General features: G+C 71.4%; 55 protein-coding genes and 6 tRNA genes (2 of these 61 cut by a window edge). 23 read left to right on the top strand and 38 right to left on the bottom strand.

Annotated elements, in window-relative coordinates:
- The 4 genes from ACWGJB_RS05040 to ACWGJB_RS05025 form a co-directional block, all read right to left on the bottom strand.
- Positions 1–73 carry the 5' portion of a carbohydrate ABC transporter permease gene (locus ACWGJB_RS05040; protein WP_453378856.1) on the bottom strand. It extends 890 nt beyond the left edge of the window, so the window shows 73 of its 963 coding nt (coding positions 1–73); its start codon is at positions 71–73; its stop codon lies beyond the left edge, outside the window.
- Between the two features lie 11 nt (positions 74–84).
- Complete coding sequence (locus ACWGJB_RS05035; RefSeq protein WP_453378855.1) at positions 85–1,353, bottom strand: ABC transporter substrate-binding protein; 1,269 nt, start codon at positions 1,351–1,353, stop codon at positions 85–87.
- An 871-nt stretch (positions 1,354–2,224) separates the two neighbouring features.
- Positions 2,225–2,296: transfer RNA gene (locus tag ACWGJB_RS05030), tRNA-Val, on the bottom strand.
- 76 nt (positions 2,297–2,372) lie between these two features.
- Positions 2,373–2,837, bottom strand: coding sequence for a TIGR02611 family protein (locus tag ACWGJB_RS05025; protein WP_453378854.1), 465 nt, complete (start codon positions 2,835–2,837; stop codon positions 2,373–2,375).
- 191 nt (positions 2,838–3,028) lie between these two features.
- Between ACWGJB_RS05025 and ACWGJB_RS05020 the strand changes: the two genes are divergently transcribed.
- Positions 3,029–3,442 (top strand): SsgA family sporulation/cell division regulator, encoded by a 414-nt coding sequence (locus ACWGJB_RS05020; protein ID WP_004002642.1) that lies wholly within the window; start codon positions 3,029–3,031, stop codon positions 3,440–3,442.
- Positions 3,443–3,712: 270 nt separating this feature from the next.
- Positions 3,713–4,273, top strand: coding sequence for a CGNR zinc finger domain-containing protein (locus ACWGJB_RS05015; protein WP_360490296.1), 561 nt, complete (start codon positions 3,713–3,715; stop codon positions 4,271–4,273).
- Between the two features lie 135 nt (positions 4,274–4,408).
- Here the strand turns inward: ACWGJB_RS05015 and ACWGJB_RS05010 are convergent, their stop codons facing one another.
- Both ACWGJB_RS05010 and ACWGJB_RS05005 read right to left on the bottom strand, forming a co-directional pair.
- Positions 4,409–4,561: a hypothetical protein gene (locus ACWGJB_RS05010; RefSeq protein ID WP_352219917.1), complete on the bottom strand. Its 153-nt coding sequence runs from the start codon at positions 4,559–4,561 to the stop codon at positions 4,409–4,411.
- 261 nt (positions 4,562–4,822) lie between these two features.
- Positions 4,823–5,269: a hypothetical protein gene (locus ACWGJB_RS05005; RefSeq protein WP_453378853.1), complete on the bottom strand. Its 447-nt coding sequence runs from the start codon at positions 5,267–5,269 to the stop codon at positions 4,823–4,825.
- Positions 5,270–5,506: 237 nt separating this feature from the next.
- Here ACWGJB_RS05005 and ACWGJB_RS05000 point away from each other — a divergent pair, with 237 nt between their 5' ends.
- On the top strand, positions 5,507–6,025 hold the full coding sequence (locus ACWGJB_RS05000) for a DsbA family protein (protein WP_453378852.1): 519 nt from the start codon (positions 5,507–5,509) through the stop codon (positions 6,023–6,025).
- Positions 6,026–6,064: 39 nt separating this feature from the next.
- Here the strand turns inward: ACWGJB_RS05000 and ACWGJB_RS04995 are convergent, their stop codons facing one another.
- From ACWGJB_RS04995 to ACWGJB_RS04985, 3 genes are read right to left on the bottom strand one after another with little or no spacing between them, the layout of a single operon-like run.
- Positions 6,065–6,889 carry a GNAT family N-acetyltransferase gene (locus tag ACWGJB_RS04995; protein WP_453378851.1) on the bottom strand — a complete coding sequence of 275 codons (825 nt, stop codon included), beginning with the start codon at positions 6,887–6,889 and terminating at the stop codon, positions 6,065–6,067.
- A 55-nt stretch (positions 6,890–6,944) separates the two neighbouring features.
- Complete coding sequence (locus ACWGJB_RS04990) at positions 6,945–7,766, bottom strand: aminotransferase class IV (RefSeq protein ID WP_453378850.1); 822 nt, start codon at positions 7,764–7,766, stop codon at positions 6,945–6,947.
- On the bottom strand, positions 7,763–8,806 hold the full coding sequence (locus ACWGJB_RS04985; RefSeq protein WP_453378849.1) for a chorismate-binding protein: 1,044 nt from the start codon (positions 8,804–8,806) through the stop codon (positions 7,763–7,765). Before ACWGJB_RS04985 ends, ACWGJB_RS04990 begins: the two co-directional genes overlap by 4 nt.
- 178 nt (positions 8,807–8,984) lie before the next feature.
- On the opposite strand from ACWGJB_RS04985, the gene ACWGJB_RS04980 reads away from it, so the two are divergent.
- From ACWGJB_RS04980 to ACWGJB_RS04960, 5 genes are all read left to right on the top strand, one after another.
- Positions 8,985–9,057, top strand: a tRNA-Gly gene (locus ACWGJB_RS04980).
- 38 nt (positions 9,058–9,095) lie between these two features.
- Positions 9,096–9,169: transfer RNA gene (locus ACWGJB_RS04975), tRNA-Cys, on the top strand.
- Position 9,170: 1 nt separating this feature from the next.
- Positions 9,171–9,242, top strand: a tRNA-Val gene (locus ACWGJB_RS04970).
- Positions 9,243–9,295: 53 nt separating this feature from the next.
- Positions 9,296–9,367, top strand: a tRNA-Val gene (locus tag ACWGJB_RS04965).
- Between the two features lie 34 nt (positions 9,368–9,401).
- Positions 9,402–9,473: transfer RNA gene (locus ACWGJB_RS04960), tRNA-Val, on the top strand.
- Positions 9,474–9,567: 94 nt separating this feature from the next.
- Here the strand turns inward: ACWGJB_RS04960 and ACWGJB_RS04955 are convergent.
- The 4 genes from ACWGJB_RS04955 to ACWGJB_RS04940 all read right to left on the bottom strand — a co-directional run bounded on the left by ACWGJB_RS04955 (position 9,568) and on the right by ACWGJB_RS04940 (position 11,927).
- Positions 9,568–9,870, bottom strand: coding sequence for a TFIIB-type zinc ribbon-containing protein (locus ACWGJB_RS04955; RefSeq protein ID WP_365796536.1), 303 nt, complete (start codon positions 9,868–9,870; stop codon positions 9,568–9,570).
- A gap of 143 nt (positions 9,871–10,013) precedes the next feature.
- Positions 10,014–10,937, bottom strand: a complete 924-nt coding sequence (locus tag ACWGJB_RS04950) for a phosphotransferase (protein ID WP_453378848.1) — start codon at positions 10,935–10,937, stop codon at positions 10,014–10,016.
- A 329-nt stretch (positions 10,938–11,266) separates the two neighbouring features.
- Positions 11,267–11,443: a hypothetical protein gene (locus ACWGJB_RS04945; protein WP_046726640.1), complete on the bottom strand. Its 177-nt coding sequence runs from the start codon at positions 11,441–11,443 to the stop codon at positions 11,267–11,269.
- 208 nt (positions 11,444–11,651) lie between these two features.
- Positions 11,652–11,927 carry a hypothetical protein gene (locus ACWGJB_RS04940; protein ID WP_453378847.1) on the bottom strand — a complete coding sequence of 92 codons (276 nt, stop codon included), beginning with the start codon at positions 11,925–11,927 and terminating at the stop codon, positions 11,652–11,654.
- A 196-nt stretch (positions 11,928–12,123) separates the two neighbouring features.
- Between ACWGJB_RS04940 and ACWGJB_RS04935 the strand changes: the two genes are divergently transcribed.
- Complete coding sequence (locus tag ACWGJB_RS04935) at positions 12,124–13,452, top strand: protein kinase domain-containing protein (RefSeq protein WP_453379033.1); 1,329 nt, start codon at positions 12,124–12,126, stop codon at positions 13,450–13,452.
- 6 nt (positions 13,453–13,458) lie between these two features.
- Here ACWGJB_RS04935 and ACWGJB_RS04930 read toward each other — a convergent pair whose 3' ends face one another.
- The 9 genes from ACWGJB_RS04930 to ACWGJB_RS04890 all read right to left on the bottom strand — a co-directional run bounded on the left by ACWGJB_RS04930 (position 13,459) and on the right by ACWGJB_RS04890 (position 25,986).
- Positions 13,459–14,277: a TrmH family RNA methyltransferase gene (locus tag ACWGJB_RS04930; RefSeq protein ID WP_132889225.1), complete on the bottom strand. Its 819-nt coding sequence runs from the start codon at positions 14,275–14,277 to the stop codon at positions 13,459–13,461.
- Between the two features lie 64 nt (positions 14,278–14,341).
- The gene (gene cobA, locus ACWGJB_RS04925; RefSeq protein WP_453378846.1) at positions 14,342–15,589 is read right to left on the bottom strand and encodes a uroporphyrinogen-III C-methyltransferase; all 1,248 of its coding nucleotides are present in this window, start codon (positions 15,587–15,589) and stop codon (positions 14,342–14,344) included.
- Positions 15,590–16,121: 532 nt separating this feature from the next.
- Positions 16,122–19,832, bottom strand: a complete 3,711-nt coding sequence (cobT, locus tag ACWGJB_RS04920) for a nicotinate-nucleotide--dimethylbenzimidazole phosphoribosyltransferase (protein WP_453378845.1) — start codon at positions 19,830–19,832, stop codon at positions 16,122–16,124.
- Between the two features lie 343 nt (positions 19,833–20,175).
- Positions 20,176–21,402 carry a precorrin-6y C5,15-methyltransferase (decarboxylating) subunit CbiE gene (gene cbiE / locus ACWGJB_RS04915; RefSeq protein WP_453379032.1) on the bottom strand — a complete coding sequence of 409 codons (1,227 nt, stop codon included), beginning with the start codon at positions 21,400–21,402 and terminating at the stop codon, positions 20,176–20,178.
- 113 nt (positions 21,403–21,515) lie between these two features.
- Entirely contained in the window at positions 21,516–22,145 is a 630-nt protein-coding gene (locus ACWGJB_RS04910) for a GNAT family N-acetyltransferase (RefSeq protein WP_453378844.1), read from the bottom strand.
- Between the two features lie 199 nt (positions 22,146–22,344).
- Positions 22,345–23,175, bottom strand: coding sequence for a MetQ/NlpA family ABC transporter substrate-binding protein (locus ACWGJB_RS04905; protein ID WP_360490269.1), 831 nt, complete (start codon positions 23,173–23,175; stop codon positions 22,345–22,347).
- A gap of 77 nt (positions 23,176–23,252) precedes the next feature.
- Positions 23,253–23,978 carry a methionine ABC transporter permease gene (locus tag ACWGJB_RS04900; protein WP_453378843.1) on the bottom strand — a complete coding sequence of 242 codons (726 nt, stop codon included), beginning with the start codon at positions 23,976–23,978 and terminating at the stop codon, positions 23,253–23,255.
- Positions 23,975–25,018, bottom strand: coding sequence for a methionine ABC transporter ATP-binding protein (locus ACWGJB_RS04895; protein WP_453378842.1), 1,044 nt, complete (start codon positions 25,016–25,018; stop codon positions 23,975–23,977). Before ACWGJB_RS04895 ends, ACWGJB_RS04900 begins: the two co-directional genes overlap by 4 nt.
- A gap of 320 nt (positions 25,019–25,338) precedes the next feature.
- Positions 25,339–25,986 (bottom strand): HAD family hydrolase, encoded by a 648-nt coding sequence (locus ACWGJB_RS04890; protein ID WP_453378841.1) that lies wholly within the window; start codon positions 25,984–25,986, stop codon positions 25,339–25,341.
- A 69-nt stretch (positions 25,987–26,055) separates the two neighbouring features.
- On the opposite strand from ACWGJB_RS04890, the gene ACWGJB_RS04885 reads away from it, so the two are divergent.
- Together ACWGJB_RS04885 and ACWGJB_RS04880 are read left to right on the top strand one after the other, a co-directional pair.
- A complete protein-coding gene (locus tag ACWGJB_RS04885) occupies positions 26,056–26,415 on the top strand; it encodes a hypothetical protein (RefSeq protein WP_365796554.1) in 360 nt (119 codons plus the stop codon).
- A 1-nt stretch (position 26,416) separates the two neighbouring features.
- Positions 26,417–26,836 carry a hypothetical protein gene (locus ACWGJB_RS04880; protein WP_453378840.1) on the top strand — a complete coding sequence of 140 codons (420 nt, stop codon included), beginning with the start codon at positions 26,417–26,419 and terminating at the stop codon, positions 26,834–26,836.
- Between the two features lie 87 nt (positions 26,837–26,923).
- Here the strand turns inward: ACWGJB_RS04880 and ACWGJB_RS04875 are convergent, their stop codons facing one another.
- The 3 genes from ACWGJB_RS04875 to ACWGJB_RS04865 all read right to left on the bottom strand — a co-directional run bounded on the left by ACWGJB_RS04875 (position 26,924) and on the right by ACWGJB_RS04865 (position 29,231).
- Positions 26,924–27,421, bottom strand: a complete 498-nt coding sequence (locus ACWGJB_RS04875) for a GNAT family N-acetyltransferase (protein ID WP_453378839.1) — start codon at positions 27,419–27,421, stop codon at positions 26,924–26,926.
- A gap of 44 nt (positions 27,422–27,465) precedes the next feature.
- A complete protein-coding gene (locus ACWGJB_RS04870) occupies positions 27,466–27,972 on the bottom strand; it encodes a sigma-70 family RNA polymerase sigma factor (protein ID WP_453378838.1) in 507 nt (168 codons plus the stop codon).
- A 74-nt stretch (positions 27,973–28,046) separates the two neighbouring features.
- Positions 28,047–29,231: a glycerophosphodiester phosphodiesterase gene (locus tag ACWGJB_RS04865; protein ID WP_453378837.1), complete on the bottom strand. Its 1,185-nt coding sequence runs from the start codon at positions 29,229–29,231 to the stop codon at positions 28,047–28,049.
- Positions 29,232–29,551: 320 nt separating this feature from the next.
- On the opposite strand from ACWGJB_RS04865, the gene ACWGJB_RS04860 reads away from it, so the two are divergent.
- Both ACWGJB_RS04860 and ACWGJB_RS04855 read left to right on the top strand, forming a co-directional pair.
- Complete coding sequence (locus ACWGJB_RS04860) at positions 29,552–30,223, top strand: lysophospholipid acyltransferase family protein (protein WP_089103180.1); 672 nt, start codon at positions 29,552–29,554, stop codon at positions 30,221–30,223.
- Positions 30,224–30,385: 162 nt separating this feature from the next.
- On the top strand, positions 30,386–32,026 hold the full coding sequence (locus tag ACWGJB_RS04855; protein ID WP_453378836.1) for a multicopper oxidase family protein: 1,641 nt from the start codon (positions 30,386–30,388) through the stop codon (positions 32,024–32,026).
- A 4-nt stretch (positions 32,027–32,030) separates the two neighbouring features.
- Here the strand turns inward: ACWGJB_RS04855 and ACWGJB_RS04850 are convergent, their stop codons facing one another.
- From ACWGJB_RS04850 to ACWGJB_RS04830, 5 genes are all read right to left on the bottom strand, one after another.
- Positions 32,031–33,563, bottom strand: coding sequence for an MFS transporter (locus ACWGJB_RS04850; RefSeq protein ID WP_453378835.1), 1,533 nt, complete (start codon positions 33,561–33,563; stop codon positions 32,031–32,033).
- Positions 33,560–34,111, bottom strand: coding sequence for a TetR/AcrR family transcriptional regulator (locus tag ACWGJB_RS04845; RefSeq protein ID WP_453378834.1), 552 nt, complete (start codon positions 34,109–34,111; stop codon positions 33,560–33,562). Before ACWGJB_RS04845 ends, ACWGJB_RS04850 begins: the two co-directional genes overlap by 4 nt.
- An 85-nt stretch (positions 34,112–34,196) precedes the next feature.
- Positions 34,197–35,171: an aldo/keto reductase gene (locus ACWGJB_RS04840; RefSeq protein WP_453378833.1), complete on the bottom strand. Its 975-nt coding sequence runs from the start codon at positions 35,169–35,171 to the stop codon at positions 34,197–34,199.
- A gap of 164 nt (positions 35,172–35,335) precedes the next feature.
- A complete protein-coding gene (gene argH / locus ACWGJB_RS04835; protein WP_453378832.1) occupies positions 35,336–36,769 on the bottom strand; it encodes an argininosuccinate lyase in 1,434 nt (477 codons plus the stop codon).
- A 118-nt stretch (positions 36,770–36,887) separates the two neighbouring features.
- Positions 36,888–38,084, bottom strand: a complete 1,197-nt coding sequence (locus ACWGJB_RS04830) for an argininosuccinate synthase (RefSeq protein WP_453378831.1) — start codon at positions 38,082–38,084, stop codon at positions 36,888–36,890.
- A 213-nt stretch (positions 38,085–38,297) separates the two neighbouring features.
- Here ACWGJB_RS04830 and ACWGJB_RS04825 point away from each other — a divergent pair, with 213 nt between their 5' ends.
- From ACWGJB_RS04825 to ACWGJB_RS04815, 3 genes are all read left to right on the top strand, one after another.
- Entirely contained in the window at positions 38,298–39,182 is an 885-nt protein-coding gene (locus ACWGJB_RS04825) for a hypothetical protein (RefSeq protein WP_453378830.1), read from the top strand.
- A gap of 143 nt (positions 39,183–39,325) precedes the next feature.
- Positions 39,326–39,913, top strand: coding sequence for a pyridoxamine 5'-phosphate oxidase family protein (locus ACWGJB_RS04820; RefSeq protein WP_453378829.1), 588 nt, complete (start codon positions 39,326–39,328; stop codon positions 39,911–39,913).
- Positions 39,914–39,916: 3 nt separating this feature from the next.
- A complete protein-coding gene (locus tag ACWGJB_RS04815) occupies positions 39,917–40,621 on the top strand; it encodes a L,D-transpeptidase family protein (RefSeq protein ID WP_453378828.1) in 705 nt (234 codons plus the stop codon).
- 75 nt (positions 40,622–40,696) lie between these two features.
- On the opposite strand, the gene ACWGJB_RS04810 is transcribed toward ACWGJB_RS04815, so the two are convergent.
- Positions 40,697–42,169 carry a sensor histidine kinase gene (locus tag ACWGJB_RS04810; protein WP_453378827.1) on the bottom strand — a complete coding sequence of 491 codons (1,473 nt, stop codon included), beginning with the start codon at positions 42,167–42,169 and terminating at the stop codon, positions 40,697–40,699.
- Positions 42,170–42,173: 4 nt separating this feature from the next.
- Entirely contained in the window at positions 42,174–42,914 is a 741-nt protein-coding gene (locus ACWGJB_RS04805) for a response regulator transcription factor (RefSeq protein WP_453379031.1), read from the bottom strand.
- Between the two features lie 152 nt (positions 42,915–43,066).
- Here ACWGJB_RS04805 and ACWGJB_RS04800 point away from each other — a divergent pair, with 152 nt between their 5' ends.
- The 7 genes from ACWGJB_RS04800 (at position 43,067) to ACWGJB_RS04770 (ending at position 50,364) form a co-directional block, all read left to right on the top strand.
- The gene (locus tag ACWGJB_RS04800; RefSeq protein ID WP_453378826.1) at positions 43,067–44,425 is read left to right on the top strand and encodes a ferredoxin reductase family protein; all 1,359 of its coding nucleotides are present in this window, start codon (positions 43,067–43,069) and stop codon (positions 44,423–44,425) included.
- A gap of 10 nt (positions 44,426–44,435) precedes the next feature.
- Entirely contained in the window at positions 44,436–44,930 is a 495-nt protein-coding gene (locus tag ACWGJB_RS04795) for an FMN-binding protein (protein WP_453378825.1), read from the top strand.
- 59 nt (positions 44,931–44,989) lie between these two features.
- The gene (locus ACWGJB_RS04790; protein ID WP_453378824.1) at positions 44,990–46,372 is read left to right on the top strand and encodes a ferredoxin reductase family protein; all 1,383 of its coding nucleotides are present in this window, start codon (positions 44,990–44,992) and stop codon (positions 46,370–46,372) included.
- Positions 46,373–46,415: 43 nt separating this feature from the next.
- The gene (locus ACWGJB_RS04785) at positions 46,416–47,231 is read left to right on the top strand and encodes an FMN-binding protein (RefSeq protein WP_453378823.1); all 816 of its coding nucleotides are present in this window, start codon (positions 46,416–46,418) and stop codon (positions 47,229–47,231) included.
- Positions 47,232–47,283: 52 nt separating this feature from the next.
- Positions 47,284–48,024 carry an FAD:protein FMN transferase gene (locus tag ACWGJB_RS04780; protein ID WP_453378822.1) on the top strand — a complete coding sequence of 247 codons (741 nt, stop codon included), beginning with the start codon at positions 47,284–47,286 and terminating at the stop codon, positions 48,022–48,024.
- 259 nt (positions 48,025–48,283) lie between these two features.
- The gene (locus tag ACWGJB_RS04775; protein WP_453378821.1) at positions 48,284–48,463 is read left to right on the top strand and encodes a hypothetical protein; all 180 of its coding nucleotides are present in this window, start codon (positions 48,284–48,286) and stop codon (positions 48,461–48,463) included.
- A 77-nt stretch (positions 48,464–48,540) separates the two neighbouring features.
- Complete coding sequence (locus tag ACWGJB_RS04770; RefSeq protein ID WP_453378820.1) at positions 48,541–50,364, top strand: ABC transporter ATP-binding protein; 1,824 nt, start codon at positions 48,541–48,543, stop codon at positions 50,362–50,364.
- A gap of 155 nt (positions 50,365–50,519) precedes the next feature.
- Here the strand turns inward: ACWGJB_RS04770 and ACWGJB_RS04765 are convergent, their stop codons facing one another.
- The 6 genes from ACWGJB_RS04765 to argJ all read right to left on the bottom strand — a co-directional run.
- Positions 50,520–51,272, bottom strand: a complete 753-nt coding sequence (locus tag ACWGJB_RS04765; protein WP_453378819.1) for a zf-HC2 domain-containing protein — start codon at positions 51,270–51,272, stop codon at positions 50,520–50,522.
- Positions 51,262–51,849 carry an RNA polymerase sigma factor gene (locus tag ACWGJB_RS04760; protein ID WP_453378818.1) on the bottom strand — a complete coding sequence of 196 codons (588 nt, stop codon included), beginning with the start codon at positions 51,847–51,849 and terminating at the stop codon, positions 51,262–51,264. The genes ACWGJB_RS04765 and ACWGJB_RS04760 overlap by 11 nt, the downstream gene beginning before the upstream one ends.
- Positions 51,850–51,958: 109 nt before the next feature.
- Entirely contained in the window at positions 51,959–52,504 is a 546-nt protein-coding gene (locus tag ACWGJB_RS04755; RefSeq protein ID WP_351320293.1) for an arginine repressor, read from the bottom strand.
- Between the two features lie 7 nt (positions 52,505–52,511).
- A complete protein-coding gene (locus ACWGJB_RS04750; RefSeq protein ID WP_453379030.1) occupies positions 52,512–53,666 on the bottom strand; it encodes an acetylornithine transaminase in 1,155 nt (384 codons plus the stop codon).
- A 38-nt stretch (positions 53,667–53,704) separates the two neighbouring features.
- Positions 53,705–54,613, bottom strand: a complete 909-nt coding sequence (gene argB / locus ACWGJB_RS04745) for an acetylglutamate kinase (protein WP_453378817.1) — start codon at positions 54,611–54,613, stop codon at positions 53,705–53,707.
- On the bottom strand, positions 54,610–54,725 hold the final stretch of the coding sequence (argJ, locus tag ACWGJB_RS04740; RefSeq protein ID WP_453378816.1) for a bifunctional glutamate N-acetyltransferase/amino-acid acetyltransferase ArgJ. Its footprint extends 1,039 nt past the window's final position; only the last 116 of its 1,155 coding nucleotides appear in the window; the start codon falls outside the window, past its right edge; its stop codon occupies positions 54,610–54,612. Before argJ ends, argB begins: the two co-directional genes overlap by 4 nt.

Raw genomic sequence — 54,725 nt, 5'->3', positions numbered from 1 at the left:
GCCGCCCCGTGGTGGCGGAGGCGGCCGAACGCGTCCCGCGCGCGGCGGGCAGGGAGTCCTTGACGAGCGTCACGGCATGTCCCATCAGGCCTGGAAGGCGGCCTCGGACTCGGTGAAGAACTGCTTCACCGCGTCCGCGACCTTCGTCTTGCCCTGTCCGAGGTCGCCGCCGATACGCAGGAAGGCGGCCTCGATGGTGTCGGCACCGGAGGGGTGCGGGGTGATCGTGCCGAGGACGCCCGCCTTGGCGGTGTCGTCCTCGTACTGCGCGATCTCCTTGTTCACCGCGTCGGTCGGCTTGAACGCCGTGTACTGCTCGGTGCTCGCGAGGATGCCCCGGTCGTATCCCATGATCTTGCCGACCTCGGGGTCGTGGACCATGAAGTCGATGAACTGCGCGACCTCCTTGGGGTGAGCGGTACGGGCGGAGGCGCTCAGCATCAGGGAGGCGAGGTACTGCCCGGTGTGCTTGCCGTCCATGGTCGGGATCGGCGCGAGACCGTAGGTGCTGTCACCCTCCGACGAGTAGCGCACGGTGAAGTTGTCCCAGGTGAACTCCGAGGCGCCGTGCCCGGCCGACAGGGACGACTTGGGGACGTCCTGGGCGACGACCTTCGGGTCCGTGACAATGCCGGCCTTGACGCGGCTGTAGCCGTCGGCCCACCACTCCGTCAGGTCGGCCTTGTCGAAGCCGAGTCCGTCCTCGGTGTAGAACGCCTTGCCGTTCTGGCGGAGGTAGAGGTCGTAGAGGTACATGATGGCGAAGTAGCCGGTGTCCCCCGCGACCTTCGTCCTGTCGTGGATGGTCTTCAGGGCCTTGAAGTAGTCGTCCCAGGTCCAGCCCGTGTGCGGTTCGACGCCGGCCTTCTCGAACACCTTCTTGTCGATGACGAGCGCCATGGTGTTGGAACCGACCGGGATTCCGAGCTGCTTGCCGTCCACCTCGCCGACCTTCGTGACGTCCGCCCGGAAGTGATCCAGACTCAGATTGCCTGCCTGAACCTGAGACTTGAGGTCGAGGAGAATTCCGCGCTTGTCGTACTTCCGAAGAAAGGTGACGGCATTTTGGAAAACGTCCGGGGGATTTCCGCCGGCGGCCTGGGTCTGGAACTTCTCCCAGAACGATTGATATGTCTGGAAGTCCGTCTTGACCTTGATCTTCGGATACTTCTTCTCGAAGAGCCTGATGGTCTGATTGATCTTCGTGGCGCGCTCCTCGGCACCCCACCACGAGTAACGGATCGTCACCGTCCCGTCCCCGGAACCGCTTCCGCCTCCGCACCCGGTCGTCGCGGCGAGCCCGAGCACGGCCGCCGAGGCCCCGGCCGCCTTCAGGACGGTCCGCCTCTCCATGTTCCTGCTCGTTCCCACAGTCGGGCCCCTCCCCGCAGCGTCGCCGACGCCTGCATGAATCGTTTCAAGTAAGCGCTTGCTGGCACAAGTTACGGAGGGGCCGGTGAGGCGTCAATGACTCGGACAGGAATTTCTTGTGGCCGGGGGCGGTGGAGCGGCGCGCCGGGGTGCGGGCACGGGGGCTGCCGGCCGGGCGACGCCGCAGGTGAGGGGCGCACGGCCGGGCGGCCGAACGCGAAGTGGCCCACGGGGGGGAGGATTACGAGTCGGCCTCGACCAGCGGGCCGGGGACGGCGGGGCCGGAGGGTGAGGCCGGAGGGTGAGGCCGGAGGGTGAGGCCAGGACGAAGATCCGATGCGGGGGGGGCGGCGAGGGTTCGGGGCGGGCGCCGCGGCTTCCTCTCCCGGCGCAGGCTCGGCCTGGTCGGCGGCGAGGGTGAGGCACGGTCATGAACAAAGAGTTCTCACAGCTCCGAGCCGGCGGCGCGGCCGATTCCTCCGACCACTACGCCCCTGACACGCCCGCACCGGCCCCGCCCAGCGGGCTTGCCGCGCAGATCACCGGCGTCCTTCGGCGATACCCGGCGTGTGCGATCGGCCACCGAGCGGTGCGACAAGGGCCCGTACCGACCGTGTTCGCACGTGCCACCTCGGACGGCCAGAAAACCCCTCGCACGGCTCGCAGCGCGGCGGAGCCGGAGCCCACGCGCCTCACCCGGCGCACCCGGCGCACCCGGCGCACCCGGCGCACACCAAACGTGCCGCAGGCCGTCCGAGGCCGGTCTGGCCGCCGGTGTTCCCGCAACGCCCCTCCCCGGCCCCTGAACGACCGCGGCCCACCTGCTCTCTCGCAGGTGGGCCGTGGTTCCGGGTGGGCGATACTGGGTTCGAACCAGTGACCTCTTCGGTGTGAACGAAGCGCTCTCCCACTGAGCTAATCGCCCGGACGCAGGAAGAACATTACCCCATGTCAGGGGGTGCCCCCGACCAGTCGCCGGGGGCCCGCGGCCGTCGGCCGGGTCACTCCTCGATCTTCCAAGGCATCACTATGCCGAACTTGGAGAGGTAGATCCCGGCCAGGCCCGCCACGATCACCAGGCCGATCGCCGTCAGCGTGATGTTGCGGCGGCGCACCTTGGGATCGAGGGCCTTCTGGGCCGCCTCCGTGACCTTGCGTTTCGTCCAGCGGAGCACCAGCTGGGCCCAGACGAACTCGGTCGCCCAGATCGCCATGCCACCGAAGATGATCACCCAGCCAGGCCCCGGCAACGGCAGCAGGACGACGCCCACGACCACCACCGCCAGGCCGACCGCGAAGACCCCGACCTGCCAGCTCAGGTGCAGCATCCGGCGCGCCTTGACGAATTCGGGCGCCCGCGATCCGAGCCCCCGCTCGTCGCGCGCCCCGTCCGTCTCCGTCCCGTCCACCTCACTCCCGTCCGAGGCCACGGCGGCCTCGCCCGGTTCGTTACTCCCCGTATTCATACGACCAAACCCTACCCGAGCGATTCCGGTCACCGGAATGGTCGTAGATCGCGCCGATGTTCTCGGCCGGAAGAGTTACGTAAACACACGCAAAACACTCAGAGGGGTTTACAACGGCACCGTAGGTGGCATGTCGATTTCGCCGACGTGCGAATCCCCGAGCGCACACTGAGCGAAAGGCCCTGGCGCTTATGAACACCACGGTCAGCTGCGAGCTGCACCTGCGCCTCGTTGTGTCGAGCGAGTCCTCCCTGCCTGTCCCCGCAGGCCTGCGGTACGACACGGCCGACCCCTACGCCGTGCACGCCACCTTCCACACCGGAGCCGAGGAGACCGTCGAGTGGGTGTTCGCCCGCGACCTCCTCGCCGAGGGGCTGCACCGCCCCACCGGCACCGGCGACGTCCGCGTCTGGCCGTCCCGCAGTCACGGTCAGGGCGTCGTGTGCATCGCCCTGAGCTCTCCGGAGGGCGAAGCCCTGCTCGAAGCCCCGGCGCGGGCTCTGGAGTCCTTCCTGAAGCGCACTGACGCCGCCGTGCCGCCCGGCACGGAACACCGGCACTTCGATCTCGATCAGGAGCTCTCGCACATTCTGGCGGAGAGCTAGGGCAACGCCCCTGCAAGCCGCCCGGCGCCGTCCACTCGGGGAGACGGCTCGGGCCTAGACAACCGCATACGGCAGCACCGGTGCCGCCACCGTGATCGGTCACGGGGCGGCGCCGGTGTGTCCGTGTGCCCGGGAACCACCACCGGACGGTGCGCGTTCTACAGGGCAGCGACGAGTGGGGCAGAGCACGGTGCGGTGGAGCCGTATGTCGCTACGATCGGCCACCATCGGCGGGCGCCCGCCCGACCCCCCCAGGCCAGGGAGCGAAACGTGCTGATCACCCACGACACCCGGTGTTCCCTAGACGCCGTGGTGGACCTGGTGAACACCGCGCCGGAGGACGACACGGCGCCGGACGGACTGCCCGATGTCGCGGCGCTCCAGGTTTTCGTACGAAACCACGACATGAGCGGTGTGGGCGTGCTCTCGGAGTTCGACCTGTCGGCGGTGCGCAGGGTCCGCGGACGGTTCGCGGGCATCTTCGCCGCCCCGGACGCCCGGACCGCCGCAGGGATGATCAACGAACTGGTCGCGGCCGCGGGCACCACCCCCCAGCTCACGGACCACGACGGCTACGACTGGCATGTGCACTACTTCGCGCCGGGCGCCTCGGTGGCCGACCACCTAGCCGCCGACTGCGGGATGGCGCTCGCGTTCTTCGTCGTCGCCGGGGAGCAGGAGCGGCTGCGGCGCTGCGAGGCCCCGGACTGCCGGCGCGCCTTCGTCGACCTCTCCCGCAACCGCTCGCGCCGCTACTGCGACAGCCGGACCTGCGGAAACCGGCTGCATGTCGCCGCCTACCGCGCACGTCGCAAGGAGGCGGCGGGCTGATCCCCGGGGCAGGTGCCCGAGGATGCCCGAAGGCCGGAAGGGCTGTGACCACGGGCCGGCCGTTCGGTCCGCCGTCGGGGTTCGTCGATGCCGACGCCTGTCCCGGCGGGTGGCGCCGGGACGGGCGGGTACGGCTCACAGCCACAGCAGGTCGTGCAGCGCAGCCATGAGGAGCAGACACCCGATCACCGCAAGGAAGATCATCAGCGGTGGCTGGGAAAGGGCGAAGAGGCACCCGCGCGGCTCGTCCTTCGGCGGCACGGCCTCGCTCTGTTTCGTGTCCAGCATCTCGCGGCGATGATGACCCAGCGAGCACCCGCCGCGCGATCAACACGCCCGAAATGGACGGTAGTTCGCCGAATTCCGTGATGTCCGGTTCACTTGCGCCCGGCCTGTGAACGCTTCCGCGCGCGCCGTAGACGGACTGTGTCGTTTCAATGCCTCATGCGATTGTCATATGCATCCGCCCGCGACCCACCTGAACAGGGTCGGGCCCGCGCGAAGCGGCCGCGGTGCGGAAGCCCGCGTGGGGCCCGCCCCCGCGGAGCGTCATATTCCGTGCTTCTTGAGGATGGCCTCGATATCGCTGAAGTCCTCACCCGAGCCGGTGCCGCGAGGCGCCCCCGTGGGCTTGGCCGCCGGGCGGGTGGCGGGACCCAGCGACGGTGCCGAGGCGGTGGGGGCGACTGCGTCCCGCCGCTCGCCCCGGGCGGCCGCCTTGCGCTCGGCGCGGGTGGAGCCACGCCGTCGCTCCAGGGCACGCGTGGAGGCGAACAGGGCCCAGGCCGCACCGAGCACGGCGAAGCCCGCCCAGGCGGTGGGGCTGAAGGCCGTGTCGGCGAGCCAGCCGACCACTCCCGTCATGACCAGGCCGACGGGCACGAGTGAGTAGGCGGCGATACGGGCCGCCGACAGGTACCGCTTGCGGTAGGCGGTCACCACGGCGATGCCCAGGCCCGCCGCGGACGCGGCGGAACAGACTGTCTCGGCGATCATCCGGTCCTCCTGGCGGGCTCGGGCGGGCGGGGCGACGGACACGCGCTGCGTCGCGCCCCCTCCATCGTGCACCGCCCGGCCCGTGCGATCCATGCCCAGGCCCGACAATCAGGGGCATCTCGGGGTCCTCTCCGGGTCGTCTCCACCCCAGGTACGAGCGGTGATGACAGCCGGCCACCGGCCGCCGCCCACCGTCACGATTGGGTCGACGGAGTCCGGCCTGGAAGACTGGTCGCCATGAACGACTCCCCCGCGCGCGCCGACGCCCTGGTCCTCGACGTCTGGTGCGAACTCCAGTGTCCCGACTGCCGCAGCGCCCTGGACGACCTCCGCGCCCTGCGTGCCCGGTACGGCGACCGGCTGGAGCTGCGGCTGCGGCACTTCCCGCTGGAGAAGCACAAGCACGCCTTCGCCGCCGCACAGGCCGCCGAGGAGGCTATGGAGCAGGGGAAGGGCTGGGAGTACGTCGGGGCGGTCCTCGGCCGGGTCGAGGAGCTGGACCGCGGCGGCGAGCCGTTCCTGGTCGAGGTGGCCCGTGAACTGGGCCTGGACGCCGAGGAGTTCGACACCGCTCTGGTCGACGGTCGGCACATCCTGATCGTCGACGCCGACCAGGCCGAGGGGCAGGCCATCGGCGTGACCGGCACCCCGACCTACGGCATCGGCGGCGAACGCCTCGACGGCGGCAAGAGCCAGGAGGGCCTGCGCGAGCGGGTGACGGAGATCGCGGACCGGTTGCTGGCCGAGGGGGAGTAACCCCGCAGCCGAACCCCACAGCCGGTTTCGGAGCGGTTTTCAGAGCAGATTCTTGTACAGGTGGTAGGTGATCGTCTCGTAGCCGAGTGACTCGTAGAGCCGCTCGGCGGGGGTGTTGCCCGCGAAGACGTTCAACATGATGGCGTTGCGGCCGGCCGCAACGCCCTGCGCCTCCGCCAGGAGCATCAGCGTGCGGCCGTGCCCCCTGCCCCGGTGGCGCGCGTCGGCCTCGACCTTGTAGACGAAGGCGCTGCCCTCTCGGGTGCCCGTCCAGAGCGTGCCGACCGCGGTCCCTTCGTGCTCCAGGACGCTGAAGGCCATTCCCGCGGTGGCCAGGCCGTCGGGCAGCGAGGTGGCGGTGTCCCGCAGCGCCTTGGCCCTGGCCTCGGCCTCGGGCACCCCGCGCTCGATCCAGCTCTGCGCGTAGTCCTCTTGGTGCTTCTCCTGCCAGGAACCGAACTCCGCCGGGGTCATGGGCCGCCCCCGGCTCCCCGCGGGCAGTCCGGGCGTGGTGTCGCCGAGCGGCTTTTCCATGTGGCGGTTGCGTACGAGGTAGCCGAGAGCGTTCGCCGCCTTCAGCGCCGCCTCCGCTTCCGCGGGCACCGATGCCTCGACCCGCGTGCACCCCCACCCTCGCAGCACCTCCTCCGCGGCGAGCGCGGCGACCGTGCCCCGGCCTCGTCGGCGGTCCGGCTCCTCGATGCGCAGGTCCAGGATCCGGCCCACCGAGTTGCCGAAGTGAGGGCTGATGCCGATGTGTATCGCGCCGACGGGACGGCTGTTCACACACACCTGGTACCGGCGTGAACGCGTCCCGCCGGCTTCGTGCTGGAGCGGCTCGGTCGGCCGCAGGGTGGTGGTCATCAGAGGTGTTCTACCCGCCGCGGACTCCCACGTCAGCCCATTTAAAAGGGGGCTCTTACGGATCCAGGTCCTCGCCCGACCGCTCGTCGAAGATCCGCATCGCCTTGGCGGTCACCGGGCCGGGGGCGCCGGGGAGCGCGCGGTCGTCGACCCGGTGCACGGCCTGGACGTCGCGCAGGGTGGAGGTGAGGAAGACCTCGTCGGCCCGCTCCAGGACGTCCAGGGGCAGGTCGGTCTCCTTGGCACCGGCCCACTCGACGGTCAGGGCGCGGGTGATGCCGGCGAGACAGCCGGAGGCGACCGGCGGGGTGTGGATCTCGCCGTCGAGGACGACGAAGACATTGGAGCCGGTGCCCTCGCAGAGCTGTCCGACGGTGTTGGCGAACAGCGCCTCGGAGGCGCCGTGTTCGTGGGCGCGGGCCAGGGCCAGGACGTTCTCGGCGTACGAGGTGGTCTTCAGACCGGTGACCGCGCCGCGCTCGTTGCGGGTCCAGGGGACCGTGATGACGGCGGTGGCGTCGGCGCGGCGGCCGGTCTCCCCGACGGCGACCACGAGGGTGGGTCCGCGGTCACCGCGGTCGGAGCCGAGCGGGCCGTGGCCCCCGGTGTAGGTGATGCGCAGCCGGCCCAGCGGCATCGGGTTGGCCGCCAGCACCGCCTCGCACGCCCGGCGCACCTCGTCGTGGTCCGGCTCGGGCAGGCCGAGGCCGCGGGCCGACCGGGTCAGCCGGTCGAGGTGCCGGGTGAGCGCGAAGGGCCGGCCCTCGGTCGCCTTCACCGTCTCGAAGATGCCGTCTCCCACGGTCAGCCCGTGGTCGAACACGGAGACACGCGCGGACTCGGCGTCCTGCAGCCCGCCGTCCAGCCAGATCTTCACCGGGGATCCCCTTCGTTCACGTCGTACGTACCCGACGCTACCGCGAGCAGCCGGGCGGCCTTGAGCTCGGTCTCCCGCCATTCACCTTCGGGGTCGGACCCCCAGGTGATCCCGGCCCCGGTACCGAACCGCAGCTCGCCCGCGCCCCGGTCGATCCAGAAGGTCCGGATGCCCACGGCCAGCTCGCCGACGCCCCGGTCCGCGTCGACCCATCCGATGCCGCCGCAGTACGGGCCGCGCGGCGCGGTCTCCAGGTCCTCGATGATCCGCAGGGCGCTCGACTTCGGCGCGCCGGTGACGGATCCGGGCGGGAAGGCCGCGGCCAGCAGCTGGGCCCAGCCGGCCCCCACGGGCAGTTCGCCCCGGACCGTGGAGACCAGATGGACGAGCCCGGGATGCTTCTCGACGGCGCACAGGTCGGGGACGGTCACCGTGCCGGGGGTGCAGACCCGCCCGATGTCGTTGCGGACAAGGTCGACGATCATCACGTTCTCGGCGTAGTCCTTCTCCAGGAGGTCCGCCTCGGTGCGGCCGGTGCCCTTGATGGGCCCGCTCTCCACGCTCCGCCCCGCCCGGCGCAGGAACAGCTCGGGCGAGGCGGTGGCTATCTCCACGCCGTACTCCGGCAGCCGAATCGTTCCTGCGTACGGCGCCGGGTTGCCGCGGGCGAGCAGCGCGGTCAGGGCGTCGACGTCGGCGTCCGGGTCGACCGGCGCGGACAGCACGCGGCACAGGTTGGCCTGGTACACCTCGCCGGCTGCGATATGCGTACGGATCCGCCGCACGGCCCCCGTGTACGCGGCGCGGTCGAGGGACGACGTCCAGTCACCGGCGGCCGGGCCCCGCCACTGCCCCGGCACCGGCGCGGGCACCGGTTCCTCCCGTACGTCGCCGAACCGGGCGCAGGTCAGCCGGCCCTCGAAGTCCGCGCAGACGGCCCAGAAACCGGTGCTGTCGAGAGCCGTGGGGTCGCTGGTGACATCGAGGAGGCCGGTGGCGAGCCGTGTGCCGAAGCGGGCCAGAGGAGGGTGATGGAGCACGTCGTCGAGTCTATGGCGGGTGTCGTGGGGGTGGCCCGGGCATGTCGTCAAGGGTGCCCTGACCACGTCGTCAGCCGGGACCGGCGCAGCACGCTGCGCAAACGCGTTTTTGTACTGGCCCGGGAATCCGCTAGAGTTCAACACGTCGCCGGGCCGCGAGAGCGGACCGAAACGACAGGCGGACGTAGCTCAGTTGGTAGAGCGCAACCTTGCCAAGGTTGAGGTCGCGAGTTCGAGCCTCGTCGTCCGCTCGAAGGAAGTAGGGATCTTCCCGATCCCCTACACTCCTGGTGGAGTGGCCGAGAGGCGAGGCAACGGCCTGCAAAGCCGTCTACACGGGTTCAAATCCCGTCTCCACCTCCAAGGACGATTAGCTCAGCGGGAGAGCGCTTCCCTGACACGGAAGAGGTCACTGGTTCAATCCCAGTATCGTCCACTGGATCTTCGCCCCCTTCGTCGCTCTCGTCGAAGGACCGGGGATCTGATCCCGCGCGATTAGCTCAGCGGGAGAGCGCTTCCCTGACACGGAAGAGGTCACTGGTTCAATCCCAGTATCGCGCACGCAGTGCCCGTGATCTTCGGATCGCGGTCCCGAGGACGATTAGCTCAGCGGGAGAGCGCTTCCCTGACACGGAAGAGGTCACTGGTTCAATCCCAGTATCGTCCACAGCGCAGAGAGCCCCGACCGTTCCGACGGTCGGGGCTTCTTCGTGTGCCAGGGGCTGCGCGTGCGCCCGGCACAGGTGCCGGGCGCGCCGGGCTCAGCTGGAGAAGAGCATGTGGGCCCAGCTCTTGTTGTGGCCGTGGTGACCGCCGTGGTGCCCACCGTGGCCGCCGTAGTGACCGCCGTGGTGCTGCTGCGGGGCGCCCCAGGCCGGAGCGGGCGGCGCCGGGTAGGCCTGCGGGGCCGGCGGGACCGGCTTCGACCACTGGGCCTCCATCTGGGTCAGCGCCTCCAGCTCGCCGTAGTCGAGGAAGATGCCCCGGCAGCCGCTGCACTGCTCGATCTGGACGCCGTTGCGGTTGTAGGTGTGCATCGGCGCATGACACTTCGGACACTGCATGGTCGGCTCAACTCCTCGCCGGTAAAAACTGCTTCACGTTCTCCCAGGACAGACTCCGTCCGACCCCGGTCGGTTGCACCCTACTTCGGGAAATCGAGGGCCAACCGGGCGGGGACCGGGGTGGGTCGGGAGCAATACGGGGGTCATTCCGGGGCCATCCGGGCACAAGCGTCGATCAAGGACTGTTCCACCTCGTCCAGGGCGCGGTCCGCCGCGAGCGCCTTCGCGAGGTAGCGGGCAGCGGTCTGGACGGTGAGGGCGCGGGCCGGAACGTCCAGGGCCGGCCAGGGGTCGCCGTCCTCCGGTACGGCCGGCCCGCCGGCCGCGCGGTAGGCGGTCAGGAAGCGGCTCCAGTCCTCGGGTGGGAGGAGGCCGCAGGCGTACCAGGAGGCGGGGCGGGCGAGGTCCCAGGCCGGGACGCCGACGCCCAGGTCGTCGACGTCGATGAGCCGCCACGGGCCCTCCGGCGCCGGGTGCCGGACCAGCTGGCCGAGGTGCAGATCACCGTGGCAGAGGGTACGGGTGCCGGGCATCGGGGCCTCCGCGCGGGCCCAGGCGGGCAGCGCGGACCAGGCCCGGAGAACCGGCGGGGCGGCGGGGTGGCCCGGAGCGGCGGCCAGCGCCTCGCGGAGGCGGGCTGTCGCATGGGCCGCCTTGGCGGGGCCGCGCATCGGAGGCGTGGCGGGGAGGGGTGGGGTGCGGTGGAGACGGGCGAGGAGGGTGGCGGCGGCTTCCCAGGGAGCGGCGTCCGGGGCGTCGGGGTCCACGGGGCGGCCGTACGGCCAGAGGGTGACCGGGCGGGTGCCGAGCACCGTCGCCGGGGTGGGCGTGAGCGGGGCGAGGAAGACGTCGGGGAGGTGGGCGGCGGTGGCCAGGCGGCGGGCCAGGGCGGTGGGATCGGTGCCGGGGGCGTGGGCCTTGGCGACGGTTTCCGCGTGCCGGAGGACCGTGGTGTCGGGGCGGTGGGCGAGGGTGGTGGTGGCGCCGCAGTGGCAGGGCGTCGCGTCCGGGTGGGCGGCGGCTCTGACCTTGGCGGTCAGCTGCGGTATTACGTCTGCGGTCGTCAACGGTCCCCCGGGGTGTGCGGTTGCTGCGCTGAGCGTACGTCGGTGCTCTGGGGCCGCGTTCACAGCGGGGCGAGGTGGGAGCTGGGGTACCGGGGTTTCGCTCGCCCGCGCTTGCGCGGTGCCTCCCCCAGAGGGGGTACCCCCCGGCGCCCAGCCGTGCCGCCCTGCGGCACGCTTGCCCGCAGCTGAGTTGGCTGCGAAAAAAAGCAATGCCGGCGCAGCTCCCCAGCTGCGCCGGCATTTTTGCCGTCCGCCGCACCCCCGTCCCCACGGGGTTTCATGGGTGGATGTCCCCGCCCGAACCGCTCTTCCGGGCCTGGGGTCGCCGCTCAGCGCCCCAGCATCACTCCCACGGACGACGCCTGTGTGGCCACCGTCTCCCAGCCGTCGAAGACGAGCAGGAGCAGGGCCGCCAGGGGAAGGGCCATCAGCGTCGCCACCAGGGGGTGGCGGCGGCCCTGCCGGCGGGGGCGGGTGGTGTGTGTCCGCTGTGCCGTAAGAGCCATGGTCCCTCTCCTGACCGTTCAGTTGTCGTTGGCAGCGGCGGGTGTCTGACCTCGGGGGACGAGTGCTGCACCCGCCGCTTGACCTCAAATCTAGGCGCGGGCCGCCTCGGGGACGTCATGCCCTCGTACCGAATCGCGGGCCTCCGAGAGGATGAGCCATGACCTGCGGTCTACTCCCCTGGGTGGAGACGGGGTCCCACACCTCGTCCTAGGCCTCGGGGTCTTCCCGGAGGGGCTGCCCGGTCCTTCCCGGTTTTTCCGAGCTGTCCTCACGGGGTACCGGCTGCTCGACGAGGGCCAGGACCCGGGTCGCCATGAAACGGGCCGTACGGACAACACTGCCGTTTCGCGTGACTTCGCTCACTTCCACCACCCCTCGTCGTACCGCCGTCTCCACCCGGCGGCCCGCCCTGCTGGCCACCACCTCGTAGGTACGGGTCGTGTCGCCGGCGTCGACGACTATCTCCACTCGGTCACCCTTCACAGCTTCAATCCCCCTTCTGTGACGGCTTGTTGGAGCAGCCGGATGCTCAAAGGAGCCGATATCGGCGCCTTCCTGACCACTCCTCAATTCTCGCACCCGGCACTGACAATCCGTCGGGCCGAGAGGGCGCGGCCTCTGCGCGCGGGCGGCCGTGGAAACGTAAGCTGTGCCACGTCACACGGACCGGGCAGCGGGGATGAACATGGCGATGATGCGCCTGAGGCGCGAGGACCCGCGCGTCGTCGGCTCGTTCAGGCTTCACAGAAGGCTCGGCGCCGGCGGGATGGGCGTGGTCTACCTCGGCTCCGACAAGAAGGGGCAGCGGGTCGCGCTGAAGGTGATCCGGCCGGATCTGGCGGAGGACCAGGAGTTCCGGTCGCGTTTCGCCCGTGAGGTCTCGGCGGCCCGGCGGATCCGGGGCGGGTGCACGGCACGGCTGGTCGCCGCGGATCTGGAGGCCGAGCGGCCGTGGTTCGCCACCCAGTACGTACCCGGTCCCTCGCTGCACGACAAGGTCGCCGACGACGGCCCGCTGGGCGCGGCGGACGCGGCGGCGGTCGGGGCGGCGCTCTCCGAGGGCCTGGTCGCCGTGCACGAGGCCGGCGTCGTCCACCGGGATCTCAAGCCGTCCAACATCCTGCTGTCCCCGAAGGGGCCGCGGATCATCGACTTCGGCATCGCCTGGGCCACCGGGGCCTCCACGCTCACCCACGTCGGTACGGCGGTGGGCTCCCCCGGGTTCCTGGCGCCCGAGCAGGTGCGCGGCGCGGCCGTCACCCCGGCCACCGATGTGTTCTCGCTCGGCGCGACCCTGGCGTACGCGTCGACCGGCGACTCGCCCTTCGGGCACGGCAGTTCCGAGGTGATGCTCTACCGCGTGGTCCACGAGGAGCCGCAGCTGTACGGGGTGCCGGACGCGCTGGCCCCGCTGGTGCGGGCCTGCCTGGCGAAGGACCCTGAAGACCGGCCGAGCACGCTGCAGCTGTCGCTCCGGCTGAAGGAGATCGCCGCGCGCGAGGCGCAGGGGCTGCCGGACGTACGGCCGCCGGCGCCACGGGCCGCGGAGGCGGACCGGCCGACCGGGCGGCTCGCCGAGACCTACCCGGAGCCGCAGCGCACCCAGCGGCGGCCGCCGCAGTCCTCGCCGGGCACGCCGGTACGGGGCAACACGCCCTCGCGCGGCGGGAACGGTCCACGGGCGACCGGCGGTGTGCCGTCCCGTCCGGGTGGCGCGCGCCCCACGCCCGCTCCGCGCGGCCACGGCAGCGGCAGCCGGCCCGGAAACACCAACGGGAACCGGCCCGGGCCGCGCAGCGGTACCGGACGACCGGCGCCGCGCCCCACGGGCACCGGACGGCGCCCGGCCAACCCCCGACTGCTGCGCCAGCGGCTGTTCGTGTTCGTCGTGGTGACCCTGCTGGTGGCGCTGGGGATCGCGTTGGCCCAGGGCTGTTCCGGCCCGGCGCACGGGATGGGCGTGCCCGGTGGGGGCGTACCCGCGAAGTCGGCAGCCCTCAGGGAGTAACAGCTCCTATGCCTGCGGGCGGCCGGTGGTCACCGCGTAGAAGGCGACCGCGGCCGCCGCGCCGACGTTGAGGGAGTCGACGCCGTGGGACATCGGGATGCGGACCCATTCGTCGGCGGCGACCAGCGCCTGCGTGGAGAGGCCGTCGCCCTCCGCGCCGAGCATCAGGGCCACTCTGTCCATCCGGTGCGGGGCGGCCTCGTCGAGGCTGCGGGCCTTCTCGTCCGGGGTGAGGGCGAGCAGCGTGAACCCGGCCTCGCGGACCGAGTCGAGCCCCTTGGGCCAGGTGTCGAGACGGGCGTACGGCACGGAGAAGACCGCGCCCATCGAGACCTTCACGCTGCGGCGGTAGAGGGGGTCGGCGCAGTCGGGGGACAACAGCACCGCGTCCATGCCGAGGGCCGCCGCCGAGCGGAAGATCGCGCCGATGTTGGTGTGGTCGTTGACCGACTCCATGACGACGACCCGGCGCGTGGTGCGCAGCAGTTCGGTCGCCGTCGGCAGCGGCTTGCGCTGCATGGACGCGAGCGCGCCGCGGTGCACGTGGTAGCCGGTGACCTTCTCGGCGAGCTCCGGGCTGACCGCGTAGACGGGGGCCGGGAGTTCGTCGATGACATCACGCATGACGTCGACCCACTTGGCGGACAGCAGCATCGAACGCATCTCGTAACCCGCGTCCTTCGCCCTGCGGATGACCTTCTCGCCCTCGGCGATGAACAGGCCTTCGGCCGGTTCACGCTTGCGGCGCAACTCGACGTCGGTCAGGCCCGTGTAGTCACGCAGGCGCGGGTCGTCGGGATCCTCGACGGTGATGAGATCGGCCACAGGGTGATACTGCCTTGTCCTGGGTGTGGTGCCAACGGGCTGGAACGGGTTGTGTTACCCGGGGTTACGCCGGTGCCTCTCCGGCGGACGGGTGCGGGCCGACGTTCACGACCTCGCCGACGACGATGACCGCCGGGGGCTTCACGTCCTCCGCGCGGACGACCTCCGCCACCGTGGCGAGGGTCGCGTCGACCCGGCGCTGGGCGGCCGTCGTGCCCTCCTGGACCAGGGCGACCGGGGTGTCCGGGGACTTGCCGTGGGCCACCAGGGTCTCGGCGATCTGCCCGATCTTGTCGACGCCCATCAGGATCACCAGGGTCCCGGTGAGCTTCGCGAGGGACGGCCAGTCGGCGAGCGAGCGCTCGTCGTCCGGCGCGACATGGCCGCTGACCACGGTGAACTCATGTGCGACGCCCCGGTGCGTGACCGGGATGCCGGCCGCGCTCGGCACCGAGATCGAGCTGGAGATGCCGGGCACGACCGTGCAGGGGATCCCGGCCTCGGCGAGCGCCTGGACCTCCTCCATGCCCCGGCCGAAGACATAGGGGTCGCCGCCCTTGAGTCGTACCACCGACTTGCCCTGCTTGGCGTGCTCGATCAGGGCGTTGTTGATGGCCTCCTGGGCCATGTAACGGCCGTACGGGATCTTCGCCGCGTCGATCACCTCGACGTGCGGCGGGAGTTCGGCGAGCAGGTCGCGGGGGCCGAGGCGGTCGGCGATCACCACGTCGGCCTCGGCGAGCAGACGGCGGCCGCGCACCGTGATCAGGTCGGGGTCGCCCGGGCCACCGCCGACCAGGGCGACGCCCGCGTGGCGGGTGCGGTGGTGCGGGGCGACGAGGGTGCCGTCGCGCAGGCCCTCGACGACCGCGTCCCGGATGGCGGCGGTGTGACGGGGGTCGCGGCCCCGGGCGTCGGTGGTGAGCACGGCGACCGTGACGCCCTCGCTGTGGCCGGTGGCCGGGGTCCAGGCGGTGGCCTGGTCGGCGTCGTCGGAGCGGACGCACCAGACGCGGTGCCGCTCCGCTTCGGCGGAGGCGGCGGTGTTGGCGTCGGGGTCGCTGGTGGCGATGAGGGCGTACCAGGCCTCGGTGAGGTCGCCGTCCTGGTAGGGGCGCTGCACCCAGGTGATCTCGCCGGCGTCCGCCATGGCCTCGACGGAGGGGGTGGCCTCGGGGGATACGAGGGTGATGTCGGCGCCGGCCGCGATGAGCGCGGGGAGGCGGCGCTGGGCGACCTGGCCGGCGCCGAGGACGACCACCTTGCGGCCGGTGAGGCGGAGGCCTACGGGGTAGGCGGGGTGTTCGGCCATGAGGGTGCGGCTCCCAGGTGTGGCGGCGGTTCGATGCCCTGACGTGCAGATTTTACGGGGCGCGGAGTTGCGGCGGCTCAGGTGCCCAGGGGCTGGGCAGGGTGGCCGGGTGCAGGCGCGGTCCGTGCCTACCCGTTCCGGCCGGGGGGGCACCTCACAGGCCCTTGAGGCACCGGGGGAGGAACGCCTCCCCACGGACCACGAAGCGGTGGCGCCCACGCAGGTCGAACGGCCGGACCACCATGCGGTCGGCGCCCGCGCGAGACGAACCACCCGGACCACTGTGCAGCCGACGCCCACTCAGGTCGAACCACCCGGACCACCATGCGGCCGACGCCCGCACACGGCGAACCGCCCCGGCCACGATGGGCCGGGGTCCGCGCAGGTCGTACCGCGCCGGCCGCAACGGCTCGTCGTCGGTGCGGAGCGAACCGCGCGGGCTGCGGTGGGTCGCCCGGACCGGGGGCGGCTCCCCGCCCGCGCAGAACCGCACAGGCCACGGTCCACTCCCTGGTCGCGCAGGACGGCCCCGCTACTTCTCGGTCACGCCCGCCGAGTCGAACGTGGCCACCTCGTGCATCGCCCTTGCCGTGCTCTGGACCAGTGGGAGGGCCAGCAGGGCGCCCGTGCCCTCGCCCAGGCGGAGGTCGAGGTCGACCAGGGGGCGCAGGCCCAGCTTGTTGAGGGCGGCGACATGGCCGGGCTCCGCGCTGCGGTGGCCCGCGATGCACGCGGCCAGGACCTCGGGCGCGATCGCACGGGCCACCAGGGCCGCGGCGCCCGCGCTGACTCCGTCCAGGATCACCGGGGTGCGCAGGGACGCGCCGCCGAGCAACAGGCCCACCATCGCCGCGTGTTCGAAGCCGCCGATCGCCGCGAGGACGCCGATGGGGTCGGCCGGGTCCGGCTGGTGGAGGTCCAGGGCGCGGCGGACGACCTCGGTCTTGCGGGCGAGGGTCTCGTCGTTGATGCCAGTGCCGCGGCCGGTCACCTCGGCCGGGTCGGCCCCGGTGTAGACGGAGATGAGCGCGGCGGACGCCGTGGTGTTGGCGATGCCCATCTCACCGGTGAGCAGGGCCTTGTTGCCGGCCGCCACCAGATCGCGGGCGGTCTCGATGCCCACCTCGATGGCCTGCTTGGCCTCCTCGCGGGTCATGGCCGCGCCGGTCGTCATGTCGGACGTGCCCGCGCGGACCTTGCGGGGCAGCAGGCCGGGCGTCGCCGGGAGTTCGGAGGCGACGCCGACGTCCACCACGCACACCTCGGCGCCCACCTGGGACGCGAACGCGTTGCAGACCGCTCCCCCGCCGAGGAAGTTGGCCACCATCTGGGCGGTGACCTCCTGCGGCCAGGGGGTGACGCCCTGGGCGTGCACCCCGTGGTCGCCGGCGAAGATCGCGACGGCCGCGGGCTCCGGGATCGGCGGCGGGCACTGCCGGGACAGTCCGGACAGCTGGGCGGAGATGATCTCCAGCATGCCGAGCGCACCGGCCGGCTTGGTCATCCGCTTCTGCCGCTCCCAGGCCTCGCCGAGCGCCTTGGCGTCCAGCGGGCGGATCCCGGCGACGGTCTCGGCGAGCAGGTCGTGCGGGTCCTCGCCGGGCAGGGCACGGCGGCCGTACGTCTCCTCGTGCACCACCCAGGACAGCGGGCGCCGCTTGGACCACCCGGCCTGCATCAGCTCGGGCTCGTCCGGGAACTCGTCGACGTAACCCACGCACAGGTAGGCGATGACCTCGAGGTGCTCGGGCAGCCCCAGCGCGCGGACCATCTCGCGCTCGTCGAAGAAGCTGACCCAGCCGACGCCGAGGCCTTCGGCGCGGGCGGCGAGCCAGAGGTTCTCGACGGCGAGGGCCGCGGAGTACGGCGCCATCTGCGGCTGGGTGTGCCGGCCGAGGGTGTGGCGGCCGCCGCGGGTCGGGTCGGCGGTGACGACGATGTTGACCGGAGTGTCGAGGATGGCCTCGATCTTCAGTTCCTTGAACTGCTTCGCGCGGCCCTTGGGGAGGGACTTGGCGTAGGCGTCGCGCTGGCGCATGGCCAGTTCGTGCATGCTGCGCCGGGTGTCGGCGGACCGGATGACGACGAAGTCCCAGGGCTGGGAGTGGCCGACGGAGGGCGCGGTGTGGGCGGCCTCCAGGACACGCAGCAGCACCTCGTGCGGGATGGGGTCGCCGCGGAAGCCGTTGCGGATGTCACGGCGTTCGCGCATGACCTTGAGAACGGCCTCGCGCTCGGCGTCGTCGTAGGCGGGCGCGGCCGCGCCGGTGGACTGACGTGCTTCTGCCACGGGGGCCGTGCTCTCTTCCTGGTCGGCGGCCCTGGTCTCCAGGTCCTCCGCGTGCTGTACGACATCGGGGTGGTGCGCCGCCACGGGCCCGGGCTCGGCCTCGCGGGGCGCGGGGACGGTGGCGGCCTGCTCCGGCATGTTCTCGCCCTGGTCCTGAGCAGGGAGGACCAGCGGGTGCGGCGGGGTCGGGGCGAGGTGCGGGGTGGTCGGCACCTGGCCGTCGACGGCGACGAATTCGCCGTGGGGCTGGTCCGGCGCGGGCTGCGTCGGAACGGCCGGGGCCAGGGACTCCTGGGCCGCCGGGGTCTCCTCCGGCTGAGCCGCGGGGGTGGGCGGGGTGCCCTGGGTCTGGGGGCCGGCGAGGGGCTGGGCCGGCAGCGGCTCAGGAGCCTCTGGGACCTCGGGGGCGGTGACGGTCTCCAACGGCGGTACGACGGCCGCCGCGGGGAACTCGGCCGGGACCTGCGGCGCCACGGCGTCCGGGGCGGGTGGCGCGAGGTGCTCGGCCTCCGGGGCGGCGGGGGCGAGCGGCTCCGGGGCCTCGACGACGGCCGCGGGGGCCACGGGGGCTGCCGGGGCCGGCGCCTCGGCGACGGCCTCCTCGGGCTGCACCGGCGCGGGCGGCACGGTGGCCACCGGCTGACCGGCCTCGGCCAGGACGGCTTCCGGGGCGCGGACGGGCTCGGGGGCGACCGCCTCCGACGCCGGGACGGACTCGGGCGCGACGGGCTCCACGACCTGCTCGGGCACGACGGTGTCGACGACCTGCTCGGGCACGAAAGGTTCCACGACCTGCGGCTCCGGCGCGACCGGTGGCACGGGGTAAACCGGCTCGGGGTGCACCGGCTCGGCCGTCACGGCCTGGACGGCCGGTTCCGGAACCGCCGCCGCCATGAGCGGACCCGAGGCCTCCGCCACGGGCACGGCCTCGGCCACCGCGTCAGGAGCCGACCCGGCACCGGGTAGGGGCATGGTGCCCTGCCCCTCCGAAACCTCCGGGGCCTCCGAAGCCCGCGGAATCTGCACGGCCTGCGGGATGTGCACGGCCTGCGGAACCGGCGCGATCACCGGCGCGGCCTCCGGCATCGCATTCGTCACGGGCCCCTGGCCACCGTCCGGAGCCTCGGCGACCTGCGGAGCCACCGGCTCGGCCACGGGCACCGGCACGCCCCCGTCGACCGACTGGGCCACGCCCTCCGGGCCGTACGCGTTCTCGGGCCACACCTCGAGGCCCGCCGGTGCCTGCTGCTCGGCCGCGATTCCCGCGACATCCGTCAGCGCGGACCCCGGCGCGAAAGCCGTGGGAGCCGCAACGGCGACGGAAGCCACGGAAGCCACCGTCTCCGGTGCCGGAACAACCGTTTCCGCAGCCGGGACCTGTGCGGCCACCTGTGCCACCGGCGCTGCCTGCGGGACCACCTGCGACGCACCCCAGGGCGCCGCGGCCTGCGGCGCGGCCTCGCCCAGCGGCTGGGCGTCGAGGTACTCGGGTCCGGCCGTCGGCAGGCCGGGCTGCCGGGACGCCGACGTGTCGGCCGGGCCCCGGTCGGCGAGGGAGCGGACCGGGCTCGCGGAGGTGTCGGGGATCGGCGGACCGAGGTGCAGCGGTCGGCGCGGGGCCGGGGTGGCCGTCGGGTCGTGGGGCACGGAGAGGATCGGGGACGCCGGTACCGAGCTGGGCAGCCGGACGGCGGTGAGGTCGACCGAGCCGCTGTCCCGGCCGTCCGTCTCGTGCGGGCCGGGCTCGTGGACGGTCTCCACGACCGGTTCCGGGGCCGGTGGCGGCACTTCGTTGCCCCAGGCCCCCTGGGCGCCCGGGAGCAGCAGGTCTTCGTCCTCGGCGGGCGATTCGGAGAGGTAGGTGTACGCGCCGTGCGCGAGAACGCCCGGCTGTTCCACCATGCCTGCGCTCTCCGGCAGTCCCTCGCCCGGGACCTGGCCGGTGTCCGTCATGCGTACCCCTCGCCCATCGGTTAGTGCCTTCTACGACCAGCTCACTCGGGGCGGCGCACCGACCGCCCCACAGTGAGAACGAGCGTGCGTGCCCAGCGGCACGAACGACCCGCCGGAAAAGGCGACAAAGCCATTCAGTGGCATTGTCCCGGCCGTTCGACCGTCGCGACAGCGTGATCCGCGACAGCCCGCTGTGGACTGCGCCACGTTGCGCGTCCCCGGTCCTGCCCTACCACACCCGCCCCAAAAGGGGCGCGTTTTCCGGATATTGACGAACGAATTTCCGGGCCACCGGTGCGGTGCAGCGATCGGCCAGCCTACCGCGCGCAGTATGACAACAGGATCACGGGGCTCGCTCGGGCAGGACGCCGCTGAGCAGGAAAGCGACGTTCCGCTCGGTCTCCGTCCAGGCCCTGGTGTCGAGTTCGACGGACTGCAGCAGGGCGCATTCGACCTGATATCCGTGCTCGGTCAGGTCGCGTCCGATGAGTTCGGCCGCGTCGCGGGTGGCTGCGTGGGTGACGATGCGCTGCGGGCGGCGGTCGGCGACCGCGTTGACCACGGCCGCTCCCCCGCCGCCGACCCGGACGACGTCGGGTTCGGGCAGGTTCTCCAGCACATGGGGCGCGCCGCCGTGCACGATCTGGAGCTGGACCCCGAACTTGCGGGCGGCCGCCTCGCTGCGGACGCAGGCCGCGAGGTCCCGGTCGACGGCGATGACGGCGGCCCCGGCGCGTGCGGCCTCGGTGGCGAACGCGCCGCTGCCGCAGCCGATGTCCCAGACGAGATCCCCCACCCGGGGGCCCAGCCGGGTGAGTTGGGCGGACCTCAGCAGATCCGTTTCCCCTTCGCCGAGCGCGACTCCCTCGCCGTACTCCGCGTCGGGCTGCACCCAGCCGCGCGGGCCGGCCGACGGGTCCCGGCCGGCGATCCAGCCGCCGCCCTCACCCGCCGGCACCGGTGCGGAAGGCCCGCCGATGACGATGACGACGTTGGGGTCGCGCCAGGTGTGGTCGGCGGCCTTGTCGGAGGTGACGACGCTGACCTGCTCGCGGTCGGTGCCGAGTTCCTCGCAGATGACGAAGGTGCGGTGGACGCCCTCCATCAGCAGGCCGAGTTCGGCGGGTCCGGCACCGGGTGAGGTGAGGACGGCGACCTTGGTGTGGGCGCGGCACACATTCACCGCGCGTCGCAGGGTGCGCCGGTGTGCGACGACCACCTGCGCGTCGTCCCAGGGCATGCCGGCGCGGGCGAAGGCGGCGGCCACCGAGGAAACGGCGGGGACGACCTCGACCTCCAGGCCGAACTCGGGCGCGCGCAGGGTCCGTACGACACCGAAGAAGCCGGGGTCGCCGTCGGCGAGCACCACCGCGGTGCCGCGGTGGCCGGCGATCCGGCGGGCGGCGAGGGCGACGCTGCCGAGACGGATGCGTTCGGCGGTCGGTGGCACCTCGGGGAGGGCCAGATGGTGGGCCGCGCCCGCGACGAGCGTGGCGGCGCCGAGCGCGCCTCGTCCCGCGGCGGTCAGCGGCGAGCCGTCCCAGCCGATCACCGTGACCCGGTCGGCCATCGTCGTCAGTCTCCAGGGTTTTCGCAGGTCGTCAGGGTCCGGGCCCATGGTCGGGCTCCGTGAGAGTACCTGGTGGAGCTGTCCGGCGCGCGACGGGGCGAGTCCCGTCGGCGTCAGTTCCAGGAGCTGAAGCCGCCACTCTCGGCGAGTTCCTCGCCGGCGCCTTCCAGGTCCTCCGGGAGCAGGCTCCACACGATGAAGTCGGTGCGCACGTCCGCCCAGGTGCCGTCCTCTGTGCGGACGTGGACTATGCAGGCGTTGCGCAGCACGCCCTCGCTGATACCGCCGATCTTCTGGGCCACCTGCTGGGAGGCGGTGTTGTCGGCGGCGGTGCGGATCTCGATGCGTTCGAGCTTCTGGTCACCCAGGAGCCAGTGGGCGGTGGCGAGCGCGGCCTCGGAGGCGTAGCCCTCGCCGCGGGCCCAGGGGGCGATGATGTACGACAACTCGGTCGACCGGATGTGCCAGTTGGTCTTGGTGAGCTGGATGACGCCGACCAGGCGCTGGGTGAGGAACTCGGTGACCGCGAGGTCGAGGCCCCGGCCGTCGGTGCGTTCGGCGGGGGCGTACTCGGTGATCCAGTGCCGGGCCGCGTCCTCGGTGAACGGCTGGGGCACGTCGGTCCAGGCCGCGACCTGCTCGTCGTTCATCATCTCGGCCAGGGCGGGCACGTCGTCCTCGTCGAGGGGACGCAGCACCAACCGCTCCGTGCTGATGGAGATGTTGGGGAAGGTGCTAGTCATGCGCCACTCCGTAACCTTCGGAAATCCTTCAGGGCGTGCGAACTGCCCAGCATGCAGCATGAAACCACTGAACGGCACGACGGGGCCCACCCGCGGTGAGCGAGTGGACCCCGTGCGTGGCGATACGCCGTATACGTGCCGTCGGAAAGACGTATACCAGCCGTCGGAAAGACGATCAGGAGGGCGATCAGGAGGACGTTCAGAAGGACGGGATGACCGAGCCCTGATACTTGTCCTCGATGAACTTCTTGACCTCGGGCGACGTCAGGAGCTTGGCGAGCTTCTTCACCCGCGGGTCCTTCTCGTTGCCCTTCTTCACCGCGAGGAAGTTGCCGTAGGGGCTGTTCTTCGCGGACTCCAGGACGAGGGCGTCCTTGGCGGGCTTGATACCGGCGGAGATGGCGTAGTTGCCGTTGATCACCGCGGCGTCCACGTCGTCCAGGGAGCGCGCGGTCTGGGCCGCCTCGACCTCCTTGAACTGGAGGTTCTTCGGGTTCTTGGCGATGTCCTGCGGGGTCGCCTCGGTGCCGGCGCCGTCCTTGAGGGTGATGAGCCCGTTGGCGGCCAGCAGCTTGAGGGCACGCGCCTCGTTCACCGCGTCGTTCGGGACGGCGACGGTCGCACCGCTCTTCAGCGCGTCGGCGCTCTTGACCTTGTGGGAGTAGAGGCCGAGCGGCTCCAGGTGCACCGTGACGACGGGCACGATGTGGGTGCCGCGCTTCTTGTTGAAGTCGTCGAGGTACGGCTGGTTCTGGAAGTAGTTGGCGTCCACCGAGCCGTCCTCGGTCGCCGTGTTCGGCACGATGTAGTCCTGGAACTCCTTCACCTCCAGGTCGAGTCCGGCCTTCTTCGCCAGGTTGTCCTTGACGTAGTTCAGGATCTCGGCGTGCGGGGTCGGGCTCGCGGCGACGACGAGCGGACCGCTGTAGTCGGCGGAGGCGGAGTCCTTGTCCGAGCCGCAGGCGGTGAGCCCGAAGGTGAGGGCTCCGGCGGCGAGGACGGCGGTGGTGATTTTGGCGGTGTTACGCACGAAAAGTGCCTTTCCTTAAGGGTGGAGCGACCCCGCGGTGGGTGGTGCGGGGAAAACTGAAGGGGTGCCGAAGGGACTCAGACGGTCTTGCCGGTGGCCGTGGAGGCCTTCAGCAGCCGCAGCTTCGGCACGGGCCCGGACCGGCCGCCGCGGCGGTGCAGGGAGCGGGCCGCGTAGTCGCCGGCGAACTGGATGAGGGAGATGACGACGGCGAGGATCGCCACGGTGATCCACATCAGCTGGGTCTCGAAGCGCTGGTAGCCGTAGCGGATCGCGATGTCGCCGAGCCCGCCGGCGCCGACCGTGCCGGCCATGGCCGAGTAGCCGATGAGCGCGACGATCGTGGTCGTGGTGGAGGAGATCAGCGAGGGCAGCGACTCGGGCACGAGGACCTTGCGTACGACGGTCCAGGTGTTGCCGCCCATCGACTGCACGGCCTCGACCAGGCCGCCGTCCACTTCGCGGACAGCCGTCTCGACCAGCCGCGCGAAGAACGGGATCGCACCGATGGCGAGCGGCACGATGGCCGCCTCACGGCCGATGGTCGTCCCGGTGATCGAGCGCGTGAAGTTCATCAGCGCGACCATCAGGATGATGAACGGCATCGAGCGGGCGATGTTCACGATCTGCCCGATGACCTTGTTGGCCAGCACGTTCTGGAGCAGTCCGCCGCGGTCGGTGAGGACGAGCAGGACGCCGAGCGGGAGCCCGCCGACGACGGCGATCAGCGTGGACCAGCCGACCATGTAGAGCGTGTCCCAACACGCCTGGGACAGCAGCGGCTGCATCTCGGACCAGCTCACTTGGCACCTTCCTTCACCAGCGCGGGCTCCTGGCCCACCACGTCGATCTGCAGGCCCTGTTCGCGCAGGAAGCCGACGGGCACCACGTTGTCCTCGTAGCGGCCGGGCAGTTCGATGCGCATCCGGCCGATCTGGAGGCCGCCGACGGTGTCGATGGCGGCACCAAGGATCGATATGTCGATGTTGTAGGTGCGGGAGAGCTGGGAGATGACCGGCTGGGTGGCGGCCTCGCCGTGGAAGGTGACGTCGAGGACGGTGCGGTCGTCGCCGGAGGCCTCGCCGCCGACCGGGAACAGCGCGGCGGCCAGCTCGGATCCGGGGGTGCCGAGCAGTTCGCTGACGGTCCCGGACTCGACGATGCGTCCCTTCTCCATGAGGGCGGCCGAGTCGCAGATCGACTTCACCACGTCCATCTCGTGTGTGATGAGCAGGACGGTCAGGCCCAGCTGCCGGTTCAGGTCGCGCAGCAACTGGAGGATGGAGCGGGTGGTCTCCGGGTCGAGGGCGCTGGTGGCCTCGTCGGAGAGCAGCACCTTGGGGTCGCCGGCGAGTGCGCGGGCGATGCCGACGCGCTGCTTCTGGCCGCCGGAGAGCTGGGCCGGGTAGACCTTCGCCTTGTCGGCGAGTCCGACCAGGTCGAGCAGCTCCAGCGCTTTGCGGGAACGTTCCTTCCCCGACGTGCCGAGGATTTCGAGCGGCAGCTCGACGTTGTCCTGGACGGTTCGAGTGGAGAGCAGGTTGAAGTGCTGGAAGACCATGCCGATACGGCTGCGCGCCTGCCGCAGCTCGCGGCCGGCCCGGGGGCCGCGCCCGGCGAGGGCGGTGAGGTCCTGCCCGTCGACCGTCACGGTGCCGGCGGTGGGACGCTCCAGGAGGTTGACGCAGCGGATGAGCGAGGACTTGCCGGCGCCGGACTGGCCGATCACGCCGTACACCTCGCCCTCGCGGACGTGCAGATCGACGCCGTCGAGGGCGGTGATCTCGCGGCCGTGGGAGCGGTGGGACCGGTAGATCTTCGTCAGGCCCGTTGTGGTGATCACTGGGATTCCATCACTGTTGAGTACGCGGGCGTGGGTGTGCCCTGGTACGGGAGGGAAAATGTGCGCGGGGCAGCCGGGTCACATACGGCTCAGGGCGTACGGACAGGCCACGGCGGCGGCTCGCTTCGGGGCGCGAGGCTCTGGGGTGGTGCGGGGGCCCTCTAGAAGGCGCACATTCGACACATACAACGAGCACCGGGCGTCATGGTCGCCTCGGTCGCAGGGGTGCGGTCGCTCGTCGTGGTCATGCGATCAGTAAACCAGACCTACGGTCCTGACAGCCCGCCGCCGTCCGCATGCTGGACAGCGGCGGACGCCCGTCAGCGGCGCGTGGAGATCTCGACGAGGTGGCCGGTGACCAGTGCCGACAGGGCGGAGAGGTCCTGCACCACAAGGTCCGCGTCCAGCTCCTGCGCCGGGTGGGTTGTGGCCAACCCCACGGTGGTCATCCCGGCGGCGCGGCCCGCCTGGAGACCGGCCGGGGCGTCCTCGAAGACCACGCATCGGGCCGGGTCGACGCCCAGCCGTCGGGCAGCGAGGAGGTAGGGCTCGGGGTCGGGCTTGCCGCGGGTGATGTCGTCGGCGGCTATCAGCGTCTTGGGCCGTATCCCGACCGCGTCCAGGCGCGCCTCGGCGAGCCGGCGGGTGGCCGAGGTGACGACGGCCCAGCGGTCGGCGGGGAGGGAGTCGAGGAGGGCGGCGGTGCCGGGAAGCAGCCGGACGCCGCCGTTGGGGACGTCCTCCACCTCCAGCTGCTCGACCCGGGCGACGGCCTCCGGGACGAGGTGGGCGGGGAGCAGGTCGGCGACGATGTCCGCGGCGGTCCGGCCGTGCAGTTCGACTCGGGCGAACTCCTCGGTGACGCCGTACTCCGCCGCCCAGCGGGTCCAGCAGCGCTCCACGGAGTCGAGGGAGGAGACCAGGGTGCCGTCGTTGTCGAAAAGCAGGGCTTGTGCGTGGATCGTCATGGTCTAGACCCTACGGTGTACGGCAGGGGCGACGGCGTGAGGCCGTTTCCGCCGTAATAAGGTCACCGCATGCTCAATGCCCTGTTGCTGGTGACCGGAGTCGCCGCACTGCTGCTCGCCGCGTGGTGCGGCTGGGCCGCGTACCGGGACCAGCCGACGAAGGACTGGCACTTCATCGGGATGGCCGTGGTGTCGGTACTGGCGGTGATCCAGCTGGTGGCCGGGATCGTGCTGCTGGCCCGGGGCGACAAGCCGGCGCAGGGTACGACGATCTTCGTGGCGTATCTGCTGGGCGCGTTCGCGTGCGTCCCGGCGGCGGGGTTCATGTCGCTGGCCGAGCGGACCCGGTGGGGCTCCGTGACGGTCGCCGCGGGCGGCGTGGTGCTGGCCGTGCTGGAGGTGCGGCTCTATGACATCTGGGGAGGGTGAGATGACGACCGTGGAACAGAGGCCGAAGCGGCTCACCAGTGGGCCGGGCACGCTTCTTGTGTGGTTCTACGGCGTGATGGTCGTCGGGGCCGTGTCGCGATCCGCGTACCAGATCGCGACCGAGTTCGACCGGGCGCCGCTCGCGTACTCGCTGTCGGCGGTCGCGGGGGTGGTGTACGGGTTCATCACGTACACGCTGGTGCGGGGCGGCGAGGCGGCGCGCAGGGCGGCGCAGGTGTGCTGTGCCGCCGAGCTGGCCGGGGTGTTGATCGTGGGTACGTGGACGCTGGTCGACTCTTCGGCGTTCCCGGACGCGACCGTGTGGTCGGACTACGGGATGGGGTACGTGTTCATTCCGGTGCTGTTGCCGATCTCCGCGTTGTACTGGTTGCGGAAGACGCCCAGGCAGCAGGAGGGCTGAGCAACGGGGCGACAGCGGGGCCGTCGTGGCTTGTCGCGCAGTTCCCCGCGCCCCTTTCGGGGCGCTCCACTTCGGGGCGTTGAAAAGCTAGGCAGTTGTCGCGTAAGTACCGGCCGGCTTCTCCAGGACGATCATCGGGACGCCGTCCGCGCCCTTCGACGTGCCCACCGTTTCGTAGCCGACCCGGCGGTACAGGCGGAGGTTGCCCTCGCTGCGGTGGCCGGTGAAGAGGCGGAACCTCTTGGCGCCGCGCTGTTCGGCGAGGGCCTCCTCGGCCGCGCGCAGCAGCCGCGCGCCGATGCCGTGGCCCTGGAGGCGGGGGTGGACGCAGAGCTTGCCGATGGCGGCGGCGCCGTCGTCGGTGACCGAGCCGCGGACCGAGCCGACGACCTCCTCGCCGAGTCGGGCGACGAAGACGCAGTCGGACGCGACCTCCTGGCGGACCGAGTCGAGGCTCTGGACGAGCGGGTCGATGCGGTAGTTGCCGTACAGCGCCGCCTCGCTCTGGAAGCACAGGTACTGGAGCCTGAAGATCTGCTCTACATCCTGCTCGGTCGCCACCGAGATGGTCACGCTCATGCCCATGTGCGCACGCCTCCCGCTCACCTGATCGCCTGTCGTTCTCACTCCTATCCCCGCGCTTCGCTGGACGCAACCTCCGGCGTCAACACTCGGCGCAGACATCCCAGACATCTGGAACGTTCCGGTCCCAGACTGCCCTGTGAGATACCCAACTCCCCTGCGATCTCCCGGTATGTCAGGTCCTTCGGGGAGAGCAGGGCCTGAAGGAGTCGGGGGCAGCGGCCGGGGAGGCGCGCGACCGCCTCGCGCACGGCACGGCGGTGGGCGGTGGTGAGGACGCGCTGTTCGGGCGTGGGGGTGGCATGGTCGGCGGGATCGGTGCCGTAGGGGCGTTCATGGCGTGTCGTACGGCGGGTGCGGCGGGACTCGGCGCGGACGGCTCTGCGCAGCCAGTCCTCGGGGGCCCGGGGCGGGCCGTGGGCCGCCAGCCGCTCCAGCAGACGGAGCCAGACGGCCTGTTCCAGGTCGCCGGGGTCGCTGCCGCAGGCATACGCCTCGGCCGAGGCCTCGGCGGTGAGCAGGGGGCCCAGGGCGGCAACCAGATCGTCCGTCATATGCGGAACGACGCGGCCGCCCCGGGACGGGTTGCCGGGGCGGCCGGGACTCACCCCGAACGGGGTGCGGTGGCTCAGCCGTTGACGAAGGCGTCGCGGGCCAGGATCGCGGTGTCGGCGTTGTCCGAGAAGACTCCGTCGATACCGGTCTCGAAGTAGGTCTGGAAGACCGGGAAGACATCGCCGTACGCGGTGACGTCGCTGCCCTTGCGGTAGGCCGGCGGCAGGAAGGGGTTCTCGTTGCGCATGGTGTAGGGGTGCAGGACCAGACCCACCTTGTGCGCGTCCGCGACCAGCGTGCTCGGCGTGGTGAAGTCGCCGTTGGCGTCCTTCGGGATGACCAGGTCGAGGGTCGGGCCGATGCCCTGCGCGTAGCCGGCGATCTCCCGCAGACCCTTCGGCGTGATCAGGTCGGCGACGGTGCGCGGGTCGCCGGTCGCGACGAAGTCGTAGGGCTGGGTGTTCGCCGCGGAGAGCAGGACGACCAGCGGGTTGTCGAGCAGTGTGTTCAGGCGCTGGATGCTGGTCGGCTCGAAGGACTGCAGGATGACCGGCGAGTTCCGCTTGTCCTTGCCGTACTTGCGCAGCAGCTTGGCGACCCGCTCCTCAAGGCCGAGGCCCAGCCTGCGGAAGTAGGTGGGGTGCTTGGTCTCGGGGTAGATCCAGACCTGCTTGCCGCGCTTGCGGGTCTGCTCGTCCTGCCACTTGAGGACTTCCTCGAAGGTGGGGATCTCCCAGTGGCCGTTGTAGAGCGTGTTGTGCGGGCGGTTGGCCGGGATGCGCTCGATCGCGCGCAGCGTCTTCAGCTCGGCGAGGGTGAAGTCCTCGGTGAACCAGCCGGTGGTGGGAACGCCGTCCAGGACCTTGGTGGTCCTGCGGCCGGCGAACTCCTTGTGGTCGGCGACGTCCGTGGTGCCGCCGATCTCCGGCTCGTGGCGGCAGACCAGGTGGCCGTCCTTGGTGGGGACGAGGTCACCGGCCTCGACTATGTCGGCGCCGAGGTCGAGGGCCAGGTTGTAGGAGCCGAAGGTGTGCTCCGGGCGGTAGCCGCTGGCGCCGCGGTGGCCGATGATCGTCGGCTTCGGCAGGCTCTTCAGGCCGCCGTGGCCGTGACCGGACTGCTTCGCCTCGGCCGCTCTGGCGGCGCCGGGCAGTCCGAGGACCGCTCCGCCGGCGCCGAGCACCGCGGCGCCGAGCAGTGCCCGCCGTCCGGTCATGCCGTTCACCTGTGTCCGCTCGTTCGAGTCGTTCGTGTTCATGAGCGCTCTCCTGACCTTCGCCCTTCGATGCCGGCTGATCGTAGGGCGGCGGACGTGACCGACGGGAGGCCGCCGGCCCAACGGCCGGATGACTCCGTATGGCTGATGGACGGCGCGTCATGACGGTCCGTCGGCGACTTCCGTCACATCGCCTCGGCCGCGCCGCAAGCTGTCTCCCGGGCGGCACCGCAGGTAAACCCGCGTCAACAGTGCGTAAGACCTCGGTGAACCGGCCGTCCTCGATGTGCGCTCCCCAGGGAGCCGCGAGTAATGTCCTCACCTGCACAGACTCATACCGCCCCTCGACATCGGAGGACCCGTTGTCCCGCTTCGCGCTCATCAAGGCAGTGCTCGGACCGATCATGCGCCTGATGTTCCGCCCCCAGGTGGAGGGCGTGGAGCACATCCCGGGGGACGGTCCGGTCATCCTCGCCGGGAACCACCTGACGTTCATCGACTCGATGATCCTGCCGCTCGTGAGCAAGCGGCAGGTGTTCTTCATCGGCAAGGACGAGTACGTCACCGGGAAGGGCTTCAAGGGCCGGCTGATGGCCTGGTTCTTCACCGGCGTCGGCATGATCCCGGTGGACCGGGACGGCGCGAGCGGCGGTGTCGCCGCGCTGATGACCGGCAAGCGGGTCCTGGACGAGGGCCGGATCTTCGGGATCTACCCGGAGGGCACCCGCTCCCCCGACGGCCGGCTGTACCGGGGCCGTACCGGCATCGCGCGGCTGACGCTGATGACCGGCGCGCCGGTGGTGCCGTTCGCGATGATCGGCACCGACAAGCTGCAGCCGGGCGGCGCGGGCATCCCGCGGCCGGGCAAGGTCACCGTCCGGTTCGGCGAGGCCATGGAGTTCTCCCGGTACGAGGGCATGGACCGGGACCGCTACGTCCTGCGGGCCGTGACCGACTCGGTGATGGCCGAGGTCATGCGGCTGTCCGGGCAGGAGTACGTGGACATGTACGCCACGAAGGCGAAGGCCGCCTGACACTCTTTCGGCGCAAGGGCACGGACCTGAGGTCCGTGCCCTTCTGTCTGCCATCCGCCTGACATCCGTCCACGTCCGCCTGGCGGTGGAATCTGGCCCGACACTTCGGTCATTCCTTCGCATTTACCGGCCATATGAGCACACAGCATGTCTTATTCAGACATGCAGAAACCTTCTCGGCGTACCCTGCTCAGTGCTTCGTTCGCTGCCGCCGGCGCGGGGCTCCTGGCTGCTTGTTCCGACTCCGACTCCCCCTCGCGCTCCGGCCCGCAGCACACGGCCCGGGCCGCGGCTTTCGTCCCGCAGGGACCCAAGGGGTTCGTCAACCCGTCGGATCCAGAGGTGCTCGCGACCGAGCGGAAGCGCGGCTCCGGCCCCGTCCGCATGGTCGCGTTCACGGCCGCCGAGAGCTTGCTGGACCTGGGCGGGCGGTCGGTGCACAGCTGGGCCTACAACGAGTCGGTTCCGGGTCCGCTGGTGCGTGTCACCGCCGGTGACGTCCTGAGCCTGACCGTCAGCAACCGGCTGACCGAGAAGACCACGCTGCACGCGCACGGGGTGCGGCTGCGCTGCGACATGGACGGCGTTCCGGACCTGACCCAGCCGTCCATCGCGCCGGGGACGGACTTCATCTACCGCTTCGTCGCCGCCCACCCGGGCACCTATCTGTTCCACTCGCATGTCGGCATGCAACCCGACCGTGCCCTGTACGCGCCGTTCATCGTCGACGACCCCAAGGAGCCCCTCGCCTACGACAAGGAGTGGGTCGTCGTCCTGGACGACTGGGTGGACGACATCGACGGCTCCAACCCCGAGCAGGTGCTCGACCAGCTCAAGCCCGGCGGCTCCATGGCGATGCACATGGGGATGGGCATGGGCCCCGGCCACGGCAGCCCGAGCCCGAGCCGGTCGGCGAGTGCGTCCCCGGCACCGTCCAAGGCCAAGTCCAAGATGCGGATGGGCCCCGACCGGGTGCTGCGCGACTCCCACAGCAGCATGCTGCACGGCGAGGGCGGCAACGTCGCCTACCCCCACTACCTGGCCAACGGGCGGCTGCGCACCGACCCCTCCGTCTTCCGCTGCCGCCCCGGCGACCGCATCCGGATCCGGATCATCAACGCGGGCTCCGAGACGGCCTTCCGGGTCGCGCTCGGCGACCACCCCATGACCGTCACCCACACCGACGGCTACCCCGTCCAGCACACGAAGACCGACGCCCTGCTCATCGGCATGGCCGAGCGGTACGACGTCCTCGTCACCGCCAAGGACGGCGTCTTCCCGCTCGTCGCACTCGCCGAGGGCAAGCCGGGCAAGGCGCTTGCGCTCCTCCGTACCGACAAGGGAAGAAACCTTCCGGCGCCGGATGCCCGCCCGAACGAGCTGGACCGTGAGATCGTGCCGGCCCGCCGGCTGCTGCCGGCCGAATCCGTCCGCATGGACGACCGGAAACCCGACCGCGACCTGCGGATCAGGATCACCGGCACCATGGAGAGGTACGACTGGGGGTTCGACCACAAGACGTACGACGTGCGGCAGCGGCATGCGGTGCGGGCCGGTGAGCGGGTGCGGCTGACGCTCATCAACGCGACCGACATGTGGCATCCGATGCATCTGCACGGGCACACGTTCTCGGTCACCGGGCTGAACTCGGCGGGGGCCCGGAAGGACACCACGATCGTGTTGCCGCACCGCAAGCTGGTGCTCGACTTCGACGCCGACAACCCCGGGCTGTGGATGCTGCACTGCCACAACCAGTACCACTCGGAGAGCGGGATGATGACGGTGCTCGGTTACCAGAAGTGAGGCGTCACGCCGACGGGGCGCCTTCCAGTTTCTGCCCCTTCAGCAGGAACCAGGCCGCCACCGCCGTCGCCAGCAGGACCGCGGCGCCCGCGCCGGAGGCCAGGTGCAGGCCGTGCACGAAGGAGTCCCGGGCCGCGGCCAGCATCTCGGTCGCCGTCTGCGGGGGCATGGCCGTCGACGCCTGCACCGCCGCGCCCAGGGATTCGTGGGCGGCGGCCGGGGTGCCCGCCGGGCCCGGGAAACCGCGGTAGACGCCCATCACGATCGAGCCGAGCAGGGCGATGCCCAGGGCCGCGCCCAGTTCGTACGCCGTCTCGGAGACCGCCGAGGCGGCGCCGGCCTGGTCCCTGGGGACGCTGGAGAGGATCACGTCCGCCGTCACCGTGAAGGAGAAGCCGGCGCCGACGCCGACCACCAGGAGGGCCGCGCCGAGGATCGGGTAGCCGGTGGACTGCGAGAGCGTGGTCAGGGCCGCGAGGGCCACGCCGACGGCGGCCAGGCCACCGGAGACCACCGCCCGCACCGAGTGACGGCGGGCCGCCCGGCCGGCCACCAGGCCCGCCGCCACCGCGCCGACGGCCGCCGGGAGTTCGGCCAGGCCCGCCTCGAACGGATGCCTGCCCTGGACCAGTTGCAGGTACTGGGAGAGGAAGAACACCAGGCCCGACATGCCGAGCACGGTCAGCAGGTCGGCGAGGACCGCGCCGCTGAAGCCGCGGCCGCGGAACAGCCGCATGTCCAGCAGGGGCTTGGGCAGGGTGAACTGGCGGCGGACGAAGCCGTAGAGGGCCGCGGTGCCGAGGAGGGCGGTGGCCGCGGTGACTCCGGTGAGGCCGTGGGTCGCGGCCTCCTTCACCGCGTACACGACCGCGATCATGCCGACCAGCGAGAGGACGACACTGATCAGGTCCCAGGGACCGGGGTCGGGGTTGCGGGACTCGGGGAGCGTCCTGATGCCGACGAGGACCAGGACCACCATCACCGGCAGGTTGATCAGGAAGACCGAGCCCCACCAGAAGTGTTCGAGCAGGAAGCCGCCCACGATCGGGCCGACGGCCGTACCGGCGGAGGCGGTGGCGCCCCAGATGCCGACGGCGAGGCTGCGCTCGCGCGGGTCGTGGAAGAGGTTGCGGATCAGGGCGAGGGTGGCGGGCATCAGGGTCGCGCCGGCGACGCCCAGCAGGGCACGGGCCGCGATCATCGTCCCGGGGGTCGTCGCGTACGCGTTCAGGACGGATATCGCGCCGAACGCCGTCGCGCCGCCGAGCAGGATCCGCTTGCGGCCGATGCGGTCGCCGAGGCTGCCCATGGAGACCAGCAGTCCCGCGATGACGAACGAGTAGACGTCACCGATCCACAGCAATTGGGTGCCGGAGGGCTGGAGGTCTTCGCTGATGTAGGGGGTCGCAAGACCGAGGACGGTCGCGTCCACGGCCACCAGGAGCACGGCGAGCACCAACACCGTGAGCGCGGCCCAGCGGCCCGGACGCCTCTCCTCCGTCTCCGTGGCGAACGCCGGCCGCACGGTGCTGGTCATGATTCCTCTCTTCGTCGTGCACCGCCGAGCAGCAGCTCGACGATCATGTGGGTGAAGTCCTTGGGGGCGACCCTGCCCTCCGTCACCGCCCAGGCGGCGGAGGCCAGCAGGCCGTACAGCGCCTCGGTGAGCCAGGCGGGGGTGAGATCGATACGGAACTCGCCGCTCTGCTGGCCGCGCCGGAAGAGGGCCGCGATGCGGTCGTCGATCCGGGTCCAGCCCTGGTTCTGCTGCTCGCCCTCGAACAGCTGGTTCTCGGTGTAGAGAAAGGCCAGGAGCCCGGCGGCCGGTTCGATCTCGCGGACCAGGCGGTGCACGGCGTCGGCCGCCGGGCCCTCGTCCAGGCGGGCCGTGTCCAGGGCCGCCTCGCACTCCTCGATACCGAGCGCCTCCAGCGCGCGCACGAGCGCGTCCCGGCCCGCGAAGTGCCGGTGCAGGGTGGCCCGGCTGATCCCGGCGGCCCTGGCGACCTCGTCCATGGTCGCGGTGGATTTGCGGGTCAGCAACGCGGCTGCGCTGCGCAGCACCTGCTCACGATCGAGGGCCATGAGACAAGAGTAACCCACGTGAGACACGCTTGTCTCATACTGGGCATGTGTGAGTCACGAGAGGCTGGTCAGGGGTGGTGCCGCGTCAGTGCCAGGGCAGGCTGCCGCGGCGCTCCCAGTAGGCGTCCGGCTCCTCGGCCAGGGCGGCGAGGCGGGCCAGCTGGTCCTCGTCGAGGTCGACGGCGGCCGCGTGCAGGTTGGAGGCGAGCTGGGTGAGTGTCGCCGCGCCGGACAGGACGACTCCGGCCCAGGGCTGTCGCAGTACGACGGCGAGGGCCACGGCGTCACAGCCGAGACCGGTCTCCTCGGCCACGGCCCGCAGCGCGTCGGGGGAATGCGGGGCGGCCAGCCTGCCGTTGGCCATGCCCTCCTTCACGATCACCGTCAGTCCGGCGTCGTGCGCCTCGGCGAGGGCCGGTCCGGCCGAGGTCTCCAGGGCGTTGTACGTCGACTGGACGGTACGGAAGAGAGGCTCGCCGTCGACCGTGACGGCGAGGGCGGCACGGATGGCGTCGGCCTGCGCGGGGCCGCTGGTGGAGAAACCGACGGTGAGGCCGGTGGCCGCCGCTTCCGCGAGGCGGGCGTGCAGTTCCTTGTCGGTGAGGGCCGGGCTGTCCGGGGTCACCGAGTGGATCTGGTAGAGGTCGAGGTGGTCGCCGAGGAGCTCGGCGGTCTCGGCGCGCTGGCGGTCGTAGGTCTGGACGCTGTGGTCCTTGACCTCGTGCGTCTCGGCGTCCGCGGACCAGCCGGCGGTGTAGGTGTAGCCCCATTTGCTGCCGACGACCACGTCGGCGGCGGCGTCCGGGCGGGCGTTCAGCCAGTCGGCGAGGAACTCCTCGGAGCGGCCGTAGGAGCGGGCCGCGTCGAAGTAGCGGACGCCCTGGGCGTAGGCGGCGTCGAGGAGTTCGTGCGTGCGGTGGCGGAGGGCGCCGACACTGCGGTCCTCGCCGAGATCCTCCTCGCGGCCGAGGTTGATGTAGCCGGGGCGGCCGACTGCGGCGAGGCCGAGGCCGATGTGGCAGGTGGGGGTTGTTGCTGTTGCCAGTCGGGCGAAGGGCATCGCGGGCTCCGTCAGGTCGGCTCCGGTTCGGCTTCTGACCAACGTAACCCGCGATGAGCTTCGCCTCAGGGCTCGGGTGGTGCGGTGTGTTGGCGGGTGCGGACGCCTTGTGGCTTGTCGCGCCCACGCGGCGTAGCCGCATGTCGACACAGCCCCGCGCCCCTTTAGGCCTGCTGCCGGGCCGTTGCCCAGGAGTGCTGGTCCGCTACATCCGCCTTCACTTCCGCCAGCTGGATCGCCACCGCGCTCGGCGCCGTGCCGCCGCGGCCGTTGCGTGAGGCCAGGGCGCCCGGGACGTTGAGGACCGTCCGTACCTCGGGGGTCAGGTGGGCGCTGATCTTCGCGAACTGGTCGTCGGTCAGTTCGTCCAGTTCCTTGTTCTCGGCCTCGGCCGCCTTGACGCACTCGCCCGCCACCTCGTGGGCCACGCGGAAGGGAACGCCCTGCTTGACCAGCCACTCCGCGATGTCGGTGGCGAGGGAGAAGCCGGCCGGGGCCAGTTCCTCCATGCGCTCGCGGTTGACGGTGAGGGTGGCCATCATGCCGGTGAATGCGGGGAGCAGGACCTCCAACTGGTCGCAGGAGTCGAAGACCGGCTCCTTGTCCTCCTGGAGGTCGCGGTTGTAGGCGAGGGGCAGGGCCTTCAGGGTGGCCATCAGACCGGTCAGGTTGCCGATCAGGCGGCCGGACTTGCCACGGGCCAGCTCCGCGATGTCCGGGTTCTTCTTCTGGGGCATGATCGAGGAGCCCGTGGAGAACGCGTCGTGCAGGGTCACGAAGGAGAACTCCTTCGTGTTCCAGATGATGATCTCCTCGGCGATCCGGGAGAGGTTCACCCCGATCATCGCCGTGATGAAGGCGAACTCCGCCACGAAGTCGCGGGAGGCCGTGCCGTCGATGGAGTTCGCGGAGCTGCCGTGCTCGAAGCCGAGGTCCTTCGCCACCGCCTCCGGGTCCAGGCCGAGCGAGGAGCCGGCGAGGGCGCCGGAGCCGTACGGGGAGACGGCCGTGCGCTCGTCCCACTGGCGCAGCCGCTCGGCGTCCCGGGACAGGGACTGGACGTGGGCCAGGACGTGGTGGGCGAAGAGCACCGGCTGGGCGTGCTGGAGGTGGGTGCGGCCGGGCATGGCCACGTCCGGGTGGGCCTCCGCGAGGCCGATCAGGGCGTCCTGGAGGTCGGCGATCAGTCCGCCGATCGTGCGGGCGTGGTCCCGGAGGTACATCCGGAAGAGCGTCGCCACCTGGTCGTTGCGGGAGCGGCCGGCGCGCAGTTTGCCGCCGAGGTCGGCGCCGAGGCGCTCCAGGAGGCCGCGCTCCAGGGCCGTGTGGACGTCCTCGTCGGCGATCGTGCCCACGAAGGAGCCGTCGGCGACATCGGCCTCCAACTGGTCGAGTCCGGCGGTCATGCGCTGGAGTTCGTCCTCGGTGAGCAGGCCCGCCTTGTGCAGCACGCGCGCGTGGGCACGCGAACCGGCGATGTCGTAGGGCGCGAGCCGCCAGTCGAAGTGGACGGACGCGGACAGCTTCGCCAGGGCCTCGGCGGGACCGTCGGCGAAACGGCCGCCCCAGAGCCGAACGTCACCGCTGTTGCTGCTCACTTGCGTTGCTCCTAGAGAGATACGGATGTGGCGCCGCCTCCCCGGCCATGAACGGGGAGGCGGTCGTCACGCTACTGGTTGCGCGAGGTCGCGACCGGTTACGCGAGGTCGCGTCGGGCTACGCCCGCAGTTGACGCTGCGCAGCGATCTTCGACGACAGGCTGTAGATGTCGATGAAGCCCTTGGCCGCGGCCTGGTCGAAGGTGTCGCCGGTGTCGTAGGTGGCGAGGTTGAAGTCGTAGAGGGAGGACGCGGAGCGGCGGCCGGTGACGACCGCGCGGCCGCCGTGCAGGGTCATCCGGATGTCGCCGGTGACGTGCTGGTTCGCCTCGTCGACGAAGCCGTCCAGGGCGCGCTTGAGCGGGGAGAACCACTGGCCGTCGTAGACGAGTTCGCCCCAGCGCTGCTCCACCTGCCGCTTGTAGCGGGCGAGTTCACGCTCGACGGTGACGTTCTCCAGCTCCTGGTGGGCCGTGATGAGCGCGATGGCGCCTGGAGCCTCGTACACCTCGCGGGACTTGATGCCGACCAGCCGGTCCTCGACCATGTCGATCCGGCCGACGCCCTGGGCGCCCGCGCGCTGGTTCAGCTCCTGGACGGCCTGGAGCACGGTGACGGGCCTGCCGTCGATCGCCACCGGGGCGCCCGCCCGGAAGGTGATGACCACCTCGTCGGCCTCGCGCGGGGTGGCCGGGTTCTCCGTGTACTCGTAGATGTCCTCGATCGGGCCGTTCCAGATGTCTTCCAGGAAGCCGGTCTCGACAGCGCGGCCGAAGACGTTCTGGTCGATGGAGTACGGGGACTTCTTGGTGGTCGCGATCGGGAGGCGCTTCGCCTCGCAGAAGGCGATCGCCTTGTCGCGGGTCATCGCGTAGTCGCGGACCGGGGCGATGCAGGTCAGGTCGGGGGCGAGGGCGACGATGCCGGCCTCGAAGCGGACCTGGTCGTTGCCCTTGCCGGTGCAGCCGTGGGCGACCGTGCCGGCGCCGTGCTTGCGGGCGGCGGCGACCAGGTGCTTGACGATCGCCGGCCGGGAGAGGGCGGAGACCAGCGGGTAGCGGTCCATGTAGAGGGCGTTGGCCTTGACCGCCGGGAGGCAGTACTCCTCGGCGAACTCGTCCCGGGCGTCGGCGACCTCGGCCTCGACCGCGCCGCACGCGAGCGCGCGCTTGCGGATGACGTCCAGGTCCTCGCCGCCCTGACCGACGTCCACCGCGACGGCGATGACCTCGGCGTCCGTCTCCTCGGCGATCCAGCCGATGGCGACGGAGGTGTCCAGCCCGCCCGAGTAGGCGAGTACGACGCGCTCGGTCATGGGTGCCTCCTCACGTACATCCCCTTACTATGCATGAGTATGCAGAGCTCTGCATGATTCGTCAATCCAACCCGCTCCGGTCACGGCGACCTGCCGGGCCGTGCCGGAGATCTATGAAAGGGGTTTGAACAAACGAAACCGCTTTCTCGTACCCATACCTGAACGCCGGCGCCGCTTTTGTAAACCCACCTCTGACCCGAGTGAGGCATCCGCATGTCCAGGGCTCTTCCGAAGTACAACAAGCGTCGCGTCGCGCTCATCGGCGGTGCCGCCGCCGTGGCGCTGTCCGGTGCGGTCATCGCCGGTTCGGCCCTCGCCGGTACGCCCGACAAGAGCAGTGGCACGAGCAACGCGCGCACCCTCGCCGCCTCGCCCTCCACCATCACCTGCCCGGACGTCGCCTCGCAGCTGCCGGCGATCCCCGCCTCCGCGAAGGCCGAGGTGGACCGCAACCTCACGCTCCTCCAGACCCAGATCCAGGAGGCCAACAAGCGGCTGGTCGACACGGTGGGCCAGGGCGGCCCGAACTTCGTGAACAACGCGATCCTCGGTCCCCTCAAGGACAAGCGCGTGGCGACCGTCAACCGGATCGCGACGGCGATCGGCCGTACGGCCGCCAAGCCGACCGGCCTGGACGCGCTGGCGCCGTGCACCCTGAACGCGAGCGGGACCGGCACGAACACCGGCAGCGGCACGAACACGGGCAGCGGTACGGCGACGGGCACGGCCTCGGCCACGCCGAGCGCGGCGGCCACCCAGCAGCAGTCGACCGGCAGCACCGGCACGAGCACCGGCGGCTCCGCGGTGGGCACGATCACCTGCCCCGACGTCGCCTCGCAGCTGCCGGCGATCCCCGCGTCCGCGCAAGCGGAGGTCGACCGGAACCTCACCCTGCTCCAGACTCAGATCGACGAGGCCGACAACCGGCTTCGGACCACGGTCGGCCAGGGCGGCCCGAACTTCGTGCAGAACGCGATCCTCGGCCCCCTGGCGGACAAGCGGAAGTCGACCATCGACCGGATCGCGATCGCGATCGGCCGTACGTCGGCCAAGCCGGCCGGCCTCGACTCCCTGGCCGCCTGCACGCTCACCAAGTGACGTGACAGGCAGCTGTGGCCGCCCCGTGTACAGCGCCGGCCGGGGCGGCCACAGTGGTGTCCGAAGGCCTGGGGCCCGCCCGCGGCGTCCGGATGCCGGAATTGCTCAGCCGCCCGAAGTGAATGCGCCGATAATTGCCCGGTATGGGAAAGACCTATGAGCGCATCGACGGCAGGCTCCGCACGTTCATCGAGGAACAGCCCCTGTTCTTCACCGCCACCGCCCCGCTCGCGGGCGACGGCACGGTCAACCTCTCCCCCAAGGGCCTCAAGGGCTCCTTCGCGGTGCTCGACGAACACACCGTGGCCTACCTGGACTTCGCCGGCTCCAACGCCGAGACCATCGCCCACCTGCGGGAGAACGGCCGCATCACCCTGATGTGGTGCGCGTTCCAGGGCCCGCCGAACATCGTGCGGGTGCACGGCCGCGGCGAGCCGGTCTTCCGCGACGACCCGCGCTTCGGGGACCTGCTGACCCGTTTCCCCGGCATCGACCCCACCCCGCACGGCCTGCGCGCGATCATCGTCGTGCACGCCGAACTCGTCCGGGACACCTGCGGTTACGCGGTCCCCTACATGGCGTACGACGCCGACCGCGACCTGCACGGGAGGCGCTTCGCACGCGAGGACGACGCCTCGCTGAGCGCGTACTTCGAGAAGAAGGACCACATCGCGGTGAGCCTGGATGGCCTACCCGGGCTGCCGTTGCCGCTGCCGCCCTCTACCGTCTGAGCCATGCGTCCAGGCATCGTCGTCACCCTCGTCTCGGCTTCCCTGCTGCTGCTCGGCGCGGCACCGGGGGACGGGGACGCCTCGCCGCTGCCCGCGCGTATGGCCGACACGGGCGGCGGCGACCAGCTGATCACCGCGGAGGCGTCCGCGCTGAATTCGACCTCGGGGACCTTGACCTGGTGGGAGCGTCGGGACGGGCAGTGGGCGCAGGTGGGGTCGGCCGCGGCCCGGTTCGGGGCGAAGGGGCTGGTCGAGGGGGCCGAGCGGCAGCAGGGTACGAACACCACTCCGACGGGGTTGTTCGACGTTCCGTTCGGGTTCGGCATCCTGCCGGCGCCGGCGGGGACCTCTGTCACGTACCGGCCGGTGACGGCGAATTCGTGGTGGTGCCAGGACAACGACTCGACCTCCTACAACCGTTGGGTCGAGCCGTTGCCCGCCGACTGCCGTACCACCGAGTCCGAGCAGCTGTCGTCGTACACGACGCAGTACGCGCACGCACTGGTGATCGGGTTCAACTACGAGCGGCCCGTGCGGGGGCGGGGCGCCGGGATCTTCCTGCATGTCAACGGGCAGGGCGCCACCGCCGGTTGCGTGTCGGTGCCCTTGGACGCGATGCAGGAGATCCTCCGGTGGGCGGATCCGGCCCGGGCGCCGCACATCGCCATCGGGACCGCCGGCGGGGCCACGGCGATCACCCGGTACTGATGACGGTGGTGTCCGTGGTGCCCGTTGATGTGCGCGGCGGCTCGCGGTAGCACCGGGGAACCGGTCCTGACCGGGTCACCCGAGCGGGAGCGTGACCGCGAACGTCGTTGATCCTGGGGCGCTTGCCAGGGCGACCGTCCCCCCGTGTGCCTCCACCACCGCCGCCACGATCGACAGGCCCAGGCCCGCTCCCCCGCCGGAGGCGTCCGCGCGGCGGCGGTGTTCTGCTCTGGTGAAGCGTTCGAAGACGCCCGGCTGGATGTCTGCCGGGATGCCCGGGCCGTCGTCCTGGACCTGGAGGACCGCCGTCCCGCCGTCCGTCTCCAGCGTCACCGTCACCTTCGTGCCCACGGACGTGTGCAGACGTGCGTTGGCCAACAAGTTGGCCAACACCTGTTGCAGGCGGTGCGTGTCACCCGGCACCGTCACCGGTTCCTCGGGCAGGTCCAGGGTCCAGCGGTGGTCCGGGCCCGTCGCGCGGGCGTCCGTCACCGCGTCCAGGGTCAGGCGGGTGAGGTCGACCGGTTGGCGTTCCAGCGGGCGGCCCGCGTCCAGGCGGGCCAGCAGGAGGAGGTCGTCGACCATCTCGCCCATCCGGGAGGACTCGGCGGCGATGCGTTCCAGGGCCCGGGTGATCTCGGGAGGCAGCGGTCCCGGGTGGAGCAGCGCCAGTTCCGCGTGGCCGCGGACCGAGGCGACCGGGGTGCGCAGTTCGTGGCTGGCGTCGGCGGCGAAGGTGCGCAGTCGTTCCTCGCTGGCGTGGCGTTTGGTGAGCGCGTCCTCGACGTGGCCCAGCATGCGGTTGAAGGCGGTGGCCATCCGGCCGACCTCGCTGCGCGGGTCGGACTCGGGAGCGCGGGGCGGCAGGGTCACCTCGCCGCTGGCGAGTGGAAGTTCGCTGACCCGGGTGGCGGTGTCCGCGACGCGGCTCAGCGGACGCAGGGACCAGCGGACCCAGAGGGCGCCGGCCACCCCGGCCGCGGCGAGGGCGAGGCCGAAGACGCCGGCGGCGACCAGTTCGAGGCGGTGCACGGTGGCCCGCACCGGCTCCAGGGGGAGACCGGTGACCAGGACGTCGCCGTCGCGGCCCGTCCAGGCCAGGAGCCGGTAGTCGCCGATCGAAAAGAGGCGGACCGTGTGACCGCGGCCGTCCACCGGCAGTCCGGCGAGGGCCGCGCGGTCGCGGTCCGTGAGGGCGACGGTCAGGTCCGGGTCGGCGCCCGAGGGGATCAGGGCCGCGTTGGTGACCTGGCCGTTGAGCAGGCGGGCGCCGAAGGTGCCGGCGGCCTGGCGGCGGGTGTCGCCGTGCTCGTCGCCGTCCCGGTCGCTGGGCTTGAACTTCCCGTGTTCGAGGGACTGCGGGAAGCTCGGGCCGGTCTGCTGGAGCTGCTGGTCCAGGCGCCCTGTGAGGAAGCCGTCCAGCTCGACCACCGCGGCGACGCCCACGGCCGCGCAGCTCACCGCCAGCAGCACGACCAGGCCGGCGGTGAGGCGGGCGCGGAGGGTGCGGGGGCGGGGCAGGTGCCGTAGCCGTCGTAGGAGAGTCACCTGGTCACCTGGTCGTCGGTTTGAGGACGTAGCCCGCGCCGCGAACCGTGTGGATCATGGGTTCGCGGCCCGAGTCCACCTTCTTGCGCAGGTAGGAGATGTACAGCTCGACGACATGGGCGCGGCCGCCGAAGTCGTAGGACCAGACGCGGTCGAGGATCTGTGCCTTGCTGAGGACGCGGCGCGGGTTGCGCATCAGGAAGCGGAGGAGTTCGAACTCGGTCGGGGAGAGTTCGATCAGCTCGCCCGCCCGGGTCACCTCGCGGGCCTCCTCGTCCATGGTCAGGTCGCCGACCACCAGCCGGGGGCCGTCCTCCTGCTGGCGGGCCATGCCGGCGCGGCGCAGCAGGCCGCGTAGCCGGGCGACCACCTCCTCCAGGCTGAAGGGCTTGGTGACGTAGTCGTCGCCACCCGCGGTGATGCCGGCGATACGGTCCTCGACGGCGTCCCGGGCGGTGAGGAAGAGCACACAGACGTCCGGCTTGACCTGGTGCAGCGAGCGGAGCACGGCGAAGCCGTCGGTGTCCGGGAGCATCACGTCGAGGACCACCGCGTCCGGGAGCAGTTCGCGGGCGGCGGTCAGCGCGGTCGCACCGTCGCCGGCCTCGCGGACCTCCCACCCCTCGTAGCGCAGGGCACCGGTGAGCACCTCCGCGAGGTCGGGGTCGTCGTCGACGACGAGGACGCGGAGCGGGGTGCCGTCGGGTCGGGTGAGGGCGGGGCGGCCGGAGCGGGTCGTGTTCATCGCGTCTACCAGCATCGCTCCTCCGGGAGGAGGGCGGTGACCCGCGGCCCTCTGAGTTTGCTCTGAGTCGGCTGAGCACAGTGGTCACTGAGAGGTCGCTCAGAGGTTCGGGCTGCACAGTGGCGGCAGCGAACGGAGAAAGGACACACCTCATGACGACCGTGGACGAACGGCGTACGGCCTCGGCCATGCACGCCGTGGCCACGCGCCGCTCCCCCGCCGCCGTCGTGCTCGCCGTGCTGTGGGCCGGGGCGGCGGCCGTGATCGTGCTGTGGTGGTCGGACACCGGCTCGGTCGTCGGAGCGGCGGGCTGGCTGACCGGGGCCGGGCGGATGGCCGGGCTGCTGTGCGGGTACGCCTGCGCGGTGCTCGTCGGCCTGATGGCCCGGGTGCCGCTGCTGGAGGTCCGGGTCGGCTCCGACCGGGTGGCGCGGTGGCATGCGATGGCCGGGCGGTACACCGTCTGTCTGCTGGTCGCGCACATCGCGCTGATCCTCACCGGGTACGCGGCCCAGGACCACGCCTCGATAGTCCACGAGACGTTGAACGTCGTCCTGGACTACCCCGACATGCTCAAGGCGACCGCCGGCACGGTGATCCTCTTCGCCGTAGGCATCACCTCGATGCGCGCCGCGCGCCGGCGTACCAGCTACGAGTTCTGGTACTACGTCCACCTGCTCACCTACGCGGCCGTCTTCCTCGCCTTCTTCCACCAGCTGACGTTGGGCAACGACTTCAACGGCAAGCCGGTCGCCACCGCCTTCTGGTACGCGCTGTACCTGGGGGTCGCGGCTCTGGTGGTGTGGTTCCGGGTCCTGGCGCCGGTGCGGCTCAACCTCCGGCACCGGCTGCGGGTGGAGTCCGTGCAGCAGGAGGCGCCCGGTGTGTACTCCGTCGTGGTGCGGGGCCGGCGGATCGGTGAACTGGGCGCGCAGGCCGGGCAGTTCTTCCGCTGGCGGTTCTTCGGCGGCGACGGCATGGGCTGGACGTCCACGCCGTACTCGCTGTCGGCGCCGCCGCGCGGCGACCTGTTGCGGATCACGGTCAAGGCGCTCGGCGACCACAGTACGGCCGTGGCGCTGCTGCGCCCCGGTACCCGGGTGTGGGCGGAGGGGCCGTACGGCTCCCTCACTGCCGACCGGGCCACCGGTCACCGGTCCCTGCTGATCGCGGCCGGCGTCGGGGTCACCCCGCTGCGGGCGCTCTTCGAGACGCTGCCCGGCGAGGTCACGCTGCTCTACCGGGCGCGTACGGCCGAGGACCTGGCGCTGGGCGGCGAGCTGGAGGCGGTCGCGCGGTGGCGTGGGGCCCGGGTCCTCTACGCCCTCAACGGTCCGCGCGGCGAACGCCCCGCCCTGACCGCGGACGCGCTGCGGGCGACCGTCCCCGGTCTCGCCGGGCACGACGTGTACATCTGCGGCCCGCACGGCTTCGCCCAGGAGCTGTACGGCGCGCTGCGGGCCGCCGGAGTGGCGGACCGCCGTATCCACCACGAGTCGTTCGAGCTGTGAGGCCGCTGCTGTGCACGCACTGAACAAGAACCGTCCCCTGCGCCGCATCATGCTGGCGAGCGCGGCCACCGTCTCCGGAATAGTGATGCTGCTGGCGCTGAAGCCGCACACCAGCCCGACCGTGGTCACGGACTCGGCGGCCCCGGCGCCGTCGAGCAGCGCGAGCGCCGCACCGGGCGCGACCAAAGGCTCCGGCGGCTCCGGCACGTCCGGGAGCAGCAGCACCGGCACCAAGACCGTGACCGGGGACACCGTCCAGACCCGCTGGGGCCCCGTCCAGGTGCGGGTGACCATCAAGAGCGGCAAGATCACCGAAGTCACGGCGCTCCAGTACCCGCAGGACAACCCCCGGGACCAGCAGATCAACAGCTACGCCCTGCCGGAGCTGCGCCGCGAGGCGCTGACGGCACAGAGCGCGCAGATCGACACCGTCTCCGGGGCCACCTACACCAGTGAGGGTTACCAGCAGTCACTCCAGTCCGCACTGGACTCCGCGGGTCTCTGAACACTCAGGCTGTGCCGCACGTATCTGTGGGCCAAGGGTCAAAGCCCCACGGAGGAACCGTGACCACCACGCTCGCAGGCGGACGTGCCGCCCGCCGCCAGACGATGCGCCGCATCCGCCCGCGCCGCTCCCCGGCCGTACCGCTGCTGCTCGCCGTATGGGCGGGCGCGGCGGCCGTGCTGTGGCTGTGGTGGCACAACACCCCGTCCATCGCCGACCAGAACGGCAAGATCCTCAACGCCGGCCGCATCACCGGGCTGCTGGCCGGGTACCTGATGGCACTCGTCGTGCTGCAGATGGCCCGGGTGCCGGCGCTGGAGCGGCGGGTCGGCTCCGACCGCGTCGCCCGCTGGCACGCGATGAGCGGCCGCTACACCCTCTGCCTGGTCTTCGCGCACGTCTTCCTCATCATGTGGGGCTATGCCCTGCAGGCCGGCAAGACGCTGAACGACATCGTCCAGCAGACCATCGACTCCATCAACCAGCTCCCCGACATGGGCAAGGCGGCCATCGGCACCGGCCTGTTCGTGGTCATCGGCCTCACCTCGATCGGCCCGGTCCGGCGCAGGATGCCGTACGACACCTGGTACCACGTGCACCTGCTCACGTACGGGGCGGTGTTCCTGACCTTCTGGCACCAGATCACCACCGGCAACGACTTCGCCCTCACGCCGATCGCCAAGACCTTCTGGTACGGCCTGTACGGCGCCGTCACCGCGCTGGTCCTCTGGTACCGGATCCTCACCCCGATCCGGCTCAACCTGCGGCACCGGATGCGGGTCGAGGCGGTCATCGAGGAGACGCCGGGCATCGTGTCGGTGCTGATCGGCGGGCGCAAGCTGCACCGGATGGGCGCGCAGGCCGGCCAGTTCTTCCGCTGGCGGTTCATGGCCCCCGGGATGCGGTTCAGTTCGCACCCGTACTCGCTGTCGGCGGCGCCCCGCCCCGACATGCTGCGGATCACCGTCAAGGCGATCGGCGACCACAGCGCGCGGCTGCGCGAACTACGGCCCGGAACCAAGGTGTGGGCCGAAGGGCCGTACGGGGCGATGACCGCGTCCCGGCGCAGCCGCGGCAAGGTTCTGCTGGTGGCGGGCGGCGTCGGGATCACGCCCATGCGGGCGCTGTTCGAGACGCTGCCCGGCGCCGCCGGCGACCTGACCCTGCTCTACCGTGCCAACACCACGCAGGACCTGGCGCTCTGGGACGAACTGGCCAAGATCGCCAACGAGCGCGGAGCCCGGCTGATGTACGCGGTCAACAGCCCGGAGGGCGAACGGCCGGACATCTCCGCGGAGAACCTCCAGCGGAAGATCCCGGACATCGACAACCACGACGTCTTCATGTGCGGCCCGCCCGGGTTCGCGCAGGGAGTGTACGAAGCGCTGCGCGGCGCGGGGGTTCCCGCCCGCCGCATCCATCACGAGTCGTTCGAGATGTGAGCGACGGGACCACGGAATCCAGGGAATCGGGAGTTCGGAAACGATGAGGAAGAGTCACCCCATCCGGCGTGTGGTGCTGGCCACCGCGGCGACCGTGTCCGGTGTCGTGCTGCTGCTGTCGCTGAAGCCGTCGTCCGACCCGGCGTCCGCGTCGGCGGCGGGCGCGGCCCCCTCGGCCGCGGCGGCGGGACAGGAGTCGCCGCAGGGCGGCACCGGGGCCGCCGGCGCCACCACCGTCACCGGTGACGCGACCCAGACCCAGTACGGGGTCGTGCAGGTGCGGCTGACCGTCGCAGGCGGCAAGATCACGCAGGCCGAGGCGGTCCAGGCGCCCAAGGGCGGCACCAGCGACCAGAAGACCGCGCTGTCGGTGCCGCAGCTGAACAAGGAGACGGTGGCCGCGCAGAGCGCGAACATCGACTCGGTCTCCGGCGCGACCTACACCAGCACCGGCTACAAGCAGTCGCTGCAGTCGGCGCTGGACAAGATGAAGGAGACGGCGGGCGCGACCGGCTCCTCGGGCTCCTCGGGCGCGACCGGCTCCTCGTCGGGTTCCTCGGGCACCTCCGGCTCCGCGCAGGCGCAGGCCAAGACGGTGACCGGGCAGGTCGCGCAGACCCAGTACGGGCCGGTGCAGGTCCGGATCACCGTCTCCGGCGGAAAGATCACCAAGGCGGAGGCCGTACAGGCGCCCAGCGGCGGCACCAGCGACCAGAAGACCGCACTGTCCGTACCGAAGCTCAACCAGGAGGCGGTGGCGGCCGGGAACGCGAATATCGACTCGGTCTCCGGGGCCACCTACACCAGCACCGGCTACAAGCAGTCGCTGCAGTCGGCGCTGGACCAGGCCGGTGGCTGAGGCGGTGGCGGACGCGGAGGCTCCCCCCGCGGTGCGTCATGCGGAGGAGGTCATGGGGACCGTCTTCTCCTTCGACGTCCGTGGCGGGGATCCGGATGCCGTACGGGCCGCCCTCGACGAGGCGGTCGCCGGACTGCACCGGGTCGACGAGGTGTTCAGCACCTACCGCGAGAACAGCCAGGTGTCCCGGCTGGCGCGGGAGGAGATCGGCCTCGCGGAGTGCGACCCCGAGGTGGCCGAGGTGCTGGAGCTCGCCGCCGAGGCGGAGCGGGTGAGCGACGGCTGGTTCAGCACCCGCTACCGGGGGAGCCTGGACCCCACCGGCATCGTCAAGGGCTGGTCCGTCGAGCGGGCGGCGCGGGCACTGGCGCGGGTGGCCGGGGTGACGGGGGTGAGCGTGAACGGGGGCGGCGACGTCCAGATGTTCGGCGCACCCGAGCCCACGCGGGCATGGCGGGTGGGGATCGCCGATCCGCTCAGGCCGGGCGGGCTGGCGGCGGTGATCACGGCGGCGGGGGTGGACGAGCTGGCGGTGGCCACGTCCGGAACGGCGGAGCGGGGCGCCCATATCGTCGACCCGCGGACCGGGAAGTCCGCGGTGACGGACCTGGTGGCGGTGACGGTCGTCGGCCCCCATCTGACCTGGGCTGACTGCTGGGCCACGGCGGCGTTCGCGATGGGGTCGCGGGCCGGGTTGGCCTGGCTGGAATCCCTGCCGGATGTCGAGGCTCTGCTGATCACGGCTGGTGACGAGGTGCGGTGCACCGGGGGGCTGGCCGCACGTCTGGGCTGAGGTGAGGTCGGGGGGATGATTACCGGCGCCGCCAGGGCGCCGCCCGCGGCTGTCGAGACGCGGCCGGAAGCGGCCGCTCAGGAGCGCGGGGCTGTACCGATCTGCGGCTCCGCCGCGGGGCGCGATCAGCCCCCACCCACCCGCAGACGAAACGACTGCCGGACCTTGCTGCGAAGTTTTTCGGATTTCTCCCGTGATACGCCATCTCATCTCCTCCCTCGGCCGTATCCCGTGTGAAGCAAGTTCAGGGAGGAACACCATGGCCATCTTCAGCAACCTCATGCCGGCCATGCACCGGCACCATGACGACCACGACCACGGCCACGACCACGACGACCGGCACGGGCACCGCCACGACCACGACCACGGCCACGACCACGACGACCGGCACGGGCACCGCCACGACCACGGCGACCGGCACGGGCACAACGGCTACTGACCGCGAGGGAAGGGGGAGCGGACCGGCCACCGGGAAAGCCGGTCCGCTCTGCCGCTGGTTCCCGGGGAATCTGTGTCATGGTGCATGTCCTGCCGCATCCGCCGTCGACCGACGGGCCCTCCGACGCCGTCGTCAATGTCGTCACGGCCGCGCCCCCGGTGTCCCCGCGTGAGGTGTTCCGGCGGTTCTGGCCGTACACCCGCGGTGGCCGCCGCTGGCTGGTGCCCGTCGTCCTGCTGAGCCTGACCGCCCCGGCCGTCGACGCGGCGGAACTCTGGCTGTTCAAGATCGTCGTGGACGACGTACTGGTGCCACGGGACCTGCGGCCGTTCCTGTGGGTCGCACCGGCTTTTCTCGGTCTCGTCGTCTGCTCCGGCGTGCTGGGCTTCGCCGACGACGTGACGTCCACCTGGGTCGGCGAACGTTTCCTGCTGTCGCTGCGCTCCGATGTCTTCCGGCACGTCCAGGGGCTGTCACTGGGCTTCTTCGAGCGCCGACGGCTCGGGGACGTGCTCTCCCGGGTCACGGGCGACGTCGACGCCGTGGAGACGTTCCTGCTCTCGGGCGTGGCGGACGCCCTGTACTACGTGATCCGCCTCGGTGTCTTCGTCGGTCTGCTGTTCTACCTGCGCTGGGACCTGACCCTGCTCGCCCTTGTCATCGTGCCGCTGTTCTGGTGCTCCGCCCGGCACTTCTCCCGGCTGATCAAGGAGGCGTCGCGGGAGCGCAGGCGGCGCGGCGGCTCGCTCAGCGCGATCGCCGAGGAGTCGCTGGGCAACGTGGTGCTGGTGCAGGCGTACAACCGGCAGGAATGGGAGGGGCGCCGGTTCGACCGGGAGAACGTCGGCAGGTTCCGGGCGGCGATGGCCTCGGCACGGATCCGTGCCGTGTACGGGCCCGTCGTCGAGTTCATCGAGGTGGCGGGCGGCCTCGCGGTGCTGGGCCTCGGCACCTGGAAGCTGGCGCAGGGCCAGCTCACCCTCGGCGGTCTGCTGGTGTTCCTCGCCCTGATCGGCAAGCTGTACAGCCCGGTGCACGGCCTGTCCGGGCTCGGCACCACCTTCTACGCGGCCTCCGCCTCGGCGGAACGGATCATCGAGCTGCTGGACCAGCGGCCCCAGGTGACCGAGGCGCCGGGGGCCCGGCGGATCCACCGGGCGCACGGTGACGTCGAGTTCGACGGGGTGTGGTTCCGCTATCCCGGTACGGCCGCCTGGGCGCTGTCCGGCGTGTCCTTCCACGTGGCGCCCGGGGAGACGCTGGCGCTGGTCGGGGCGAGTGGAGCGGGCAAGTCCACGCTGGCGAAGCTGCAGTTGCGGTTCTACGACCCCGACCGGGGCGCGGTCCGCCTGGACGGGACCGACCTGCGCGAACTCAGCCTTTCCGGCGTGCGGGAGAGCGTGGCGGTGGTGCTGCAGGAGACGCTGGTCTTCCACGGCACCGTGCGGGACAACATCGCCTACGGCCGTCCGGGGGCCACGGAGGCGGAGATCGTCGCGGCGGCGCGGGCCGCGGACGCGCACGAGTTCATCGAGCGGCTCCCGGAGGGCTACGACACGCTCGTCGGGCAGCGTGGCCGGACGCTCTCCGGCGGACAGTGCCAGCGGCTGGCGATCGCCCGGGCGATGATCCGGGACGCGCCGGTGCTCCTCCTCGACGAACCTACGGCCGGGCTGGACGTGCGGTCGGGCCGGCGGATCATGGACCCGCTGCGCCGGCTGATGGCCGGACGGACGACCGTCGTCATCTCCCACAACCTGCTGACCGTCCGCGACGCCACCCGCATCGTGGTGCTCGACCGCGGCCGGGTCGTCGAGGACGGCGCCCACGCGGATCTGCTGGGGCGGGAGGGGACATACGCACGGCTGCACCGGCTGAGCGCGGGCGCCGCCCTGCCATGAGCCTCGCGGGCCGAGCCCCACGGCCGGCACCGGGCGCCCGGCCGGTCGCCGGCCACGTGGTGCCGGCGCATCTCACGCCCACCGCCGGCTCGACATCCACGACGCCTCGAGCACGGAGCGGGACTGCCGGTGCGCACTTGCTCGAGGTGGGCCGTTCACGTCTGCGGGGCCACCACCTTGCCCTTCTGCAGCTCGGCGGTGGCCAGGACGGTGCCGGCGGCAGAGGTCAGACGGGCGCCGGTGTACTTGGTGAGGTCGACGGGTACCGCCACTCCCCAGTTGCCGCGTCCGGCACGCAGCGGGAACTCGCCGACCCTGACGGCGGCGCCGTCGGCGCGTTCCAGGAGGCAGGTGACCTTGCCGGTGTACGGGGTGCCGGTGAGGGCCACGGACATGAAGATCCAGCCGGGGCTGCCGGGGTGGGCGTACACCTCGCCGACGGGCTGCCCGCCCCCGGCCGGGGTCATGTCGCCGACCAGTACGGGCTCGGACTCGACGGCGGGCGAGGCGGTGACGGCCCCCTCGACGGCGCTGCCGATCGCCCAGCCCGCGAATCCGACCGCGACGGCGAGGGTGGCGGCGACCGCCGCGAGCCGCAGCCGGGCCCGCCGGGCGTGGCTGCGCCAGCCGCGGGGGGCGCGGGCGACGGGCCGCTGCCCTTCGGCTCCCGCCGCCTGCTCGTTGAGACTGCGCGCCACCCGGGTCTCGAAGCCGGGCGGCGGTGCGCCGTCCGGCAACAGGCCGATCAACCGGTCGCCGATCCCGGTCAGTTGGCGTACGTACTCCCGGCAGTCCGCGCACCCGTCCAGATGGGCGACGGCTTCGGCCCGCTCGCGGCCGGGCAGTACGCCCAGCGCCAGCTCGGCGCCGATCTCCCGCAGCTTCTCGCAGTGCGCGTCACTGGACATGGTCGCCTCGCTTCGGGGACGCGAGTGCGGTGCGGAGTTTCGCCATCGCCGCTCTGATCCGCGTCTTGGCGGTGCCCAGCGGGATCTTCTCCACGTCGGCGATCTGCTGGGCGGTCATGCCGTATATGCCTGCCATCATCAGGGCCCTGGCCTGTTCCCGCGGCAGCCGTGCCAGTGCGGCCCGGAGCTGGGTGGAGGCCTCGTCGGCCAGCGCCCACCGCTCGGGGGTCTCGGTGACGGCGTCGAGGAGGGGGTCGAGGTCCTCGGGTGCCATCGGTTCCGTCCGCCGCGCGCGGACGGCGTCGACGGCGAGGTTGTGCGCGATGGTGGTCAGCCAGGTCGCGACCGAGCCGCGGCGCGAGTCGTAGATCTGGGCATGCAGCCAGGCGCGCTCGAAGGTCTGCTGAGCTATGTCCTCGGCGAGCTGCTGGTCCCCGGTGACGGCCATGGCGACGCCGAAGACCCGGTGCTGGAACCTCCGTACGAAGATCACAGCGAGCTCCGGATCTCCGGTGGCCAGCCCGGACAGCAGAGCCTCGTCCGGGAGGCGGCCGACAGGGAACCGGAATCCCGACACACCTCTGTATACGTTCGACGGCCGCCAGGGGATTGGCCTCCCGCCTGTCCGCCCGCCGCGGAAGATCACATGCCCATTGTCCGTCGGCGGGCCGGGCCCCGCACGCGGGTCAGTGGCCGTTCTGGGCCAGGCGCAGCAGGTGGTCCGCGAGGGCCTGTCCGCCGGTGGGCTCACGACTGATGAGCAGCAGCGTGTCGTCCCCCGCGATCGTCCCCAGGATGTCCTGCAGCTCCGCCTGGTCGATCGCGGACGCGAGGAACTGCGCCGCCCCCGGAGGGGTCCGCAGGACGACCAGGTTCGCCGACGCCTCCGCCGAGATCAGGAGTTCCTGGGAGAGGCGCCGCATCCGCTCCTCCTTCGCCGACTCCCCCAGCGGCGCCCGCGGGGTGCGGAACCCCCCCTCGCTCGGCACCGCGTAGATCAGTTCCCCGTCGGTGTTGCGGATCTTCACCGCGTTCAGCTCGTCGAGGTCCCGGGAGAGCGTCGCCTGGGTGACCGTCAGCCCGTCGTCGGCGAGCAGCTTCGCGAGCTGGCTCTGCGACCGCACCGGCTGCCGGTTGAGGATGTCCACGATCCGGCGGTGCCGGGCGGTCCGGGTCTGCGGTACCGCGGGCCCCGCCCCGCCGGACTGGTCGAACTCCTGCGCCTGGCTCATCGTCGTCTCATTCTCCGGATCGTCCGTCCCCGCTCGCTGCGTCGAGGATGCCGGGCAGGGCACTGAGCAGCGCGTCCGCCTCGTCGTCGCGGAGGTTCAGCGGGGGCATCAGCCGAACGACGTCCGGGGCGGGCGCGTTCACCAGGAACCCGGCCTCCTGAGCCGCCTGCTGCACCTGCGCTGCCAGCGGCTCGGTGAGCACGATACCCAGGAGGAGACCCGCGCCCCGGACATAATCGATCAACCGGTGGCCGAGGCCCTCGATTCCGTCCCGCAACTTCTCGCTCTGCCGCTTGACGTTCTCCAGCAACCCCTCGTTCTCGATGGTGTCGAGAACGGCGAGCCCGGCGGCGCAGGCGACCGGGTTGCCGCCGAAGGTCGTGCCGTGGTGGCCCGGCTGGAGGAGGTCGGCGGCCCGGCCGAAGGCCACCGTCGCGCCGAGCGGCAGTCCGCCGCCCAGTTGCTTGGCGAGGGTGACGACATCGGGCAGCACGCCCTCGTGGGCCTGGTACTCGAACCAGGTACCGGTCCGGCCGATGCCGGTCTGCACCTCGTCGAGGACGAGCAGCGCGCCGGTGGCGGCGGTGATCGCGCGGGCCGCCTTGAGATAGCCGGCCGGGGGGACAATCACGCCGTTCTCGCCCTGCACGGGCTCGATGACGACCAGGGCGGTGTCCTCGGTGACGGCGGCGGCCAGCGCCTGTGCGTCGCCGTAGGGCACGTGGGTGACGTCGGCGGGCAGCGGGCGGAACGGGTCCTGCTTGGCGGGCTGCCCGGTGAGCGCGAGGGCGCCCATCGTACGGCCGTGGAAGCCGCCGTCGGTGGCGACCATGTGGGTGCGCCCGGTCAGCCGGCCGATCTTGAAGGCGGCCTCGTTGGCCTCGGCGCCGGAGTTGCAGAAGAAGACCCTGCCCTCCCGGCCGAAGAGCTGGAGCAGCCGTTCGGCGAGGGTGACGGTGGGCTCGGCCATGAAGAAGTTGGAGATGTGGCCGAGGGACGCGATCTGCCGGGTCACGGCCTCGACGATCGCCGGGTGGGCGTGGCCGAGCGCGTTGGTGGCGATACCGCCGACGAAGTCGTGGTACTGGCGGTCCTCGGTGTCCCACACCTTGACGCCCTCGCCGCGTACCAGGGGCAGCCGCGGGGTGCCGTAGTTGTTCATGAGCGCGCCCTGCCACCGTGTGGTCAGTTCCTGGTTGCTCACGACTGCTTCCCCTCCTGCTCGTCGGGCACGACCATCGTGCCGATGCCTTCGTCCGTGAAGATCTCCAGCAGGATCGAGTGCTGGACCCGGCCGTCGATGACGCGGGCGGTGGTGACGCCGTTGCGTACGGCGTGCAGACAGCCCTCCATCTTCGGCACCATGCCGGAGCTCAGCTCCGGCAGCAGCTTCTCCAGCTGGGAAGCGGTGAGACGGCTGATCACCTCGTCGGAGTTCGGCCAGTCCTCGTAAAGGCCCTCGACGTCGGTGAGGACCATGAGGGTCTCGGCGCCCAGCGCAGCAGCGAGTGCCGCAGCCGCCGTATCAGCATTGACGTTGTAGACATGTCCATCGTCCTGGGAGCGGGCGATCGAGGAGACGACCGGGATCCGGCCGTCGGCGAGCAGGGCCTCGATCGCGCCCGTGTCGATCGCGGTGATCTCGCCGACCCGCCCGATGTCGACGAGCTCGCCGTCGATCTCGGGCCGGTGCTTGGTGGCGGTGATGGTGTGGGCGTCCTCGCCGGTCAGCCCGACGGCCAGCGGGCCGTGCTGGTTGAGCAGGCCGACCAGCTCCCGCTGCACCTGCCCGGCCAGCACCATCCGTACGACGTCCATGGCGTCCTCGGTGGTGACCCGCAGCCCGGCCTTGAACTCGCTGACGATGCCGTGCCGGTCCAGGGCGGCGCTGATCTGCGGGCCGCCGCCGTGCACGACGACCGGCTTGAGGCCGGCGTGGTGCAGGAAGACGACGTCCTGGGCGAAGGCGGCCTTCAGGTCCTCGTCGATCATGGCGTTGCCGCCGAACTTGATGACGACGGTCCTGCCGTTGTGCCGGACCAGCCAGGGCAGCGCCTCGATGAGGATCTGGGCCTTGGGCAGCGCGGTGTGCTTTCGCGTGGTGCTCATGACGAGTAAGCGCTGTTCTCGTGGACGTAGTCGGCGGTCAGGTCGTTGGTCCAGATGGTGGCGGTCTCGGAGCCGGCCGCGAGGTCGGCGACGATGTGCACCTCGCGGTAAC

This window comes from Streptomyces sp. NPDC054813 (assembly GCF_053611365.1).
The sequence above is the reverse complement of the archived record's forward strand: the minus strand, read 5'-3'. Positions and strand labels throughout refer to the sequence as shown.

Excerpts from the sequence above, each read along its gene's own strand:
- ACWGJB_RS05035 (WP_453378855.1), bottom strand. The coding sequence starts at position 1,353 with ATGGAGAGGCGGACCGTCCTGAAGGCGGCCGGGGCCTCGGCGGCCGTG.
- ACWGJB_RS05025 (WP_453378854.1), bottom strand. The coding sequence starts at position 2,837 with ATGAATACGGGGAGTAACGAACCGGGCGAGGCCGCCGTGGCCTCGGAC.
- ACWGJB_RS05020 (WP_004002642.1), top strand. The coding sequence starts at position 3,029 with ATGAACACCACGGTCAGCTGCGAGCTGCACCTGCGCCTCGTTGTGTCG.
- ACWGJB_RS05010 (WP_352219917.1), bottom strand. The coding sequence starts at position 4,561 with ATGCTGGACACGAAACAGAGCGAGGCCGTGCCGCCGAAGGACGAGCCG.
- ACWGJB_RS05005 (WP_453378853.1), bottom strand. The coding sequence starts at position 5,269 with ATGATCGCCGAGACAGTCTGTTCCGCCGCGTCCGCGGCGGGCCTGGGC.
- ACWGJB_RS05000 (WP_453378852.1), top strand. The coding sequence starts at position 5,507 with ATGAACGACTCCCCCGCGCGCGCCGACGCCCTGGTCCTCGACGTCTGG.
- ACWGJB_RS04995 (WP_453378851.1), bottom strand. The coding sequence starts at position 6,889 with ATGACCACCACCCTGCGGCCGACCGAGCCGCTCCAGCACGAAGCCGGC.
- ACWGJB_RS04955 (WP_365796536.1), bottom strand. The coding sequence starts at position 9,870 with ATGCAGTGTCCGAAGTGTCATGCGCCGATGCACACCTACAACCGCAAC.
- ACWGJB_RS04945 (WP_046726640.1), bottom strand. The coding sequence starts at position 11,443 with ATGGCTCTTACGGCACAGCGGACACACACCACCCGCCCCCGCCGGCAG.
- ACWGJB_RS04935 (WP_453379033.1), top strand. The coding sequence starts at position 12,124 with ATGAACATGGCGATGATGCGCCTGAGGCGCGAGGACCCGCGCGTCGTC.
- cobA (WP_453378846.1), bottom strand. The coding sequence starts at position 15,589 with ATGGCCGAACACCCCGCCTACCCCGTAGGCCTCCGCCTCACCGGCCGC.
- cobT (WP_453378845.1), bottom strand. The coding sequence starts at position 19,832 with ATGACGGACACCGGCCAGGTCCCGGGCGAGGGACTGCCGGAGAGCGCA.
- cbiE (WP_453379032.1), bottom strand. The coding sequence starts at position 21,402 with ATGGCCGACCGGGTCACGGTGATCGGCTGGGACGGCTCGCCGCTGACC.
- ACWGJB_RS04910 (WP_453378844.1), bottom strand. The coding sequence starts at position 22,145 with ATGACTAGCACCTTCCCCAACATCTCCATCAGCACGGAGCGGTTGGTG.
- ACWGJB_RS04890 (WP_453378841.1), bottom strand. The coding sequence starts at position 25,986 with ATGACGATCCACGCACAAGCCCTGCTTTTCGACAACGACGGCACCCTG.
- ACWGJB_RS04885 (WP_365796554.1), top strand. The coding sequence starts at position 26,056 with ATGCTCAATGCCCTGTTGCTGGTGACCGGAGTCGCCGCACTGCTGCTC.
- ACWGJB_RS04880 (WP_453378840.1), top strand. The coding sequence starts at position 26,417 with ATGACGACCGTGGAACAGAGGCCGAAGCGGCTCACCAGTGGGCCGGGC.
- ACWGJB_RS04875 (WP_453378839.1), bottom strand. The coding sequence starts at position 27,421 with ATGGGCATGAGCGTGACCATCTCGGTGGCGACCGAGCAGGATGTAGAG.
- ACWGJB_RS04870 (WP_453378838.1), bottom strand. The coding sequence starts at position 27,972 with ATGACGGACGATCTGGTTGCCGCCCTGGGCCCCCTGCTCACCGCCGAG.
- ACWGJB_RS04865 (WP_453378837.1), bottom strand. The coding sequence starts at position 29,231 with ATGAACACGAACGACTCGAACGAGCGGACACAGGTGAACGGCATGACC.
- ACWGJB_RS04855 (WP_453378836.1), top strand. The coding sequence starts at position 30,386 with ATGCAGAAACCTTCTCGGCGTACCCTGCTCAGTGCTTCGTTCGCTGCC.
- ACWGJB_RS04850 (WP_453378835.1), bottom strand. The coding sequence starts at position 33,563 with ATGACCAGCACCGTGCGGCCGGCGTTCGCCACGGAGACGGAGGAGAGG.
- ACWGJB_RS04845 (WP_453378834.1), bottom strand. The coding sequence starts at position 34,111 with ATGGCCCTCGATCGTGAGCAGGTGCTGCGCAGCGCAGCCGCGTTGCTG.
- ACWGJB_RS04840 (WP_453378833.1), bottom strand. The coding sequence starts at position 35,171 with ATGCCCTTCGCCCGACTGGCAACAGCAACAACCCCCACCTGCCACATC.
- ACWGJB_RS04830 (WP_453378831.1), bottom strand. The coding sequence starts at position 38,084 with ATGACCGAGCGCGTCGTACTCGCCTACTCGGGCGGGCTGGACACCTCC.
- ACWGJB_RS04825 (WP_453378830.1), top strand. The coding sequence starts at position 38,298 with ATGTCCAGGGCTCTTCCGAAGTACAACAAGCGTCGCGTCGCGCTCATC.
- ACWGJB_RS04820 (WP_453378829.1), top strand. The coding sequence starts at position 39,326 with ATGGGAAAGACCTATGAGCGCATCGACGGCAGGCTCCGCACGTTCATC.
- ACWGJB_RS04815 (WP_453378828.1), top strand. The coding sequence starts at position 39,917 with ATGCGTCCAGGCATCGTCGTCACCCTCGTCTCGGCTTCCCTGCTGCTG.
- ACWGJB_RS04805 (WP_453379031.1), bottom strand. The coding sequence starts at position 42,914 with ATGAACACGACCCGCTCCGGCCGCCCCGCCCTCACCCGACCCGACGGC.
- ACWGJB_RS04800 (WP_453378826.1), top strand. The coding sequence starts at position 43,067 with ATGACGACCGTGGACGAACGGCGTACGGCCTCGGCCATGCACGCCGTG.
- ACWGJB_RS04785 (WP_453378823.1), top strand. The coding sequence starts at position 46,416 with ATGAGGAAGAGTCACCCCATCCGGCGTGTGGTGCTGGCCACCGCGGCG.
- ACWGJB_RS04780 (WP_453378822.1), top strand. The coding sequence starts at position 47,284 with ATGGGGACCGTCTTCTCCTTCGACGTCCGTGGCGGGGATCCGGATGCC.
- ACWGJB_RS04775 (WP_453378821.1), top strand. The coding sequence starts at position 48,284 with ATGGCCATCTTCAGCAACCTCATGCCGGCCATGCACCGGCACCATGAC.
- ACWGJB_RS04770 (WP_453378820.1), top strand. The coding sequence starts at position 48,541 with ATGGTGCATGTCCTGCCGCATCCGCCGTCGACCGACGGGCCCTCCGAC.
- ACWGJB_RS04765 (WP_453378819.1), bottom strand. The coding sequence starts at position 51,272 with ATGTCCAGTGACGCGCACTGCGAGAAGCTGCGGGAGATCGGCGCCGAG.
- ACWGJB_RS04755 (WP_351320293.1), bottom strand. The coding sequence starts at position 52,504 with ATGAGCCAGGCGCAGGAGTTCGACCAGTCCGGCGGGGCGGGGCCCGCG.
- ACWGJB_RS04750 (WP_453379030.1), bottom strand. The coding sequence starts at position 53,666 with ATGAACAACTACGGCACCCCGCGGCTGCCCCTGGTACGCGGCGAGGGC.
- argB (WP_453378817.1), bottom strand. The coding sequence starts at position 54,613 with ATGAGCACCACGCGAAAGCACACCGCGCTGCCCAAGGCCCAGATCCTC.